Source organism: Methylorubrum sp. B1-46, assembly GCF_021117295.1.
Classification (GTDB): domain Bacteria; phylum Pseudomonadota; class Alphaproteobacteria; order Rhizobiales; family Beijerinckiaceae; genus Methylobacterium.
In genome coordinates this window covers 4095001-4152671 of sequence record NZ_CP088247.1, presented here as the reverse complement: position 1 = coordinate 4152671, position 57671 = coordinate 4095001, and the positions used below count along the sequence as shown (strand labels likewise).

Genomic DNA, 57671 nt, shown 5'->3' with positions numbered 1-57671 from the left:
GCGCCCGCGCACGAACAGCACCATCAGGGCCGGCACCAGCGTGACCGAGAGGAGCGCCGCCGCCGCCATGGCGAAGGTCTTGGTGAAGGCGAGCGGCCCGAACAGCCGTCCCTCCTGGCTCTCCAGGGTGAAGATCGGCAGGAAGCTCATCGTGATGACGAGGAGCGAGAAGAACAGGGACGGCCCGACCTCCGCAGCGGCCTCGACGAGGACCTCGACCCGCGGCTTGCCCGGGGGCGCCCGCTCCAGGTGCTTGTGGGCGTTCTCGATCATCACGATGGCGGCGTCGACCATGGTGCCGACCGCGATGGCGATGCCGCCCAGGCTCATGATGTTGGCGCCGATTCCGAGCGCCCTCATGCCGGCGAAGGCCATCAGGATGCCGACCGGCAGCATCAGGATGGCCACGAGCGCGCTGCGCACGTGCAGCAGGAACACGATGCAGACGAGAGAGACGACGATGCTCTCCTCGACCAGCGTGTGGCGCAGGGTGTCGATGGCCGCGTCGATGAGCTGCGAGCGGTCGTAGACCGGCAGGATCTCGGTGCCGGCCGGCAGGCTTTTCGCGACCTCTGCGAGCTTCGCCTTGACGCCCTCGATGACGTTGAGTGCGTTGGCGCCGAAGCGCTGCAGGACGATGCCGCCGGCGACCTCGCCCTCGCCGTTCATCTCGGTGATGCCGCGGCGCTCGTCCGGCCCGAGCTCGACCCGGGCGACGTCCCGGAGCCGCAGCGGCGTGCCGCCCACGGTCTTGAGCACGATGTTCTCGATATCGGCGACGCTCTTCAGGTAACCGCGCCCGCGCACCATGAACTCGAACTCGGACAGCTCGACCGTGCGCCCGCCGACGTCGGCGTTGCTCGACCGGATGGCGTCCCGGAGCTTGTTGAGGCTGATGCCCTGCGCGCGCAGCCGGTTCGGGTCCACGACGACGTTGTACTGCTTCACGAACCCGCCGACGCCCGCGACCTCGGCCACGCCCTCCGCGCGCGAGGCCCCGAACCGGATGACCCAATCCTGCAGCGACCGAAGCTCGGCGAGCGTCCGTTCCTTCGCGACGACGACGTACTGGTAGACCCAGCCCACACCGGTCGCGTCGGGTCCGAGGGTCGGCGTCACGCCGACCGGCAGGCGGCTCGCCGCACCGTTGAGGAACTCCAGCACGCGCGAGCGCGCCCAGTACGGGTCGGTGCCGTCCTCGAAGATGACGTAGACGAAGGACACCCCGAAGAACGAGAAGCCGCGCACCACCTTCGCCTTCGGAACCGTCAGCATGGCGGTCGTGAGGGGGAAGGTGACGACGTCCTCGACGGTCGTCGGACTTTGCCCGGGGTATTCGGTGTAGACGATGGCCTGCACGTCCGAGAGGTCGGGGATGGCGTCGAGCGGCAGGGTCTTGAGCGCCAGGACGCCGGTCGCCACCGCGAACACGGTCCCGATCAGCACCAGGACGAGGTTGCGGGCCGACCAGCCGATCAGGCGGGCGATCACGGCGTGCCTCCCGCGCTCGCCGCCTGCTGGTCATCCTTGGGCGCGGTCATGCCCTGCAGCGCCGCCTTCAGGTTGCTCTCGGCGTCAATCAGGAAGTTCGCCGCGGTAACCACGCGGTCACCGGCCGTGACCCCCTCGCGGATCTCGACGTAGCCCCGGCCGCGGAGGCCGACCGTCACCGGCTTCGGCTCGAAGCGCCCCTCGCCGTGGTCGAGCAGCACGACCTGGCGCTCGCCGGTGTCGATGACCGCGTCGTCGGGCACCGCCACCACTGGCTTGGCGTCGCCTGTCGCGATCTCGACGTCCGCGTACATCGACGGGCGCAGGGCGCCGTCGGGGTTCGGCAGCTCGACGCGCAGGCGGGCGGTCCGGGTCTCCATGTTGAGGTGGGGGTAGATCCGGGTCACCGTCCCGGTGAAGGTCCGGTCCGGGAAGGCCCGCACCCGCACCGTCGCCCTCTGTCCCTCCGCCACCCCGGCGAGGTCGCGCTCGGTCACGTCGGCCAGCACCCAGACGCGCGTGTGGTCGACGATGCGGAACAGGACGTCACCGGACTTGGCCTTCATCCCGTCCGAGACGTTGCGCTCGACCACGACGCCGTCCCGGGGCGAGGACCAGGTGATGGAGGGTGGTACCTTATGGGTGCGCTCGATCTCGTCGATGACCTCCGGCGGGATGGCAAGGTTCTCCAGCCGCCGGCGGCCCCCCTCGTAGCCGATGGAGGTCAGGTACTGGGCCGCGACCGCATTGATCTCGGGCGCGAACAGGCGCAGCAGCGGCTGCCCCTTGTGGACGTGGTCGCCGGTGGTGACCGGCTCGACCTTCTCGATGAAGGCGTCCGTGCGCATGGCGATGACGGAGATGCGGCGCTCGTCCTCCTCGACGCTGCCCGGCGCCCGCACCGGCAGAGACAGGACGCGGCGCTCCGCGAGCTCGGTCCGCACGCCCGTGCGCTGGACCTTGCCCGGCGCCACCTTCACGACGCCGCCCTCGTCCTCGCCCGCGTAGACGGGGATGTAGTCCATCCCCATCGAATCCTTCTTCGGCACAGGCGAGGTGTCGGCCAAGCCCATCGGGTTGCGGTAGTACAGCACTTGCCGGGCGTCGGACGTCGCCGCACCCTGCCCCGAAATGCCGTTCGCGGCCCTGTCGGCGGGCATGGCCTCGCCGTCCTCCGGGTCATCGAATCGCACGTCCTCGCTGGCACGCACGGCCCGGAAGACGCGCCCGTCGGCGGTCAGCATCGGCGCGAGCGAGTAGGCCGGCTTCCCGTCCGGGTCCCGATAGTAGACGACCGGCCCGGTCGCCTTCGCGGGGGACGGGGTGACCGGAGCCGGCTCGCCGGGGGGGCGGTGGGCGAGCCGGCTCCGCGCGCGCTCGACGAGCGCCGGCACGGGATTGCCACCGTGCCCGGCGACGTAGCCGGCGCTCCCTGCCACCAGCGCGGCGAGGGCACCGGCCGTCCAGCCCGCCCGGCTCATTTGACGGCCTGGAAGACGAGCTTGTTCTCGACTGTGCCCGTCTCGCCCTGGACCTTGGCCCCGAGCGACAGGCGCCAGCCTCCCGCCATCGAGAGCTTCGCCCTGAAGCGGTAGACGCCCGGCTCGGTCGAGGGGACCTGCTCGATCTTCGAGACCATCTCCTCCATGCTGTCGGGGGCCATGTCGATGCGCTTGGCGAAGATCACGGCGTCGGTCACCGGCTTGCCGGTGCGCCTGTCGACGAGGCGGACGGACAGGACGGCCTCGCCGACCTTCGCCTCACGCTGCACGAGCTCGAACGCGTAGTCCTTGATGTCGGCGACGGCTGGCCCCGTCAGGGCGGCAGCGAACAGCGCAGCCCAGAGGGCGCGCGAGAAGGATTTCCGGGTCACGTTTGTCGTCTCCTGAATGCGATGGATGGCCACGCGCGGACGCGCGTCACCGTGCCGGCGCAGGCGCCGGCGGCATCGGGTCAGGCTCTGGGAGGCTCTGGCGGCGGGGGGCCGTGCACGCTGGCGAACGAGGCCGCTTCGGGCCAAGCCGGCGCGGCGCACGTCGCCCCCGGCCTCGGGATGGGGACCGCGGTCGGCAGGAGCGAGGCGACGCCGGCGTTACAGAGCGCCTTTAGGGGGCAACCCGCCTTGGCGCAGTCCGGGTTCAGTGGCTTCTCGGGCGGGCAGCAGCGCATGTCGTCCATGGCCATGCCGGCCATGTCGGTCCCTCCCATCGCTTCATGGCCCATGCCGGGCATGGCCTCGCGGGACCCTTGCGCCTGCGCCGTCATGGAGGCGCGCATGCCCACGGCGGCCGCGGAAGCGGTCACCGGCGTCAGGGCGAGGCTGACAACCGCCATGAGCGGGAGCAGCCGCCGAAGGGCGAGCCAAAACGTCACGAATCGAGGATGCCAGTTTTCAGGGCGCGCATGAAGCCTCCCGGTTTCCCGCGCGCAGCGACCTGCAGGTGGCCTGGATAAGGCTTTCCACGGTGGGAAGGTCAAGCCCAGGATGGCAGCCTGACTTACGGTCGTCCCGGGTCAGGCCCTAGGGAACCAGGCGTCGCCCGAGCGGCCCTGCATCCGACGCCTCGATCATGGAGCGGATGCGGGCAGACATCGTGTCGACGGCGAAGGGCTTGGTCAGGACCGCCATGCCCGGTGCGAGATGGCCGTTCCCGAGAATGGAATTCTCGGCGTATCCGGTGATGAACAGCACCTTGAGGTCGGGACGGGTGACGCGGCCGGCATCGGCCATCTGCCGGCCGTTCATGCCGCCTGGCAGCCCCACGTCCGTCACCAGAAGGTCGATACGGACGTCCGACTGCAGCACCTTGAGGCCCGCGGCGCTGTCGGCGGCCTCGATGGCGGTGTAGCCGAGATCCTCCAGGATGTCGTTGACCAGCATGCGGACCGTCGGCTCGTCGTCCACGACGAGGACGGTCTCGCCCTGCTCGGAGCGGGGTAGCGTCGTCGCGACTTCGTCACCCGTGTCCTCGGCGATCTCGCCGTAGTGGCGCGGAAGGTAGACGCACACGGTCGTGCCCCTGCCGACTTCCGAGTAGATACGCACCTGCCCGCCGGACTGCTGGGCGAAGCCGTAGATCATCGAGAGGCCGAGTCCAGTGCCCTCGCCCAGCGGCTTGGTGGTGAAGAACGGCTCGAACACCCGCGCGACGACGTCCGGCGGCATGCCGGTACCGGTGTCGGTGACGCAGAGGGAGAGGTACTGCCCCTCGGGCATGTCATGCTGGCGTGCGGCCCGCTCGTCGAGCCATTTGTTGGCGGTCTCGACCGTGATGCGCCCGCCGTCCGGCATCGCGTCACGCGCGTTGATGCACAGGTTGAGCAGCGCGTTCTCAAGCTGCGGTGGGTCCACCAGCGCAGGCCACAGCCCGGATGCGCCGACGACCTCCACGGGAATGGCCGGGCCGACCGTACGCTGGATCAATTCCTGCATGCCGGAGACGAGGCGGTTCACGTCGGTGGGCTTGGGGGCCAGGGTCTGGCGGCGCGAGAAGGCGAGCAGGCGGTGGGTCAGGGCGGCCGCGCGCTTCGAGGCGCCCTGCGCGGCCGCCATGTAGCGGTCGACATCGCTGAGCCGTCCCTGTTGCATCCGGGTCTGCATCAGTTCCAGCGAGCCGGAGATGCCGGCGAGCAGGTTGTTGAAGTCGTGCGCCAAGCCGCCGGTCAACTGTCCGACCGCCTCCATCTTCTGCGATTGCCTCAGGGCTTCCTGAGCCGCCGCGAGTTCCGCCTCGCGCGCCTTCGCCACGCTCAGGTCGCGACCGACGGCGATGAAGTGCAGCCCGTCCGGCTCGGGCGCCACGGTCCATTCGATGGACTTCCACGACCCGTCGCTCGCGGCGATGCGGTTCTCGAACCGGGTTGGCCGCTTCGTGTCGCCCATCCGGACGAGGGCCGCAAGCGTCTGGTCCGTGTCGTCGGGATGCATGAAGGTCGCGTAGGGCCGCGACAGGAGCTCGGCCTCGGACCAGCCTAGCACCTGGGTCCAGGCAGGACTCACCGCCGACATCGTCCCCTGGTAGTTGGCGCGGGCCAGCATGTCCTCGGACAGGTTCCAGAGCCGGTCGCGCTCGGCGGTACGCTCGGCGAGGGTCGCGGCATGCTCCCTCTCCTCCGTCACGTCCCGCGCGCTGCAGTAGAATTGCCCGCCCTCGGGGACCGCGACCCAGGCTAGCCAGCGGTACCCACCGGCGGTGGTGCGGCAGCGGTTCTCGAAGCGGAGGACCGCCTCCCCGGCCCGTAGCCGATCCAGCGCGGCGTGGGTGGCCCTGACGTCGTCGGGGTGGACCAGCTCGACGAAGGGGATGCGTGCGGCCTCCGCATCGCTCCAGCCCAGCAGCGACTTCCAGGCCGGGTTGGTCCGGACGAAGAATCCGGCGTCGTCGGCGATGCCCAGGAGGTCCGTGGAGACCTGCCAAGTCCGGCTCAACTCGCGTGACCGTTCGGCGACCTGCCGTTCGAGGTCGGCGTTGAGGTCGCGCAAGGCCGTCTCGACACGGCTCCGCTCAACCGCGATGCGGGTCCTGCCCGCGACTTCCCGGATGAAGGCCAGGTCGTCCGGCGCCCAGTCCCGCACCTCGGCATGGTTGACGAAGAGGGCGGCCACGAGCCGACCCTGTTCGAGCACCGGCACGTTGACGAAGGCGTGCGCGCCGCGCCCCTTCGAGGCCTCCGCCGCGCCCGCCGTCCTATCGTCGCGCTCGACGTCCGCGATGCTGACGAACTCGCCGCGCTTCAGGCTGTCGATGAACGACCCGTAGGTCCGCAGCGGCACGACGCCGGCGAGGGTCTCGACGCCCGGTGCGTTCCAGTCGCGCTCGACGTGGAGCGTCTCGGCGTCGGGGTCGATGGTGCCGTATCCCACACGGCTGACCGCCAACGTCTCGCCGAGGACCTGCGAGGCCGCGAAAGCGATGTCGTCCGCCCTCGTGAGCTCATTGAACCGGTCGGTGATCCGCACCAGCGCCTCGCGCCGCGTCTCCGCCCGCGCACGGTCGGTGACGTCCGCGCCCTCGATGAAGATACCCCCGACCGTACCGTCGACATCCCGGATCGGTTGGTAGACGACGTCGACGAAGCGCTCGTCATGCGGGCCGCCCGGCACCGCCTGCACGGCGTAGCGGATGCCATGGAACGTCTGCGGCACGCCGCTGTCGTAGACCTGGTCGAGAATTTCCAGGAACCCTTGCTCGACCGCGTCGGGCAGGGCTTCCGCGACCGTCCTGCCTACGACGTCCCGGTGGCCGACGAGCTTCAGGTAGCGGGGATTGGCCAGTTCGAACCGATGCTCCCTGCCGCGCAGCACGGTCATGAACGTCGGGGTCTGCTCGAAGAGGCTGGCGAAGCGCTCGCGCTCGGCCGACAGGCGGCGCTCGGCCAGGACCTGCTTGGTGATCTCGGTACAGGCACAGAACAGCCCCGCGACCGTGTTTCTGTCGTCCGGGACGGGCGTGTAGGAGAACGAGAAGTGCGTTTCCTCGGGGTAGCCGTTCCTGTGCAAGGTGAGCTGGAGGTCGTCCATGTGCACCGGGTCGCCGGCATACACCCGATCCATCAGGACCCCGACCTCGATGCGGACCTCGGGCCAGACATCGAAGAACGGGCGACCGAGGGCATCGGGATGCCGGGCGCCGAGCATGGGGGCGTAGGCGTCGTTGTAGACGAGCGTACGCTCGGGACCCCAGCACAGGAACATCGGCTGGCGCGAGCTGAGCATCACTCGCAACAGCGTCACGAAGGCTTGCGGCCACCGGTCCGCCGGCCCGAGGAACGTCGACGCCCAATCGTGGGCGCGCATCCGCGCGCCCATGTTGCCCCCTCCTGCCAGGAAGCCCGGAGCCTGGGTCATCGGATCAGGCTTGCCCTTGCGCTAGCGGAGACCGTGTCGACCACGGGACCTGACCTACCGTGTGAGCCTCGTGCCGGGCTTTCACGCGCATCGAAGCGCGGGTGAACTCGCTGGCCGAGGTGTGCTTACTTTGGGTGGCTTGGCTTTTCGACCATCCGGCGACGGGCACGACCAGGGAGGTATGACGCGAGCGCTTGGCGGGCATGGCAGCGGCTTAACACGTTTGGCTGGTCGGGATGTCTCCCGTTTTGTCCCACCCGGCGTTCCGACGGAGCTTGCGCCGTCCGTCCCCGACCTATGGCGGCCCCGTCTCGGAACGCGGCAGGCCACTCAGGTCAGGCTCGAACTCCGCAGCTTCGAAGCTCCCTTTCGGGATGCCGCATACGGGCGGCGACCAGGTGCTGGCGACAGTGCGCCTGGCCGCCCCCCGACGCGTGCTGGAGAACCACCGAGTTGGCGCGCGCTACACTCGTAAGTGCGCGTCGCCCTGGCGACCGGCCCGGAGGGCGAATTGCCGGCCGATGTCCACCTTCCTCGGCCGGGTGTCCGGTCGCGGACACATCTCGTCGCGGACCCAGCGATCCAGCCACTAACGGCGTGGTTACCTCGTTGTTCGAATTGACCGATGCGGTTGCCGCCGGATGGCGGACAGTTGAAGCGGACGGTCGCGGCTGCTCTCCCCCGGGATGCAGGAGGCCGCCGAGGATCCTGCCTTCATCTTGGACGTGCATGGCAACGTCCCGAACTTCAAGCGAACGGTCCTGAACACCGGAGCCGTGTCCGGCGGACCAACCCACCGCAACGGCTCGCGCTCCGGCGGGGGAGAAGGTGCCCGACGGCAAGCCCGCGCACGCGGACAACGACTGGCATGCGCACGGGTACAGGCACGAAATGCCCGGCAGGAGATAGGAGTTCTCCGGGCGGCCCGTCCAAGCAGGCGGTGCGGACATGCGGATGCTACCCGAACTCGCGGGTTTTCGCGCCTGGCCGCGGGCATCGGGTACGCGCCCGCGAAGCCTCCCGCGCACGTTACTCCCCATGCGCCGCCCCCAATTCCGGCCTGCGACCTCAGTCGTCGAAGTCGTGGTGGTGATGGTGCCGCTCGAACCGGCGCGGCTCGTATTCGTCGCGGCGCGTGTGATGGTGCCGGACTACGACGTCGTCATGGTCGCCGTGACGGTAGACCTCGACATGATCGTGCGGCCGCCGTTCGCCATAGCCGCGCTCGTAATATTGGGCCGAGGCCGCGGCCGGCGCGATGACGATGGCCGCGGCCATCAAGCCTGCAAGGTGTCGCCGCATCGCTGTATCCTCCGGGGATTCGTATAACGGCAGGTTGCGCCGCCGCCGTTGAATGCGTTCTGAAACCGCCGTTCAGGCAACCGTCACGCTGGGTTCGCCGACCTTTCGAGGAGCGTGGGACTGGGCCGCCCGCCGATGCCGCCGTCCCGGCCCCGGGTCGACGTTCCGCTACACGGTGGCCGTGCTCCTCCACGATGGCGCGCTTGCGGGCGTCGCCGTGGCGGTGACACTCGCGCACCACCGTGCGGTCGTGTTGATGTCGGTCCTCGACGCCGTGCGCGTGATCGAGCTCGCGGTGCTGGTGGCCGCCAGCGTGCGCCGAACCTCGCCGAGGCCGTCGTCCAGAGGGACCCCCGGCAACGGCGCCTGGGATGCTGGTCCGCCACCCGCAAAGCATCGGGGCGCGGTCGTCGGGACTGCGGCACAATGGCTTGGAGCCTGTGCCATTGCCGCAAGCGGCGGCGCCCTGTTAGGTTGCCCGGGATAATCTTGCGACTTCTCGCCCAGGGCATCGTCGACACGGTTCGAGACCCGCTGGTGGTCCTCGAAGCCGACATGACAGTGGTCAGTGCCAGCCGCTCCTTCCTGCGCATGTTCGGCCTCGACGTTGGGACTGTGGTCGGCACGTCGCTCTACGACCTGTCGCAAGGCCAGTGGCGGGTCGGGCGGCTCCAGGATCTGCTCGGGCGGATCGTGCCCGACGACATGGCCATCGACGGCTTCGAGGTCGAGGACGAGTTCCCGGGACTCGGTCGGCGCATCTTCAAGCTCAACGCCCGCAAGGTCCACCGTCCCGGCAACCATATCACTCGGCTGCTCCTGGTCTTCGAGGACGTGACCGAGGCGCGAATGCTGGAGAGGCACCGCGACCTTCTCGCCGCCGAGCTCGCCCATCGCATCAAGAACAGCCTGCAGATCATCACCTCGTTCGTCTCGTACGAAATCCGCCGGGCGGCCGAACCCTGCGTCGAGGGCTACCGCGCGATGCAGGGCCGCATCGGCGCCGTGGCCGAGCTCTACGACGTGATCTCCCGCTCCTCGACGCTCGGCCCGGTGGCGATGGGGCCATATCTGGAGGGCATCGCCGGAAGCCTGCGTTCCAGCCTGCTCGGCGCCGAGGCCCGCATCGCCGTCGACGTCGAGGCGGAACCGCTGTCCATCGTCGCCGACCAGGCGGTCACGGTCGGGTTGATCGTCAACGAACTCGCCACCAACGCGGTGAAGTACGCGTTTCCGTCCGGAGGGGGCCGCATCCTCCTCGGGTTCAGGCGCCGGGACGGTGAGGCGGTGCTCACGGTCGCCGACGACGGCATCGGGCTGGACGCGACCAGCGGCCCGGGTTCCGGCCTTGGATCCCGGTTCGTCGAGGCGTTCGTCCGCCAGCTCAACGGAACGCTCGCGATGGCAAGCGGCGCGGGCGGGACGACCGTGACGGTAAGGCTGCCGGCCTCCGTCCTGGCGTAGTCCGGTCGGGCGCCTCGCCTTCGGGGTCGCTCGGTTGTGAAAATTTCACCGGGCGACTTGGCGGGTCCGGCGACCGCCGCGCCCGACCCCGCTGCGAATTGTGGCAACGGCTGCTAGAACCGAAGCCTGATGGACGACACGGTCAAGCCACCCCCATACCGCGCGACGCCTGAGCGGCTCCGACGCGACCAAGCCAGGATCGAGGCCGAACTCGCCGGAATTGATGGCGGGACCGACCCGTTCCCCGCTGCCGTGCGGGCAACGCGCATGCCGATGGTCATCACCAATCCGCGCCGGCCGGACAATCCCATCGTCTTCGTCAACGATGCCTTCTGCCGCCTGACCGGTTATGCGCGGGAGGAGATCCTCGGGCGCAATTGCCGCTTCCTGCAGGGCCCTGAGACCGACCCGGAGACAGTCCGCCTGATCCGCGAGGCCATCGTCGCGCCCCGGTCCATCGAGATCGACATCCGCAACCACAAGAAGGACGGAACACCGTTCTGGAACCGGCTGCTGCTGGCGCCGGTCAACGACGCGGGCGGCGATCTCGCATACTTCTTCGCCAGCCAGTTGGACGTGACGGTCGAGCGTGAGCGCCTCGTCGTGCTGGAGGACGAGAACGCGGCGTTGACGGCCGAGCGGCGGGCCAACCTGGAGCGGCTGGCCTTCAGCGAGGAATCCCTGCGGCTCGCGACCGAGGCCGCCGAGGTGGGGACCTGGGACCTCGACCTGACCACCGACGTGCTGACCTGGTCGGATCGTACCAAGGCGATGTTCGGCATCTCGCCGGGCGTGCCCTGCAGCATGGCCGACTTCTATGCCGGGCTGCATCCGGACGACCTGGAGGTGACGAGCGCGGCCTTCGCCTCGGCGCTCGACCCGGCGCGGCGCGCGACCTACGACGTCGAGTACCGCACGGTCGGAAAGGAGGATGGCGTCGTCCGCTGGGTCGCGGCCAAGGGCAAGGGCCTGTTCGACGCGAGAGGAGCGTGCGTCCGGGCGCTCGGCACGGCCATCGACATCACGGCGCGGCGGCGAGCCGAGGAGGTCCGGCAAGCCAACGAGGCAAGGCTGCGCTTCCTCGACGCACTCGGCACGGAGACCGCCGGGAACACAGATGCCGAGGGCATCCTGTCGGTGACGACGCGCATGGTGGCGGGCCATCTGCGTCTCTCGAACTGCGCCTACGCCGACATGGACCCGGACGGGGAAGGCCTGACCATCCGCGGGGATTGGTCGGCGGAGGGCTCGCCGAGCATCGTCGGGCGCTACCGCCTCACCGATTTCGGCACGCTGGCCGCGACCTGCCTTCGTTCGGGCGAGTTGCTCGTCGTCGGCGACGTCCGGTCTGAACTGCCGGCTGCGGACGCTGCCTCCTTCCAGGCCGTTGGTGTCGCGGCGGTAGCCTGCATGCCCCTGGTCAAGGACGGGCGCCTGACGGCCATGATGGCCATCCACGACCGGGTGGCGCGGGCTTGGTCGGGCGACGACCTTGCGGTTCTCCGCGAGGTGACGGAGCGCTGCTGGGCGCATATCGAGCGCGTGCGCGCCGACGCCGCCCTGCGCGAGGCGGCGGGGCAGCTCGCGGCCCTGAACGCGACGCTTGAGCAGCGGGTCGAGGAGCGCACCGCCCGCCTGGGCGAGGCGGAGGCGGCGCTCCGGCAGTCGCAGAAGCTGGAGGCGGTCGGCCAGCTGACCGGGGGCGTGGCCCACGACTTCAACAACCTCCTGACCATCATCCGGTCCTCTGTCGACTTCCTGCGGCGACCCGACCTGCCGGACGACAGGCGAAGGCGCTACATGGACGCGGTCTCGGACACGGTGGAGCGCGCCACCAAGCTGACCGGGCAACTCCTGGCCTTCGCCCGAAGGCAGGCGCTCAAGCCCGAGGTGTTCGAGGCCGGCGCCCGTCTGAAAAGCGTGGCCGACATGCTCGACACGGTGACCGGTTCGCGCATCCGCGTGCTGACCGAGTTGCCCGAGCGTCCCTGTCACGTCCTGGCCGACGTGAGCCAGTTCGAGACGGCCGTCATCAACATGGCGGTGAATGCCCGCGACGCTATGGACGGCGAGGGCACGCTGACGCTGCGGCTGTCCTGCTCGCAGGGGATGCCTTCGATCCGCGGTCACGGCGGCAGCCCGGCGCCGTTCGCGGCGGTCTCGCTGTCGGACACGGGCACGGGCATCGCCCCGGAGCTCCTCGGACGCATCTTCGAGCCGTTCTACACCACGAAGGAAGTCGGCAAGGGAACGGGGTTGGGCCTGAGCCAGGTGTTCGGCTTCGCCAAGCAATCGGGCGGCGACGTGAACGTGGAGAGCGCTCCGGGGCGTGGGACCACGTTCACGCTGTACCTGCCCGAGATCGAGGCCGCCCCGGAGCCGGGCAGACATGAAACGGGAGACGAGGCCACCTCGTCCGGAGCCGGGCGGCGCGTGCTGGTCGTGGAGGACAACGTCGAGGTCGGGCGATTCGCCACGCAGATCCTCCAGGACTTGGGCTTCGCGACGGACTGGGCGGCGAACGCCGAGGAGGCCCTCGACCGGCTCGGCCCGGATGGCGCCGGCTTCCACGTCGTGTTCTCGGACGTGGTCATGCCCGGCATGGGCGGCCTCGCCATGGCCAAGCTGTTGCGCGGGCGGCTCCCCGGCCTGCCGGTCGTCCTGGCGTCCGGCTACAGCGATGCGCTGGCCCAGGGAGGTGGTGACGGCTTCGAGCTGCTGCACAAGCCCTACGCCGCCGACCAACTCGGGCGCACCCTGAACCGGGTGATCCGGCAGCACGGCCGAGCCATTTGAGCGCCGTAAGGCGACGCTAACGCAAGGTCCGAACGGACAGCTTCGAATCCGCATGAGCCGTACGGTCGGGCTCACCGGCCGCCCCCGACGCTTCGACCTGGCCGCGCCGCTGGAGGCGCAGCGCCACGATCCAGCACAGCACCGCCCAGGCCGACCCGACGCACCAGCCCGCCAACACGTCGGTCGCGTAGTGGACGCCGATGTAGACGCGGCTCAGCCCCACGACGACGGTGAGGAAGACGGCGAGCCCCATGAAGTACGCCTTCAGCCGTGCGCCCGCTGCGACCCTCGTCATGATCGCCCCCAGCGTCAGGAAGGTCACCGCAGAGAGCATGGCGTGGCTGCTGGGAAAGCTGGCTGTGAACACTTGGATGCCGCCGGGAATGTCGGGACGAGGGCGGTTGAAGAGCAGCTTCAGGCCGAAGCTGATGACCGTGCCGCCCAGCATCGAGCCCACCACCAGGAGGGCAGTCCCACGCCTGCGGACCAGGAGCAGGTACCCCACGGTCGCAGCCAGCAGGAAGCACAGGACGACCATGCTCCCAAGGGAGGTCACGTCGCGCGCCATCTCATGCACCCAGGCCGGCCCGATTGGGCCGGCGGCGCCGAGTGGACGGAAGAAGCGCGCGACCCGGGTGTCGAACGCCATGGTATCACCCTCCATCACCTCGCCGGCGAGGAGGCCGAACGCGAGGAGGAGTGCGGCGACGCAGAACAGCGTCGCCACGAGGCCGAGCTCCCGTTTCCCGAGGCGCGTCACGGCTGCTGCCCAGGCACCCAATTCGTTCATCCGCCTCGCCTCCCGGCCGGACCTCGGTACGCCGCCCCAGGTCTGACGCGCGTCGCCCGTGGGGCGAGGCGGCCAGACCGGGGATGCAAGGATCGTCGATGGACCGCGGCCCTGACCCACGGCGACTGCTTCTGGCCCGGCCTCGGGATGCGCGCGGCCGCCGTCCCCGGGCCGCCGGCATCCGTGCGAACTCCACGGATCGGGGGCAGGTCGCGCGCACGGCCCCGTGGACGAAGTCGCCGCGGCGCCGGACAAGGGCGGGGCCCCGGCGCGTCGCCATGCGGTGTCGACCGCAGGTTCATGACGCCGTCGCGTCCGCGCCCGGATGACGGCCGGCCCGCTGCGGTAGCAGGACGATGAGCGCCACGATGAAGGCCGCGATCACGGCGGAAGCGAGCGGCCGGCTCAGGTTCAGCCCGCCGTTGGCGACCGGCTTGTCGAGGAAATCGCCCACCGTGGCCCCGAGCGGGCGGGTCAGGATGAACGCCGCCCAGAAGAGCGTGACCCGTGAAACGGAGGTCCGGTAGTACAGGGCGATGACGACCGCGAGCGCCGCCGCGAAGACGAGGGCGCCACCCTCGTAGCCGAGGCCGCCGGTGTCCGCGAGCCAGTCGCCGAGCGCGGTGCCCAACGTCTGCGAGAAGGTGATCGCCCCCCAATAGAACGCCTCGACCCGCGGGGTCGAAACCGTGTCCACCGACACGGTGCCCTCGGTCGCGTACCAAAGCCCGAGCACGGCCGCGAGGCAGGCGAGTAGCAGGGTCGACCCGCCGGTGTATCCGATGCCGAGCGAGCGGTCGGCGAAGTCCGCCATCGTCGTACCGAAGGTGGTCGAGGCGACGATCGTGGACCAGTACAGGACCGGGTGGAACCGCTTCGATATGATCTGGGCGACCACGAGCGCGACCAGCAGCACGGCGAACAGGGCGGTGCCGGCGAGGTAGCCCCAGTTGAGGGTCATGGTGACGGTGTCGCCGCCGGTCTCCCCGAGCGTCGTGGCCAGGATCTTGATGATCCAGAAGCCCAGCGTGACCTCGGGTACCTTGCTCAGGGCGCGTTCGTAACGGTCGTCCATCGGACCTGCTCCTTCTTCGAGAAAAACCTCACGGCGCGTCGGCGCAGGCCGCCCGGCGACCGGCACGCTGCGGGATGAGGAGGACGAGCCCCGGCCATGACGAGCGCGAGCACGCCGGAGATCGTGATGTCGTCGATGCCCAGGCCGCCGGAAGCGACCGGCTTGTCGAGCGAGTTGGCGAGGGTGGCGCCGAGCGGCCGCGTCAGGACGAACGCCGTCCAGAACAGCATGGGCCTGGAAACACGCGTTCGCAGATGGAGGGCCGTGACCACGGCCAGCGCGACGAGGATGAGGAGCGCGCTCCCGTTGTACCCGAGCCCGCTGCTGTCAGCCATCCAGTCGCCCAACGCGGTGCCGAGCGTCTGGGAGAACATGACCGTGGCCCAGTAGAAACCTTCGGCCCGCGGGGACCGCACCGTCTCCACGGCGACCGTGCCGAGCGTGCGCTTCCACAGGATCAGGGTCGCGACGACCGATCCGAGCAGCACCAGGGACCCGCCCGCGTAGCCGATGCCGAGGGACCTGTCGCAGAAGTCGGCGAGGGTCGTGCCTGCGAGCGTCGTCGCGGTGACCACGGCCCAGTACAGGATCGGATGGAAGCGGTCCGCCCGGACCTGTGCGGCCAGCAGCACCGCCAGGGCGGCCCCGAAGATCGCCGTGCCGGCGAGATAGCCGAGGCCGAGCGTCAACGTGACGGCGTTCCCGCCGACCTCGCCCAGGGTCGTGGCCACGATCTTGATGGCCCAGAACCCGGCGGTGGCTTCAGGCACCTTGGCGGGTTCGACGTGTCCGGGTCGCTCGGTCGGTTGCATCGGGCTGCCGTGGGAAAGCGAGGGCTGGCTCACGCGGTGTGGGTCTGGTCGATGATGGCGAGCAGGTCGTCGACCGCGCGACGGCAGGCGGCCGGATCGGGGTTCGACGCCCGCAGCGCGTCGAGGGCGCGGTCGATGGCCTTGTCCACGACGTGCCAGTCGGCGGCGGCTCGCGGCTTCAGGCCGGCCTCGGACGCGTCCCAGGACAATTCCAGGTCCTTGATGCGCGTCTTGGCGGCGGCGAGGTCGCCCCGGTCGGTCATCGCCTTCACGTCGACGACGATGGTCCGGAACTTGGAGAGGTCGCCAAGCTTCGAGGCCGCCATCGCCTTGGGCGTCGCTCCGACGGCGGCGTCCTGCATCGCCAGCAGGCCCAGGGGGGCGGCCGTGGCACCGATGACCGTCGCGGCGATGGCGGCGAGGAGGATGTTTCGCATGGTCGTTCGCTCCGTGTCGTGCGGCGTTGGAAGGACTGGAGGATGGCGAGCCAGTAGAACGCCTCGCGGCGCCGGGTCACGATGGCGTGGATCGAGAGCGTCCGCTCGGTCGCGTACCAGAGGGCGAACACGGCGGCGAGGGCGGCCGCGAACACGCCGGTGCTGACGAAGAGGCTCACGCCGAGCTTGTCGGTCAGGATGTCGGTGACCTGCGTGCCGACCACGCTGACGAGGACGACGGTCGACCAATAGGTCCAGGGCACGTAGCGCCGCTCGCGCACCTGCAGGGCGAGGACGGCCGCGAGGAGGCCGGCCGTGAGGGTGGCGGTGACGGCGGCACCCAGGCCGACGTTCACCGCGAGGTAGTCCGCGCCGGTCTCGCCGACGGTCGTGGACAGGATCTTGATGACCCAGAAGGCCGCGGTGACCTCCGGTACCTTGTTCAAGACCTGGCGCTGGATCTCGCTCATCCCCGTCTCCCGTCCGTCATGGTCGGGCACGGTGATAGCGAGCCAGAATGAGGGCAGAATGAGCTTCGTCCGGAGGAGCCGCAGGCTCGGCCTCAGGCCGGCAGTCTGACGGTTGCGAGGGTCCCCTGCCCGTCACGTCGGTTTTCGACCGTCAGGCCGAGGTCGTTGCGCTCCGCGATGCGGCGGGCGATGGCGAGCCCGAGCCCTGTGCCTTCGACTTCCGGTGGCGCGGCCCGGAAGAAGCGGTCGAACAGGCGGCCCTCGCTTCCCGGCGGCAGCCCGCAGCCGGTGTCCCGAACCGTGACGACGCACGCACCGTTCCGGTTCAGCAGACGGACGTCGACCTGGCCTCCCGACGGCGTGTAGCGCAGGGCGTTGTCGACCAGGTTGGCGAACAGGACGCGGACCTCGTCCTCCGACGCGTGAAGCGTCGCGGGTGTCTCGATATGCACGCCCAGGTCGATGTCCTTGCGCTCGGCGAGCACGACGTGGTCGGCGACGCAGTCGAGCAGGAGCTGGCCGAGGTCGACGGATGCAGGACGGGCCTCGGCACCGTCGTCGAGCCGGGCGAGACGGAGCAGTTGATCCACCAGCCGGTTCGCCCTCCGGAGGCCGTCCGCCAGCGCCATACGCCGCGCGTCGCCCCCGCCACCGGCAGGCCCGCCGAGGGAGTCGAGTTGGATCTGCATCGCGGCAAGCGGCGTACGCAGTTCGTGCGCCGCGTCGGCCACGAACCGCTTCTGGGCGGCCAGAGCGGCCTGCAGGCGAAGGATGAGCCCGTTCATGGCCTCGACGAGGGGCGCCACCTCCGTCGGCACGCCGCGCGTCGGCAAGGGGCCTTGGGCGGCGGCGCCGCGCCCGGCGAGGTCATGCACCAAGCCGTCGAGCCGCCCGAGCGCCCGGTTCATCGCCCAGCCGACGACGATCCACGACAGCGGGACGAGGAGCAGCAGCGGGGCCACGGCGCCGAGCGCCGCATTGCGTGCGAACTCCGCCCTCACGACGTCGCGCTGGGCGACCCGGACCGTCGTGGTGCCGTTGGCGGTCGTGTAGGTGCGCCAGAGCTCGCCGCCCATGACGACGTTCGCGTATCCCGTGCGGCCGGGGTGGCGGACGTCGACGCCGCGGTCGTCGCGCAGGACCTGCCCGTCCTTCCAGATGGTGACGGCGAGTTGGTCCTCCGGGTCCTGGTCGGCGGCGGGCGGCGCGTCCGCGTCCGGGAGCCCGGGACCGGCGTTGAGGGCGACCTGCCGCAACTGCCCGTCGAGGAAATCGGCCGCCTCGATCCGCGCGAGGGCATAGGCCGCGACCATCGCGGCCAAGCCGATTCCGGCGAGCAGGGCGGTCATCCAGCCGAGCGTCGTGCGGCGCAAGGAGGCGGCCCTCATGGCTTGGGCACCATCCAGCCTGCGCCGCGGACGTTGAGGATCACGCCCTTGCCGACCTTGCGGCGGACCGTGAGGATCAGGGCGTCCACCGCGTTGCTCTCGACCTCCTCGCCCCACCCGTAGATGCGTTCCTCGATCTGCGCCCGAGAGAGGATGCGCCCCGGTCGCTCCATGAGCGCGTGCATGAGGGCGTATTCGCGCGCCGACAGGACCGCGACGGTTCCGGCGTGGGATAGCACATGGCTCTCCGTGTCGAGTTCGGTCTCGGCGGCCACGAGCCGCGCGGTCGCCCGCCCGGCCCGGCGCCGCAGGATCGCCCGCATCCGGGCGAGCAGCTCGCGCATCTCGAACGGCTTGACCAGGTAGTCGTCGGCCCCGAGGTCGAGGCCGGCGACGCGGCTGTCGAGTCCGTCCCGCGCCGTGATGATGAGCACCGACATGTCGTTGCCCGCCGTCCGCGCGGACCTGAGAACCTGCAGGCCGTCGGCGCCCGGCAGGCCGAGGTCCAGCAGGACCAATGCGTGGCCGCCGACCCGCAGCGCCGTTTCGGCCATGGGGCCGTCGCGTACCCAATCGACGGAGTAGCCTTCGGCGGCAAGGCCGTGCGACAACCCTTCGCCGATCATGCGGTCGTCCTCGATCAGCAGCACGCGCATGGGTCGCCTTGTTCGGGTCGGAGCATTCATGGCGCGGTGCTGGCCGTGACCGCTCGCAAGCCGGAGCCGGAACTGAGCCGCGCCACGGACCGGTCCTAGCCTGCAGCCGAGACAACAGCGACGTGAGAAGTCGCTTACCCTAAAGGCGTAAGCATTCCTTTGGACTTGAGGAAAGCAGCCCTGGATCGGCGCCTCGGAGGCGGTGTCGGGTTTCGGGAGATTTCCGGCCACGTGCCGACGTCTGCGTCCGACCTGCCGCCACTGGGCATATGGCGAGCCGTCATGACGGCGCCGAGCGGACAGCACGGATCACCGTCGGGCTTGCGATACACCAAATGGCTCGGGATGAATGCGGATGGCGCGTTGCCGAATCGCCGGTGGTGGCCGGACCCAAAACCACATACTGCCCGTTCCGGCACCTCGCCCCTAGTTGGCCTTGCAGGCGAGTGACGCAACGACCTACCATCATGAACGTCATCACGCGGCCTTTGTAGTTTTTGGTCGTTGGAAGTGCGTCATCGTCGTTCTATACGACTTGATGTTCAAGGGGTATCAGGCCGGTGACATCGTCCTGGAGTTGGGCCGTCAAGTCGAGTTCCTGCCAGTAGGAGGCGGGGGCCGGGATGCCTCGCCGCCATACGATGTCCACGTTGACGTTCGGGTCGGTGAACCTCGCGTTCTTCTCGTCTTCCAGAAAAGCGTGTGTTGAGGCCCAAAGGCGCAACGTTTCGTCGAGGTCCGGCGAAGCGATGCGGGCCGTGACGGACTGGCACCGCAGCATCGCGCGCACGAGGGGCGCGGCTTGAGCGGCGCCGGGTGCGGTAAGCGCCCGCAACCCCCCGATGTAGTCCGACCGGTAGATGGTCGGCACCACGATTCGCGACTTCCCCCCGCCGACCAATTCCTTCGTCATCATGATGCGGGCGGTCCGACCGTTGCCGTCGTTGAAGGGATGGACGAGGACGATGAGGGTGTGGGCGAACACGCCGCGGGCGAACGGGGCCTGCAGGTCGCGCAGCATGGCGAAACCCTCGCGCAGAGTCCCCTTGACGAGGTCAGGCAACACGAAGACGGTGTTGCCGGCGCTGTTGGCATCCTCCTTGAACTCGCCCGGCTTCTTGTCGGGGCGCGCGTCGAGCAACCGCGCGTTCCGCTCGCGGATCTCGGCCATGAACTCATCGACGGACGATGCGCGCGCCTCGCCCGGCACGATGCTCGCGACCTGGGCAAAGGTTTGCGTCACGTCGCGACCGTCCTGCGGCCGCCCATCGGCCGGTTCGTGCTCGAACACGATGCGCCGCGCCTTGTCGACGAGGAAGCGCGTGCCCTCGATGTAGTTGGTGAAGTACGCCTCGACGAATGACGTGCAGTCCCGCTCGCCGGGACCGACGTGCGGGTCGGCCAAGTCGGGCGCGACGCGCCCGAGGGTCATCGCCAAGACCTTGAGGCGCTCCATGCACTCGGGGTCGTAGGGGTCGTCCGGCCGGCGCCGCGCGGCCACGTCCCTTGCGACCAAACCGGCTTTGCGCGTTCCGAGGATGGTCCCGATGATATCGAGGAGGACCTGCAGTTCCTGTTCCGCCCCAAGCGAGCCTGCGATGCACTCGGCCCGCTGCCGGATCTCCCGGAGACCGTCCTCATGGGCGGTCTTCAGCAACCGCTCGACCTCTCGTTCGACGCCTTCCCTTCCGACGGTGCGGCTAGGCCCACTCCGTGCGCGTGATGCCTGCAGGTTCTCCAGCAGGGCGCGCGCGTCGCTCGGAAGGTAGACCCCGAGGAAGGACATGTCCCCCTCCAACGGCCCTGGACCGGGGAAGGTTCTGATTTCCAAGCCGGGCAGTGACAACCGCCTGCGGGCCTTCCCGTGCGGATCGGTCGCGAACACCCAGCCCGGGAAGACGACGCGCCCGTCCGGCCCGCGCTCACGCCAGGGATTCCTCTGCAGGGCAGTCCGGCCCCTGAGCACGGCACCAGGCGCGTATCGAGCGAGGATGGGAGCCCATCCGCCGCAGACAATCTCTTCGACGGGACGACCGTTGCACACCGCATAGATGCCGTCGCCGACCCGCCGGAGCTTGCCGGCGGCGGCCTGCCGCTGAAGGGACCGGTCGCGTTGCGGGTCGCCTCGCGTGAGGATCAGATCACCGTGCGTCGTAGCCACTTAACGCCCCCGGGCGGCGGAAGCCCCGTCGCTTATATCGACATAATAACCTCTTGTGTCGTTTAAAACAACATAAGCTCGCAATTGCCCTAAGGCAGGCTGATATACCCGTCTACTACTCGATTCCCGGACAAGGCAACCATGTCTCCGAGCGGTTGGAAGTCGAAGACCCCCTCAGACCGGCATGCCGGTCAAGGAGCGCGGGTTCACCTCGGCCCGATATCCCTTCGAATGCCTGAGCAGGCGCCGCATCTCATCGAGCCAGCCGAGGTCCTCGGCGGACTGGTCGTAGAGGCAGATGGCCAGCCCGTGTTCGAGGACCGGCTCGATCTTGGCGTATGCCTCGGAGGAATGCATCGCGGCAACGGCCTTGTCCCGGGATGGCCAGCGCGCCATCAGCGCGAACTCGACGTACCGGATGTCCCGGTCGTGCAGGTAGAAGACGACGTTCTTGTGCCGGAAGCGGGGACGCTGGAAGACGGGTCGCGGCCTCAGATCGACGAGTGCCCGCGCGGCGTTGGTCGCAATCAGGCGCAGCAGAGGCTCCTCCGTCAGCCCCTCGATGTCGACGAAGGCGACGGCGCCCTCTCAGTCGTCCTGGCCGGGGAAGAGGGTGTATTGCAGGTCCGGCATGGACGGGACGGCATGCGGCGCCAGCGCCCGGGTCGGGAAGCTGAGGATCTTGCGTTCGGCCATCGTCAGGCTTCCGGGACCAAGGAGGCGGCACGCCTCTCGACGGAGGCCAAGTCACGCAGCCGGACGGCATGTTCGGGCAGGCCCCCGCCGGGAGGCACGAACGTGCCGTGCTCGTCCTTCAGATCACCTTTCTTGATGAAGAAATCCTCATGCATTCGCTCGCCGACGCCGGTGAATGGAACGATGACCATCTGGGCCTGGGTCGGCGCCTTTCCGTCCTTGGGCCGTTGCGGAAGTTCCGTAACGATGGTGTCGGAGTGAAGCTCGACCGCGAGGCTCTTCACGTAAGGCTCGACGTAATAGACCCGCTTCACCCCGGCGGTGACGAGGTGCCGGGCACAGTTATGGCAGGGATATACGGTGCAATAGAGCGTCCACTGACGACTGTTGCCGGCCCTTCGTGCGGGCGAGGCGCTCGGGTCGCCTGTCGCGGTGAAAAGCGTCGGGTTGACCGGTTACCGTGGCAAAGCAGCGTTGATGGCCTCGATGACCTTCTCACCGTTGTCGAGGGTCGTCACGACGCCAGGGCCGTTTCCGTCCAGGAAACTGGGATTGCGGATGAGCCAATCAGCCGGGCTGAAGTGGTCGAATTCCGGCGTGGATGCCGGGAGGATCCTGAACACCGTCTCCATGCGCTTCACCAGCCGGCCGGGGCCCGGTGCATCCTTGTCAAGCTTGGCTAGGGTCAGTGCGGAACGCCCCTTGAGCTCGAAGGCGCCGTTGACAATGCCGACATAGGTCTCGGGCTCGAATATGTCCTCGACGTCGCCCTCGGCGATGCCGAGCACGTCGGGATAATTCATGATGCGGCTCTCTGGTATGGCACCGGCGGCCTTGAGCTGCTCAAGCTTGCGCTTGTCGCCCTGGGCTCTGTCGGACATCACCGCCAGGTGTAGGTTCGCGCCCTTGAACAGGGAGACGAACGACTGGATCTTGTCGAGCCCACCGGCCGGACAGATCGTCCAGCGGGGGTCGAGCGCGGTCCGTCGCCGTCGCTTCAGCTGAGCCGACAGGGCCTTGAGGAACAGGATGTCGCCCGGTCCCTCGACCAGCAGGGTGTGCTTGCCGATGAACAGCGCCTGGGTGACGTCGTAGCCCAAGGCGGCCTGGAGGGGGAAGAGGGTGTCCGGGTCCGTGGCGAGCACGTCGCCCCTGACCTTGGTACCCTTCGTCGTCCAGAAGCCTGGACGCTTCTGCTCGACCTGGTCCTCGATGATCCGGGAGAGCGTCAGGTCGTCGGGCGGCACCATGAAGGGCGAATGCGTGGAGAAGACCACTTGGTGCTTCGGCAGGAGTCGGTCGGCGAAGTACCGCAGCAGATCGGCCTGGGCCTTGCCGTGGAGGGTCAGCCCCGGCTCGTCCAGCAGGAGTATCTGGTTGCCCCCACGCTTGCTTACCTGCGCGAACTTCACCAGGAACGAGAAGAACCAGATGAACCCGGCGCTACGCTCCGAGAACGGCACCGTCACCCTGTGAAGGGTGTTCCTGACACGGGCGCGGGCGATCGCGCCGGCGTTGAACGGGGCGGGGTCGCCCGCTTCCGCCTTCGTGACCCTGACCTCAAGCTCCAGGAACGCGTTCTACGTCCAGTATTCCTGCAATTGGTCGGTGATGGCGTTCGATGCGGATTCACACTTGGCGTTCAGCGACTCGTAGGTCGTCGACGCCTTGATCTCCTCCACCGAGGTCCCGGCGAATTCGAGGAAGTCGAGGAAAACCCTCTCGCCGACGTCCAAATGCGTGTTTCCATGCGGATGTCCGGGATGGTGGTACGGTGCGTCCCCGTTGCGTACGATGTCGTCGACCCGGATTTGCCCGGCCATGCGGTCGTAATACGAAAAGTACATGAACTGGGGCGTCACGGAGCGGATGTAGCTCCCAACGAAACCCACCGCGTTCTGGCCGGGGAACGACCTGATCGTTTCCAGGAGCGCGACTTGGTCCGGCGTCGGCTCCGCCAACGCCTCCAACGCCTTTCGGAGCATGTCCGTGGTTGTGGCTTCCGCAAGCGGTTCCCTGACGGTTTCGCCGAGGCCGTGGCTGGCCATCAGGTACTCGGCGATGGCCGGGTAGTTCAGCGGAACGTCGATGCGGAAGGTTTCGTCGTCGTAGCGGCGCGAGAGGGTGATCTGACGCGACCGGAGACAGTCGGGGCCCAACGCTTCGGCCAGCGTCGCCACATCCTCGGGCGATAGGGACCATTTGGACGTGATGACGATTGCCTCGCCCTCCTCCTTCGGATGCCGTGCGTCGTACTCGTTCAGGTGCCGCCTGGGGTAGTCCCGTTCCCTATCGAATACCGTTGGTGTCGCCGGGTGGGGATTCAGGCCGGCCAAGGCTTGAAGGAGGGCGGTCTTGCCAGCCTCGTTCTTGCCGACAAGACAGACCATGTCGCCGAGCGTGACCTCTTCCGAATCCTCGACGCTGCGAAAATTGGTGACCCTGAAACTGTCGAGCCTCATTCCATCCCTCGTAGTCGGTCCGCAGCTTCGCGGATGGCCAAGCAACTGCAATCGCAGATTGGTCTGCTAGACGATGCCGGATTTCGCTGCCCCTGGGTTTGGCGAGCCCGGCGCATAAGCGGTCCTGAAGTCCCGGTGGTTCGCCAACGCCAACGGCCTATAAGGACCTTTCCCATCACATTGGGTCACCTCGGCCAGATCGAATCTTTCCCTGACGCTCGGGTGGACCAGGGCATCCTCCGGGATCTCCCGGACCTTCACCGGCCATCCCAGCCATCCCATCCGACGGGACAGCCAGCGGGGAAGGATGCCGGCGATGGAGTCGTGCATGCCTGCGACCTCGCAGTGCTGCATGCCATCGGACGCCGGATGCAGGTGCAGCCGGCCGGTACCGGGCTCTTCGGACACCATCCCGTCGACCCGAAGCGGATCCGGGATCTTGGTGGCCTGCTCCACCATCCACTGCAACGCGACGTCGGACAGCCGGCTCTCGGCTTCGGGGTAGCTGCCGCCGATGTCGGAGTGGTTGCCGGCGAACCACATCTGGATGAGCGGATCGGGCTCGCCCTGGACCTTTTTCCGCACCCCGTCCCGGCTGCCCCACCTGACCCGCGGGAAGTCGGCGCGGGTCTCGTCGATGGAGAGGGCATGCCGGGCATAGCCGACATGGCCGCTCAGCAGTTGGTCGTAGTTCCCGGAGCGCCATTGCGCGATGTGCCAGCGCGCCTTCCCGTTCACCGGTGAGTCGGTGATGGTCTTGACCGCTGTCGGCAGCCAACGCCAGAGGACGAACGCCGCAGTGAGCGAGAGGGTGGCCAGGAACGGGCGCCAGTAGCCGGTGCCGAACGCTAGGTCGGACAAGACGGCGGGCACGGCTGCAACCAGCACGGCCAGGATCGTCAGGCCGGCCGCAATGCCCCACCACTTGGGTCCGGTCGCGCCGAGCGAGGCGACGGTGTCGAACACGCCGATGAAGTGCGGTGCCACGTTCGAGGAAAGGTCGTCACCCGACCCGTACTTGCGCCGGAATCGCCTCGCCAACTCGAACCGGTCCTTCTCGTAGTCGCCGCCCCGGGGTGAACCCGCGCCGTACTCATAGACCTTGATCACCGCCTCATCCGCGATGTCCCGCGTCGCCTTGCGGAAGCGTGGAAGGTCTCCGCCCGGCACTTTCGTCGGGACGCCGCACAGGAACAGAACGTTGGCCACGCAACGGGCCGTGTAGGCCCCTCGGCTGAAGCCGATCAGGTAGATGCGGTCGCCGGGCTCGTAGTGGTTGATGGCGAACTCGTAGCAGTCGGCGATGTTCTTCGTGATGCCCAGGCCGGTCACCGAGGACAGCAGCTTCTGCAGTCGGCGGTAGGCACCGACGAAACCCGGGGCCGAGCCGTCCGTGCCGAGGCCGGCGTCGTAGAAGGCGACCTGCTCGCGCGGGTCGATGCCGCTGTCCGGCCCGACCCGGCAGACGCGGTAGAGCTTGTAGACGTTGCTGAGGCGCTGTTCCTCGCGGAGGCCACCTTCCTGGCCGGTGCCATCCGAGAAGACCACGATGTTCTTAGCCACGCCCCCCTCCTGCAGCCGGGATGGTCCTGGAATGGAGCCCATCTTGCGAGGCTGGATCGCGTCCGACGCCCAGTCAGACCGGTTAAGCCCAGCTTCGGGAGTCGCAACCGCCAGGTTCCTTGTTTGTTCCCAATCTGCGACCAGAGTGTACGCGCTGACGGAGGCCATGGCCTCCGAGCACGAAGCCCGGCGGGCGAAGTCGCGCCCTGCACGCGAACAACCTCACCCCTGACACCAAGGCGGCCGGAATGGCGGCCGGGACCTAACCCCCTACCGGCGGCCGGCCCCGCCGGTGCCCGGATTTGAACCTCGCTCACCGGACCGAACGGTTGGGGCGGATACATCCAAGGACTTTCGTCGGGGCGCCACTCGTTGAGCGCCAAATAGCTCATGGTCTGCCCGCGTGGATGTGCTATGCACCCCGCATCATGTCGGCCACCCGGTCCTTTTGGCGTTCGTTGCTCACGGTCTTCCAGATCGTGTCGCTTGCCGCCTTTTCGGTGGCGGGTGCGGGACACTCGCACGCGGGGGAGCTTCACGTCGGACACGACACGTCCGTCTCGGTCGGGTACCAAGTGACCGGAGGGCCAGGTCAGGTTGACGACATGGTGGGCCATGCCGACCGAAGCGCCGAAGAGTCGGTGGCTGGTCCTTGCGGCCTTTGCTGCCCAGTGTCGTTCGCGCGCTGGGACTGCTTGACCGTCGTGGTTGCCTGGAAGCCCGAGCGAACGTTGGCTGGCGTCCGCAAAGTCACGTTCGACAGCGTGGTTCCTGAGACGCTTCCCGAACCCCCTCGAACCTTCGCCTGAGGTCCGCGCTCCAACGCGCGCCCTGAGCGGCTGTCCGTGAACGACAGCCGCCAGCCTCCTTTACGCGAAGGCTCGATCATCCCATGCGTGTTCTCTCCGCCTCCGCCCTGCGGACGGCTCTCCTGGCGTTTGGCCTCTGGGCCGGTGCGCCGACGCTCGCCGTCGCCCATGAGGGGCACGACCACGGCAACGAGGCGCAGGCTCCGGCGGCGGCTACAGCGCCGCGCAGTACGTCGAGCACCGACGCGCTCGAATTGGTCGCCATCGTCCGAAGCGGCCGCTTGGCCGTGTTCCTCGACCGTGTGGGCACCAACGAGCCTGTGACGGACGCCGTCGTCCGAGCCGAGACGCCGGACGGCTCCCTCACCGCCTCGCCCATGCCGGACGGCAGCTACGCGGTCGATGCACATTGGAGCCTGCACCCCGGCGAGCACGAGGTGCTCTTCACCGTGACCGCGGCAGGCTCAACCGACATGTTTCCGGTCACGTTGACGGTGCGGGAGGCACCGCCGCCGAAGTCTGAGGCGGGTGTCTCCGCGTGGGCATCCGGCCTCGCCGCGGCCCACGACTTTCAGCGCCACCTGAAGGAGGCCGACCCGCTGCCGCTGGCCATCGGCAGCACCGGCTTCCTTCTCGGCATCGCGGTCACGCTCCTGATGAAGGGGCGCCGTTACTTGCCGGCCACTGCCCTCGTCGCCCTCATCGTCGCCCTCGCGTTCGCGCCGCGCGCCTTCGCGGGCGAGGGGCACGGTCACGGGAGTGCCCCCGGATCGCAAACCACCCTCATGGCCGCCCCGGCGCCGGCGGGACAGGACTTGGCGCGACGTCAACCGGACGGGTCGATCTTCGTGCCCAAGCCCACCCAGAGGGTACTGGCCGTGCGCACGGTGGTGACATCCTCCGACATCATGCGCCGCACCGTCGAGCTGCCGGGGCGCATCGTGCCCGATCCGAGTGCCAGCGGGGTCGTGCAGTCCTCGGTCGGCGGCCGGCTCTCGCCGCCGGAATCCGGGATCTTCCCGCGGCTCGGCACGCGGGTGCGCAAGGGCGAGGTGCTGGCCTATGTCACGCCGCCGGTGCAGGCGGTCGACGCCTCCGACATGCGCCAACGCCAGGGCGAACTCGACCAGCAGATCGCAGTCACGGAGCGACGGGTCGAACGTTACCGCAAGCTCGCACCGGGCGGCGCCGTATCGCAGGTGCAACTGGAGGACGCCCAGGCCGAGCTGAAGGGTCTGCTCGACCGCCGCGCCGCCCTCGACACAATCCGCCAGCAGCCCGAAGCACTCAAGGCGCCGGTCGACGGCGTGATCGCCGAGGCGACCGCCGTGGCCGGGCAGATGGCGAGCCCCGGCGTGCAGGTGTTCCAGATCGTCGACCCGACCCGCCTCTGGATCGAGGCGCTGAGCTTCGACGCCCTCACCGGCGGCCAGCACGCCACCGCCCGCCTTGCCGACGGTCGCATGCTGCGCCTCGCCTACATGGGCGCAGGGCTCGCCGACCGCAGCCAAGCCGTGCCGATGCACTTCGCCGTCGAAGGCGCGCCGTCGGAACTGCGGACCGGGCAGTTCGTCACCGTGCTGGCCGCAACCGACGCACAGCAGAAGGGGTTGGCGCTTCCGCGCATGAGCGTGGTGCGTGGCGGCAACGGCCAAAGCATCGTCTACGAGCACACCGCGCCGGAGCGCTTCGAGCCCCGCGAGGTGCGGGTCGAGCCGCTCGATGCGGGGCAGGTGCTGGTCGTCTCCGGGCTCGCCGCGGGCAAGCGGATCGTGACCCAAGGCGCCGAACTCCTCAACCAGGTCCGCTGAGGAGGCCAACCCGTGTTCACGCTCCTCGTCACGCAATCCCTGCGCAACCGCCTCCTCGTACTGGCGCTTGCCGCGGTGCTCGTCATCTACGGTGCCTTCACCGCGACCAAGCTTCCGGTCGACGTATTCCCGGACCTCAATCGGCCGACGGTGACGATCATGACCGAGGCCGAGGGACTCGCCCCCCAGGAGGTCGAGCAGCTCGTCACGTTCCCGGTCGAGACGCAGATGAACGGCCTGCCGGGCGTGACCCGGGTGCGTTCCGTGTCCGGCGTCGGCCTCTCGGTGATCTACGTCGAGTTCGACTGGGGCACCGACATCTACCGCAACCGCCAGCAGGTCGCCGAGCGCCTCGCGATGGTGCGCCCGCAACTACCCCCAAACGTCAACCCGATGATGGGTCCGGTCTCCTCGATCATGGGCCAGATCGTGATGGTCGCCCTCAACGGCGGCACGGTCTCGCCGATGCAATTGCGGGAACTCGCCGACTTCACCATCCGACCACGCCTGCTCTCGATCCCCGGCGTCGCCCAGGTGATCCCGATGGGCGGCGAGGTGCGCCAGTTCCGCGTCGCGCCCCAGCCCACGGCCCTGCGGGCGCTCGGCGTCACCCATGGCCAACTGGAGACGGCGCTGGCTCAGTTCGGCACCAACACCGGCGGCGGCTTCACCGACCAGTACGCCCGCGAGTACCTGATCCGGAACCTCGGCCGGAGCATGAGCCTCGACGACCTGCGCAACATGGTCGTCGCCACCGTCAACGGCCGACCGATCTACCTGCGGCAGGTGGCCGAGGTCTCCTTCGCGGCCCGGGTGAAGCGGGGTGATGCCGGTTACATGGGCGCGCCCGCGGTCGTGGTCTCGGTCGAGAAGCAGCCGGCCGTCGACACGGTGCGGCTCACCCGCGAGGTCGAGACGGCCCTCGCGGAGATCACCGCCAGCCTGAACGCCTGCGGCCCCGACGCGGGCAAGGGCAGCTCGGATCGGACGGGTCCGTCCGTGGCCGAACCCGTCGGCGAGGCATGCGCCTTCAAGGGCGTGCGCGCCGACCAGCTCATCTTCCGGCAGGCGAACTTCATCGAGACCTCGATACGCAACGTCGAGACGGTGCTGATGGAGGCCGTCGTCGTCGTCGCGGTGGTGCTGTTCGCCTTCCTCTTGAACGTGCGCACCACCGCGATCTCGCTCACGGCGATCCCGGTCTCGATCCTGGCGACCGCGGTCGTGTTCCACCTCGCCGGGCTGTCGATCAATACGATGACCCTTGGCGGCCTCGCCATCGCCATCGGCGAACTCGTCGACGACGCGGTGGTCGACGTCGAAAACATTTTTCGGAGACTCGGCGAGAACCGTAAAGCGGGTAACCCCAAAAGCGTCTTCACAGTCGTGGTAGAGGCCTCGAACGAGGTGCGCTCCGGCATCGTCTACGCCACTATGGTGATCGTGCTGGTGTTCGTGCCGCTCTTCGCCCTGTCGGGCATCGAGGGCCGGCTCTTCGCCCCGCTGGGTCAGGCCTACATCGTCTCGATCCTGGCGAGCCTCCTCGTCTCCATCACCCTGACGCCGGTGCTGGCCTACTACCTGCTGCCGGGCCTCAAGCGACTGGAGGAGCATGACAGCCAATTCCTCAAGTGGCTTAAGCGCGGGAACGCCGCCCTGCTGCGCGGCCTGCTCGGGCATGGCCGGCCGGTCATGGCGGTCGCCGGTCTGGCGGTGGCGGCGGCCGGGCTCGCGGCGACCTTCCTGCCACGCACCTTCCTGCCGCCGTTCAACGAGGGCTCGTTCACGGTCAACATGACCTTCAACCCCGGCATCTCGCTGGCCGAGAGCAACCGGATCGGACTGGTGGCGGAACGGCTGCTCCTGGAGATGCAGGACGTGAAGTCCATCGGTCGCCGCACCGGCCGGGCCGAGCTCGACGAGCACGCGGAAGGCGTCCACTCCTCCGACCTTGAGATCGACCTGAAGCCGGGGTCGCGACCCAAGCCCGAACTCGTCACCGACATCCGCGGGCGCCTCGCGGTGCTGCCCGTCAGCGTCAACGTCGGCCAGCCGATCTCGCACCGGCTCGACCACATGCTCTCGGGCGTGCGCGCCGAGATCGCGCTCAAGATCTTCGGCGAGGATCTCGACACCCTGCGCGCGCTCGCCGAGGACACGAGGGCGCGGCTCTCGGACATCCCCGGCCTCGCCGACCTCCAGGTCGAGAAGCAGGTGCTCATCCCCCAGTTGGAAATTCGCGTCGACTATGCCCGCGCGGCCCTCTACGGCGTCCAACCCGCGGCCCTGGTCGAGCAGTTGAGCCGCCTGTCGAACGGGCAGGTGGTCTCGCGGGTGGTGGACGGCTACCGCCGCTTCGACGTGGTGATGCGCCTCTCCGACACGATGCGCACGACCCAGCGCCTCGGCGACCTCCTCATCGAGACCCCGTCCGGCTGGGTGCCGGCCCGCCAGATCGCCGACATCCGCGAGACCGACGGGCCGAACCAGATCCTGCGCGAGAACGCCCGGCGCCGCATCGTCGTGCAGGCCAACACCCAACCCGGCTCCGACATGGGAAAGATCGTCCAGGCCATCCAGGAGAAGGTCGCCGCGGCGAACTTGCCCAACGGGTACGCCACGAGCCTGGAGGGCTCTTTCCAGGCCCAGGCAGAGGCGAGCCGGACCATCGGCCTGCTGTCGCTGCTCTCCCTCGCCCTGGTCTTCGCGCTGCTCTACTCCCGTTACCGCTCGGTCGTCTTCACGCTGATCATCCTAGGCAGCATCCCGCTCGCCCTGATCGGCTCGGTGGCCGCCCTTTGGATAGCCGGGCAGCCACTCTCGGTCGCCTCGATGATCGGCTTCATCACGCTGACCGGCATCGCCACCCGCAACGGCATCCTCAAGATCAGCCACTACCTGAACCTGGCGATCCACGAGGGCATGCCGTTCGGGCGCGACCTCGTCATCCGCGGCAGCTTGGAGCGGCTGGCGCCGGTCCTGATGACGGCGCTCTCGGCGGGCGTCGCCCTGGTGCCGCTGATGATCGGCGCCGACGCGCCGGGCAAGGAGATCCTGCACCCCGTGGCGGTGACGATCTTCGGCGGCCTGATCAGTGCGACGCTGCTCGACACCGTGCTGACCCCGGTGCTGTTCCTGACCTTCGGCCGCAAGCCCCTGGAGCGGCTGCGGGACGAGGCCCGTCACCGCCCCGAGGCTTCACCCGAGGCACCGAGAAGTTCGCCCGTCGAGGCGTTCTGAGACCTTCCCGACCCCCGAGAAAGGACATCGTCATGCGCTCCCCCTTCCGCCTCGCCGTCGTTGCCGTCGCCATCGCCCTCGCGTCGCCCTGCCTCGCCGCCGGCCCGAACGGCGGCCAGACGACGGTCGCCGATGGACATCCCGTCGAGTTCGTCGCGACCGAGACCGGCATCACCTTCTTCGTGACCGGTGAGGACGGCAAGCCGGTCGAGACCGCCGGCCTCTCGGCCAAGGCATTCGTGCAGGTCGGAGGCAAGACGGAGACGCTGACCCTGAAGCCGGGGGCGCCGAACAAGCTCATGGCCGACCTTAAGGCCCCGCTGGCGGCGGGAGCGAAGGTCGTGCTGTCCGCGAAGATGCACGGGCACAACATCCAGGCGCGGTTCGAGAAGCAGTAGGGCCGTCGGTGGGGCGGCCCGTGCGGTTCCTTCCGCGCAGGCCGCCTCGGCCCGGCTACCTCCGGGTCAGGACAAATGGCCCAGGAGCACCAGGAAGCCCAGGAGCAGGAAGCACACCGCCAGCACCTTGACGAGGTCGCGTCCCGCCCGCCTTCTGACGTGCGGACGGGCACGACGCCTGCCGCGCGGCTTGGACTCCCATCTCTCGATTTCCCGGGCCAGCTTCTTGCCTACCATGGCCGCGCCGCCTCAGACGGGAAGGTGCGGGAACTCCGCGGAGAGTGCCTCGTCCTCGACCTGGACGGTGACGTGCTCGATGCCGTGCCGCTCCTTCATTAGGCCCCGCACGGCACGGATCACCGCCGGCCCGCCGGCGACGTCGTCGACCACCACGTGCCCGCTCATCGCGTCGAAGCCCGACGTCAACGTCCAGGCATGCAGGTCGTAGGCGCGGCGCACCCCCGGCATCGCCTCGATCTCGGTCTTCAGGGCGGCGAGGTCCACGCCGGGAGGCGTGCCCTCCAACAGGATGTGAAGGGCTTCGCTCAGCAGTCGCCAGGTCCGGGGTACGATGAACAGGCCTATGCCGGCGCCGATGAGAGGATCGACCCAGGTCCAGCCCGTGCCCATCACCACGAGGGCCGCGAGGATGACGCCGACCGAGCCCAGCATGTCCGAAAAGACTTCGAAGTAGGCGCCCTTCACGTTGAGGCTCTCGGACGAGCCGCCCGACAGCAGCTTCATGCTGGCGAGGTTCACGCCCAGCCCAACCAGCGCCACCAGCATCATCGGCCAGCCGAGGATCTCGGTCGGCTCCACGAAGCGCCGATAGGCCTCGTAGAGGATGTAGGCGGTGACCCCGAGCAGCACGACGGCGTTGGCGAGCGCCGCGAGGATCTCGAAGCGCATATACCCGAAGCTCTTGCCCGCCGTCGGCGCCTTGGCCGCGTAGTGAATGGCGAGCAACGCCAGGGCGAGGCCGCCGGCGTCCGTGACCATGTGCGCGGCATCCGCCAGGAGCGCGAGGCTGCCGGTGAGCAGGCCGCCGACGACCTCGGCGAACATGTAGGTCAAGGTCAGCCCGAGCGCCCAGGCGAGGCGTCCCTTGTTGCGGGCCGCAGCCGAGCCCGAGGGAATGCCGCCGCCGTGCGAATGCCCATGGCCGCCGCCGTGTGCGTGTCCGTGTCCCATATGCCGATCCCAGGTTTGCGATGATGTGTCCGACCGCGGGTTTCAGGGCGCGATTCCGCCGATCAGGTCGGCCACGTGTGCGCCAGCCGGATGCCCGGCCTCGACGTGGTGCGTCCCGGAACAGGCCTGGTATCCGGGGCCGAACGTCGTCATGACGAGTTCGCGCCGTCCGTCCGCGGTTTCGCGGCTGGCCAGCAGCGCCTGCCCACCGGGCCAGAGTTCCGCATCCGCCGTCGGTCCCGGCTCGGGTTCGCCGTAACGGCGAACGCCTTCGTCGTGGATGGCCCGACGCGCTTTCGCGAGGTCGTCGCCGGAGAGTGGCACGCCGACCCAGACCACCTGCTGCAGCCCCTCGGTCCGGCAGATCACCAGGATGACCTCGGCCGTCCCGGGTCCCGTGGCCGGCCGCCAACCCTGCGGGTAGTACAGGGCCGTCAAGTTCGCCTCGCGGTCGACCTTCAGCGGACGGGGCACTTCGGAGAGCGGTCCCCACGCAAGGCCGAACGGCGCCTCGCCCGCATCGGCGGCGAGGGCCGGGACGACCGCGAATGCGGCCGCGTGAAGGACGCGCAGGTGCCACCTCATCGCTCGGTCTCCCGTCGGACCCGGTTCCTAGGACGCGGGTCCACGCAGTCGGTGGTAGAGGGCACGAACCGCGTCCGAGTAATCGGTGGCCGGATTGGCCGCGCAGAACGTGCGTAGGAAGTCCGCCTGGGCGGCCAAGGGCATGGAGGGCGGCGCGAGGTCCAAGCCCTCGTCGACCCCGTCCGGCGCCCGGATCAGCGCGCCGCTCATGAACCCCTGCGCCCAGGCGAAGTAGTCGCGCTCCATGGCTGGCTGCGCCGCGGCATCCGCGCCGAACCGGGCACAGGAGGCGGCACCGATGCCGACGATCTTGGTCGGCTCGGCCTGAACGGCCATGGTCAAGCCGAACCACACGAGCATGCCCGACCGGACCCTTCCCATCGGGGCTACTCCGCCGCCTTGAGTTGGCGAGGAACCGACGGCGCCGGGCGCTCAGCCGCTGCCGTGGTCTCGACCCTGCCGAAGCGCGCGTACAGGGCCGGCAGGACGACCAAGGTCAGCAAGGTGGCGCTGATCAGGCCACCGATGACCACGGTCGCGAGCGGCCGCTGGATCTCGGCGCCGGTTTCCGTGGCGATGGCCATCGGCACGAAGCCGAGCGAGGCGACGAGCGCCGTCATCGCCACCGGCCGCAGCCGGATCATGGCGCCTTCGAGGATGGCCTCGCGCTTGGGCCGTCCCTCGGCGACGAGTTGCTTGATGAAGGTCAGCATCACGAGGCCGTTCAGCACCGCCACGCCCGAGAGCGCGATGAACCCGACCGCCGCCGGCACCGAGATGGGCATGCCCCGCAGCCACAGCGCCGCGATGCCGCCGGTCAGGGCCAGGGGCACCGCGCTGAACACCAGCAGGGCGTCCCGGGGCGAGCCCAGCGCCGAGTAGAGCAGCAGGAAGATGAGGAAGAAGCAGACCGGCACCACGATCATGAGACGTTGCTTGGCGGAGGCGAGGTTCTCGAACTGGCCACCCCAGGTGACGTAGTAACCGGACGGAAGCTGGACCTGTGCGGCGACCTTTCCTTGCGCCTCCGCCACCAGCGAGCCGATGTCGCGGCCGCGCACGTTGGCCGTCACCACGACCCGACGCTTGCCGTTCTCGCGCGAGATCTGGTTCGGCCCCTCGGTCACCGAGAACGACGCCACCTGCTTGAGCAGGACCGAACTCGCCCGTCCGTTCAGCCCCGGAGGAAGCGGCACCGGGATGTTCTCCAATGCCTCGCGGTCCTCGCGCACCTTGTCGTTCAGGCGCACGACGATGGGGAAGCGCCGGTCGCCCTCGAACACCACGCCGGCATCCTTGCCGCCGATGGCCGCGCCGATGACCTCCTGGATGGCGCCGACGCTGAGCCCGTAGCGGGCGGCCTCGGCCTTGTTGATCTTGATTTCCAGGAACGGCAGGCCGGCGGTCTGCTCGACCTTGACGTCCTCGGCCCCGGTGATGCCGCGCAGCACCTGGGCGACCTGATTGGCCGCCTTGAGCATCGGCTCGAACTCCTCGCCGAACACCTTCACGGCGAGGTCGCCGCGGGTGCCGGCCAAGAGCTCGTTGAAACGCAGCTGGATCGGCTGGGAGAACTCGTAGACGTTGCCGGCGAGTTCGCCGACCGCCTTCTCGATCTGCTCCTGCAGGTCCGCCTTGGACAGGCTCGGGTCGGGCCATTCCTCCTGAGGCTTCAGGATGACGAAAGTGTCCGACGAGTTCGGCGGCATCGGGTCCGATGCGACCTCCGCCGTGCCGGTTTTCGAGAAGACGTAGGCAACCTGCGGGAATTTTGACACGGCCTGCTCGACCTTCAGCTGCATCGCTTGGGACTGGGTCAGCGAGGTCGAGGGGATGCGTGTGGCGTTGAGCGCGATGCTTTTCTCGTCGAGCTGCGGGATGAACTCGGTGCCCAGGCGTGTGGAGAGGATTCCCGCACCGACGAGGAGCAGGAGCGCTCCGACGACGAAGGCGACGGGCGCGCGGACCGCAGCGGCCAGCACCGGGCGGTAGGCTGCCTTGAACGCACGGATGATGAAGTTGTCTTCCTCGGTGACCTTGCCGGTGATGACGATGGAAATCAGGGCGGGCACGAAAGTCAGCGAGAGGACGAAGGCGGCCACGAGCGCGATGATGACTGTCAGCGCCATCGGCTCGAACATCTTGCCCTCCACCCCGGTGAAGGTCAGGAGCGGGACGTAGACCAGGATGATGATGGCCTGCCCGTAGAGGGAGGGCTTGATCATCTCCTCGGCCGAGGCCCGCACCGTCTGCAGGCGCTCCTCGGTGTCGAGGCTCCGCCCGAGTTCGTGCTGCTTCTCGGCGAGGTGCCGCAGGGCGTTCTCGGTGATGATGACCGCCCCGTCGACGATCAGGCCGAAGTCGAGCGCGCCGAGGCTCATCAGGTTGGCCGAGATCTTCGCCTCGACCATCCCGGTCATGGTCATCAGCATGGCGACCGGGATGACGAGCGCCGTGATGATGGCCGCGCGGATGTTGCCGAGCAGCAGGAACAGGATGACGATGACGAGGGCGGCGCCCTCGGACAGGTTCTTGGCCACGGTCTTGATGGTGGCTTCGACGAGGCGGGTACGGTCGAGGACGGTCTGCACCTCGACCCCCGGCGGCAGCGACTTGCGGATCTGCTCCATGCGTGCGTCGACCGCGGCGGCGACCTTACGGCTGTTGTCTCCGATCAACATCAGGGCCGTGCCGATCACGACCTCCTGGCCGTTCTCGCTGCCGGAGCCGGTGCGCAAGTCCTTTCCGATGCGGACCTCGGCGATGTCCCGGATGCGCACCGGGACGCCGGCACGGGTGGCGACGACCACGTCGCCGATCTCGTCCATGCTCTCCAGGCGCCCGGCGGCGCGAACGACGTAGCCCTCGCCGTTGTCCTCCAGGTAGCGGGCGCCCTGGTTGGCGTTGTTCGTCTCCAGGGCGCGGGCGACGTCACCGAAGGACAGGTCGCGGGCGGCGAGCTTCGTTGGGTCCGGCTGGACGTGGTACTGCTTCTCGAAGCCGCCGATGCCGTCGATGCCGGCGACCCCCGGGACCGTCTTGATCTGTGGGCGGATGATCCAGTCCTGGACCGTGCGCAGGTAGGCGGTCTGCTCCAGTTCCGTCCTGAGGCTCTGACCTTCCGGCGTCAGGTAGCTGCCGTCCGGCTGCCAACCGGGCTTACCCGCGGCCGAGACCTGGCGCTCGCCCGGCTTGGCGTAGTGGATCGACCACATGTAGATCTCGCCCAGGCCGGTCGAGATCGGGCCCATGGCGGGCTCGGCGCCGGGCGGCAGGTCCTGCTTCACCTGCGAGAGGCGTTCGGCGACCTGCTGGCGCGCGAAGTAGATGTCGAGCTTCTCCGCGAAGACGGCGGTGACCTGCGAGAAGCCGTTGCGCGAGAGCGAGCGGGTGTATTCCAGCCCCTTGATGCCCGCGAGCGCGGTCTCGACCGGGTAGGTGACCTGCTTCTCGATGTCGACGGGCGAGAGCGAGGGCGCGGTCGTGTTGATCTGGACCTGGTTGTTGGTGATGTCCGGGACGGCGTCGATGGGCAGCTTGGTCACGGCATAGCCACCGAATCCGGCCGCCAGCAGCGACAGCAGCAGCACGAGCCAGCGCTGGTGGACGGAGAAGTCGAGGATCTTCGAAATCATGGCCCGTCCCCTCAATGCGCGTGGTCGGCTTCGCTCTTTCCGAGCTCGGCCTTGAGGAGGAAGGTGTTGCCGACGGCGATGGCCTCGCCGGGCTTGAGACCCGAGGCGACCTCGTAGGCGTCGTCGTCGGAGCGCCCGAGTTCGACCTCGCGCTTCTCGAAGCCCTCGTCTGTGCGGACGAAGACGACGCGCTTGCCCTCGACGGTCTGGAGGGCCGCCTTGGGCACGCTCACCGGAACGGCATCCCGCGAGATCTCGACCTCGGCGGTGACGTAGGTGCCCGGACGCCAGGCCATGTCCTTGTTCGGCAGGGCGACGATGACCTTGGCGGCACGCGTGTCGGCGGTGAGGAAAGGACTGACGAAGACGACCTTGCCCTTCTCGTGCTGCACGCCGCCCTCCTGGCCCGGCGCGACCGTGACGGACGCGCCTTCCTTGACCTTGGCGAGTTCCGAGGTCGGAACGGCAAGTTCGATCCACACCGTTGAGAGGTCGGCGACGGTGTAGAGGTCGGAAGGGTCGCCTTCCTTGCCCACCGCGGTGCCGACGTCGACCTTTCGCTCGACGATGCGCCCCGACATCGGCGAGCGCAGTTCGTACTGGCGCAGGCTCGACAGGTTCGGGGTGGTCTCGTCGCGCTTGGCCAGCTTGGCCACCGCCGTCGCGTCGAGCCCCAGCGCCGACAGCTTCTGCCGCGCCAGATCCTGGCGCAGCGTCGCCTCGGAATAGACCGCCTTGGCATTCAAGAAGGCGCTCTCGGCCGAGATCCGCTTGTCCCAGAGCGCCTGCTGCCGTTCGAAATTGGTCTTCTCCAGGTCGGCCTTCACCGAGGCGGTGAGGTACTCGCTCTTGGAGTCCGCGACCTCGCGGCTATCCAGGACGGCAACGACCTCGTCCTTCTTGACGGCGTCGCCCAGGCGCTTGCGCATCTCGGCGACGGTGCCGACGACCCGGGCAGGGACCCGCGCGATCCGGTCGGTGTCGGGCGTGATCGTACCGGGCACCAGGATATGGCGAGACAGCATGGCGCCCTCGGCTTTGGCCACCTTGATGTCCTGGTTCTCGATCTGCTCGGCGGTCATTTTGACATGACCTTCCTCGCCTTCGGCCTCGGAGTGGTCATGCTCGCCTTGGGTCTGCTCGGCCCCGGGCTTACTGGCCGGCTTGCCGTGACCGTGACCGTGTCCGTCGCCCGCGGCGTGGCCCGCCTCGCCGGGGGAAGCCTCGGCGGAATTCGCGGCGGTGGGGCCGCTGGCGAGGTTGAAGACGGTCGGCGGCAGGCCAGCCGATATCAACAGCCCCTGGACGAAGCCGGAGACGGCGGGAACCGCAGCGCCCACGAGGACGCCGACGGCCAGGATGAGGGCGGTCAGGATGATGCGCATGATGCCTGCTCGGGCGTGCCGGAAGCCGATGACGGACATGCCGGACAATCGCGGTCGGTGACGTGAGGAGACGGCTCGGGTCGGTCGGACCCGGGTTCGTGACGCGCCGCCTTCGCGGCGTCACCTCAGGCGCGCGGCGGCCTTGGCAGGCGGTCGGGAGAGACCGAGGGCATCCTCTCGGACAATCTGGCGTAGGAGGGGCGCGTTCCGTCGGGGAGCGGGGCATCGCCGGCGACGGTCGTGCTCAAGGCGACGTGGCAACCGCAATGGACGTGGTCGGCTGACCCGGGGTCGGAGGCATGATCCAGGCCAGACACCGTATGCGGGACGAGCGAGAGTTCGCTCCTGTCATGGCCTTGACGGCCCTGGTGAGAGACAAGGTCGTCCATGAGACCGGCGCCGGGCATCGCGATGGCCAGCGCCAGGACGAGCGCGAGGGCGGCGGTTGCCCACCACCCCGTCATCGCTCCGAAGCTCATATGGCGCCGCGCCGAAGTCATCACCGTCCTTATCTGCGATTCCGAGGCTGTGTCGCAAGCTGCGGTCGCCCGTTGTGGTGAAGGCTTCCCTGGTCGGAGGATACTGAATGGTCGCTTCACGCCCCGTTCAAAGCCGTCGGCAGAGCCTTGTGCGACCAGCAAGGAATTTTCGTCCATGAAACGTCGCTTGATCACCCTGACGACCGCTGCCCTCGCATCGGTCCCCATGACCGCGTCGGCCCAACATTACGGCTACGGACCACCTCCCCACCATCATGAGGAGGTGCGCCGCCACCATCACGGCGACCACGACCACGTGGAGGTTCGTCGCCATCATCACGACGACCGGGACGAGAACCGCCACGGCTTTGAGCGCCACGATCACCGCGAGTTCGACGACTGAACGTTTCGGTCGACCGAACCAAGGCGGACGCCCGCCCCGACTTGCGTCGAGGCGGGCGTTTCCACGATGCGTGAGGGGGCTGTATCGCACCGTGAAAAGTCGTCCGGGCAAGGGGACGCCGCGAGCGCGTAGCCGAGGCCCGTTGCCAGGAGCGCGAAGACGACGAGCAGGGGCAGCAATCGCATCGCGCGTCTCCCGCTCATCGTGTCACCTCGTGGGAAGCTTACTTCTTGCCGGGCTTATCCTGGCTGTGCCCGTGCGCGTGGCCGTCGCCTTCGCGGTGCGCGGGCTTGCCGTCCGGGCCTTTCTCCTGCGCCTCCCGCACCCGCGGATCGTCACGGTGGGCGGGTCCGCCGGAGACGTCGCCCGAGTTCGGGACGCTGCGCTCCGGATTGGAGGCGTTGCCGTGCCCGTCGACCGCGAGGGCGGGCGTGGCCGCTCCGGCCAGCATCGCGGCGGTGAGAACGGCGGCAAGCGTACGCTTCATCGATCTGTATCCCTTCCATCGGCCACATCGGCCGCTTGAGGAGTGGAGATAGCCGACCCGTTTGACTGCCGTTCGCCGCGTTCGTGACGAAGTGTGTCAGGCGCGCGTGCCGACACACTTCGTCAAGGTCGAGCAAAGCCTCGGCCATGGGGTCGACGTATCCCTACCGGCTCCCCGCAGGACCGGACGCCGGGTCGAACGCGACCCCGGCGAGATCCGACGCGGCAGCGACAGGTGGCCAAGTGGACAGATCTTTCCCGTCGAGACCCGAGACCCGCGTGCCCCTGGCCGTCGCGCTGGCATTCCTGGCGGGTTCGGCCGACTCGATAGGCTTCCTGGAACACTCTCAACTGTTCATGTCGTTCATGAGTGGGAACACGACCCGGTTCGGCGTCGCGGCCAGTTCCTTCGATTGGTCAGGCGTCACCAGGTTCGGCAGCACCATCGCGCTGTTCTGCTTCGGTGCGTTCGCCGGCACCCTTGTTGCGGCTTGGGCTGGGCGGTGGCGTCTTTCGGTCCTGCTCGGCGCGCAGGCCGTCCTGCTGTCCATCGGCAACCTCCTGCCGGAAGCTTCCGATGCGTTTCCTCTTCATGCCTATCCCGTCGTCCTTGCCCTCGGCATGCTGAATGCGACGCTGCAGGATGAGGCCGGGCGGAGCCTCGCCCTGACCTACGTCACCGGAACCGTCGTACGTTTCGGGACCGGTTTGGCGAACATGGTCCTGCACAAGCCCGCGCCGTCGTTCTGGCTCCAGGCACCGCTTTGGGCGGGCCTGACGCTTGGCGCGGTCGCCGGCGGCTTCATCCAGAAGGCCCTTGGTCCCGATGCCTTCCTCGTTCCGGCGGCCCTGTCCGCGTCGCTGGCTGTCGCAGGCATCATCCTCACGGTGGCACTGCCTGGGAGCGGCTATGTCTCGAACGAGCGGTCGGCGCAGCCGGACGCGCACCCCGACGCACCGGCGACCGCCCGGTAGGCCGCGTCTCAATCGCGTCCCTTCGCCCTCGGCAGGCGGATCTCGGCCCGCAGGCTGCCCTCTGGCCGGTTCGACAGGACGAGCGTGCCGCCGTCCGCCTCGACCGCGCGCCGGGCGATGGTCAGTCCGAGCCCCGTCCCGCCCGTGTTGCGGTTACGCGACCCCTCCAGCCTGGTGAAGGGCTGGAAGGCCCGGGCGACGTCCTCCGGCGCGATGCCGGGGCCGTCGTCGTCGATGCGCACCACCAGGGTCGCCTCTTCGATCTCGATGCCGACCCGGACCCGGATCCCGTAGCGCACACCGTTGTCGACAAGGTTCTCGACCGCGCGGCGGAAGGCAACGGGACGTACCGACGCCAGCGCCCGGCCGGGGCCGTCGTAGCCCACCTCGCGGCCCACGTCCGCGGAGGCGTCGGCGACGCTCATCAGCACGCTCGCCACGTTGACGACCTGCCGTGCTTCCGGGTCGGCTTCGCCACGCAGGTACGACAGCGTCGCGTCGATCATGGCCTGCATGTCGTCGAGGTCGGCAGCCATGGCACGGCGGTCCGCAAGGTCATCGACCTTGTCCAGGCGAAGACGGAGCCGGGCGATCGGCGTGCGCAGATCGTGCGAGACCGCCGCCAAAGCCTGCGTCCGTTCCGCGACGAGGCGGTGGATGCGCCCTTGCATCGCGTTCAGCGCCCGACCGATCCCGCGCGTCTCGTCCGGTCCGACCTCAGGCACGGACACGACCGTACCGTGCCCGATCCGGACGGTGGCGTGCGTAAGTTCCCTGAGCGGGCCGGCGATCCGGTGCACCAGCACGACGGCGGCGACGCCGACCAGGATCGCCATCGCGGTGGCGAGGTACGCCCAGGGTGCAAGGTGGACCAGGTGAGGCGAATGGGCGGACCGGAAGGTCAGGAAACTGCCGTCCGGCAGCGGGAAGGCGCCGCGCAGGTCCTGTTGGTGCAGCGGCTCGTCCGGCGCCGCCAGGGCGAGCGCCAGACCTGGGCCGAGCACGGGCTCGATCTCCAGGACGCGTTCGCGCAGATCGCGCAAGGCGGGGTCTGTCTTGCCCGTCTCGGCGGATTCCCCCCGCTCCCAGCCTATCTCGAAATGACCCGACGAGAGGGCTTTTGCCTCGATGCCGCGCTCCCCCGGCGGTCGCCGCAGTACCGCTTCCCGCGCCAAGACGAGCTGTCGCGCCACTTCGTTCGCGAACGCCTCGTCGGCCGCGGCCGACGCCGACTGACGGTACAGCAACAACGCGCCCCCGTGGACCACGAGTACCGCCAGCAACAGCACGGCGACGGTGCGCCCCTCCAGGCTGCGGGCAAGATCGACCAGTTGTTTCACGCCCGCTCGACCTTGGCGGCCATCATGTAGCCGGAGCCGCGAACCGTCTTGATCACGGGGAGCGTGCCCTCGGGCGGTTCGAGCTTGCGCCTCAGGCGGCTGACCAGGGTGTCCACGCTACGGTCGGACGGGGCGGCGAGCCGTCCGCGGCTCATCTCCAGGATCTGCTCGCGGCCGAGCACGCGCCCGGGATGCTCTAGGAACACCATGAGTAGGTCGTGCTCGGCCCCCGAGAGGTCTACGGCAGCCCCCCCGGGATCGGTCAGCTGCCGGCTGCGCAAATCGAGCCGCCAGCCGGCGAAGGTCAGAACCTGTGCCCTCTCCGCCGCGGTGGCGGCCGGCGCGATGGTGGTCCGACGCAGCACCGCGCGGATGCGGGCAAGGAGTTCCGGCCGGCCGAACGGCTTGGCGACGTAGTCGTCGGCTCCGAGTTCGAGTCCGAGTACCCGGTCCGCCTCCTCGTTGCGGGCGGAGAGCATGATGACCGGCACGGTGCCCTTGCTGCGCAGCGCCCGCAGCAGATCGAAGCCGGAGGCGCCGGGCAGCATCACGTCGAGCAAGACGAGATCGACCGACTTCCCGGGCAGAAGCGACCACATCTCGGCGCCGCTGCGGCAACCGGTGACGCGGTAGCCGCTCTCCCTCAGGAGTCGCGTGACCAACACCCGCATGCCGTCGTCGTCTTCGATCAGGAGGATGTGCTCCTGTGCGCAGCCCGCTCCCGGCCTGTCATCGCGTTCCATCAGCCACCGTTTCATCCATCGCCGCGGGGTCCATTGCGAACAAAGTCTCCGTCAGATTCAGATAACGCATCAGGGGACTCTCATCGAGTGGGCCACGAACGTCAATGAAGTCACTTGTATAAATTTTGCATATTTTATATTGTCGATACGACTGCTCGACCAAAAATACGACCAATTTGATTTGATAGTATGCTCTATACATAATTAAATGTAATTTACGAGGATATCAAAATTTTGAAGTCAGAAGCGGTCGATGCCGGGTGAGTACAAATCGGCCTATGGATCCGGCTGTCGCGGAGGTGCGAATGGAGCGATCCGATGCTCGTTCGCCCGATTTCCCGGAAAAGAGCTGAACGGTGGTTCGAAGACATCGCCGAATACTCCTGAATTCGGACGGGCCGGCGCTCGGATTACTCTAACACCATGAGGCGTGAATTAACCTTTTTTTAACTCTAACTCATTAGATTTGATTAACAAATTTGTGCACGCCGGGACAGGATGCCGGCAAGAGGGAGGCTGGCGGCGATGAAGGACGACATTTCCGGGCCAAGCTTGGCGTCTGCCGCCCTACGCATACATCAGGGTCGCATGCGCGTGTCGGTCGAGAATATTGCCAACGCGCGTTCCACGGCGTCCGCCCCAGACGGCGAACCCTATAGGCGCAAGATTGCAGTGTTCGAGCCGATCACGGGCAACACCGAAGAGGCACCGGCCATCCGTATCGTACGCGACAAGACCGAATTCCCGACGGTTCATAGTCCTGGACACCCCGCCGCCGATGCTGGCGGCAACCTCAAGCTTCCCAATGTCCGCCCTACGGTCGAGATGTCCGAACTTCGCTCTGCGATGCGAGCGTACGAGGCCAATCTGCGCACTATCGCGACCTTTGACGACCTGAAAGGAAAGACGCTCGCGCTACTGAAGAGCTGATGTCATCGACCCGAAAGCCTTTCGTGATGACGCATCAAACGCGGCCGGCACGTGCGCCATCAACCGACAAGCTCATCGAGCAAGAGCAATAGCAGGAAGCCTGCGAAGAACATCGCGGTCACCCATGGACGGTCCTCCGTTTCGTGTGCCTCGACCAAAAGTTCCTCCGTCACGAGGTAGAGGAGCGCAATCAGGCCGAAGGCGAGAAAGCCGCCGCGGATGGCCGCGGGCAGCGTGGCGACCGGGCCGCCGAGCAGCGCACCGAGCGGCAGCAGGACGACGAGGGCGGCGGTCAAGCCGACCACCCTGGCTTTCGAGGTTCCGCCCTCGCCGAGTTCGTTCGCGACGGTCAGGCCGAGGAACAGCACCTCGATGGTCAGGGCGACCGTAAGCAGGAAACCGGCCTTGGCGCCCGCTGCGAAGGCGATGCCGAGGACGAGCCCGTCCACCAAGATATCAATTCCGGTGACGGTCAGTAGACCGACTGGTCCTTTCACCCGACGCTCCAGAGTGCGGACCGCGAGCATGGCGGCAACACCGACGCCGCCGCCGACCAGGGTGGCCCAAGGCGATCCGGCATGCTTGAGGTCAGGCAGGATCTCGCCCGCCGCCGCGGCGAATACGACGCCTGCGGCGAAGTGCTGGATGGCGCTGACCAAGACGGGTCCCGGCCGCATGTTGACGGCGACCGCGGCGCCGAGGACGGCGGCGGCTGCCGGGATGAGGGTATAGAGCCAGGCTTGCATCGCAGGTTCAGACCACGCCGTCCGGGGCCAGGGCGCAGGCGGTCGTCTCGCTCGTCTCGACCTGCAACGTGACGTGGACGATCCCGAAGCGGCCCCTCAATTCGCGTGCGGCTCGTATAAGGAAAGCGTCGTCCGTGCCGTCCGGCCTTACGAGATGGCTCGTCAGGGCGACCTCGGTCGTGCTCATCGGCCAGACGTGATAGTCGTGGACGGCCGTGACGTCCTCCAAGCCCCGCAGATGCGCGCGCACGGCGTCAGGGTCGATGCCGGGGGGCACGGCGGCGAGCGACATCCGCACGCTGTCGCGCAGGAGTCCCCAAGTGCTCCATACGACCGCCGCGGCGATGAGTAGGCTGGTCACCGGATCGAGCCAACGCCAACCCGTCAGGGCGATAAGCAGGCCGGCGACGACGACGCCCGCCGAGACGGCGGCATCGGCGGCCATGTGCAGAAAGGCCCCCTTCACGTTGAGGTCGCCTTCGCGCCCCGATGCGAACAGCCAAGCGCTGATGCCGTTGATCAGGATGCCGATGCCCGCGACCACCATCACGGTGGTCCCGGCCACCGGTGCGGGCTCACCGAAGCGCCGGACGGCCTCCCAGGCGATGGCGCCCATGGCGACGAGGAGGATGACCGCGTTGAACAAGGCGGCCAGGATCGAGGAGCTCTTCATGCCGTAGGTGTAGCGCGGCTTAGGCGCCCGTTTCCCGAGAATGGCCGCGGCCCAGGCGACGGCGAGCCCGAGTACGTCCGAGAGGTTGTGGCCTGCGTCGGCGACGAGGGCGAGGGAATTGCTCAAGAACCCGTAGACCGCCTCGACGATCACGAAGGCGACGTTCAGACCGATGCCGACGGCGAAGGCCCTTCCGAAACCGAAGGATGCCTGAGCATTGCCGGAATGGCCGTGTTCGTGTCCACCTCCGTCACGGAGGGCACGGACGGAGCGATCTGCGTGTCCGGTCATTGGGAAATCCGCTCGGCTTCATGCCCTCGGCGGGGCGTCCGACATATGCGGCACGCCTAATTCCTCTAGCGACTGGAGGAGCAAGGGGTTTCGAACGTGGTGAGCGCATAAAATCCAATTCCGCGTGGCCGTAGGCATCAGTGAACCTCGTGCAGGCATTCACCGTGATCGGCCAGCACCTCGACGATGCGGCATTCCCGGACACTGCCCCGCGAGCATTGATCCAGCATCGCCTGGACCTCCACCCTCAACCCGGTGAGCCGCGCAATCCGGTCGTCGATGTCAGCGAGATGCCGGCGGGCGATTGCGTCTACCTCCCCGCACGGGCGTTCCGGCTGCTCGGCGAGATCGAGCAGCGCGCGGATGTCCTCGATCTCAAATCCGAGTTCACGCGCGTGCCGAATGAACCGAAGCCTGCGGACGTCGGCCGCGCCGTAGGTCCGCCGGTTGCCTTCCGTTCGGGACGCGCGCGGCAGGAGTCCGCGCTCCTCGTAGAATCGGATGGTCGGCACCTTCACGGCTGCCTGCCGCGACAATTCCCCGATTGCGATGGGCTTCAAGATATTTGCTCCTCTAGTCGCTAGAGGAAGTAGGGTCGCCTTAACCACAAGGAAGGCACCCGCCGTGACCGAAGCAGCGACCCTGGACAGGACCGACGTCCCGACGACCCGCCTGCGGGTGACCGGCATGGACTGCGCGTCCTGCGCGGCGAAGGTCGAGGCCGCCGTGCGCCGCCTGCCCGACATCGCGCAGGTGCAGGTCTCGGTGGCCGCCGAGACGCTCGCGGTGCGTCACGGACCCGGGACCGATGCGAGAATGATCGCTGACACCGTCCGCGGCCTCGGCTACGGGGCCGAGGACCCGGACGCCGTGGCGTTGGGGGATACCGCTGAGACACCTTGGTGGAGGGCGCCGAAAGCCCTGCTGGCGGCTTCCTGCGGCGCGGCCCTGGTGACAGCCTACGCGCTCGGGCACGTCGCGCCGATTACCGAGCGCTGGGCTTTCCTCGCGGCCATGGCGGTTGGGCTGGTGCCGGTTGCCCGACGAGCTATCTTGGCCGCCCGGCATGGGACGCCTTTCTCCATCGAGATGCTCATGACGATCGCCGCCGTCGGCGCGACCGTCATCGGGGCGACCGAGGAGGCGGCGACCGTCGTCTTCCTGTTCCTGATCGGCGAAGTTCTGGAGGGCGTCGCTGCCGGTCGAGCCCGGGCGAGCATCCGTGGGTTGACCGGTCTCGTCCCGGAGACGGCGCTGCTGGAACGCGACGGCACGACTGAATCTGTGCCCGCCGCGAGCCTCAAGGTCGGCGCCACCGTGCTGGTGCGGCCGGGTGACCGCGTCCCGGCGGACGGGACCATCCTCGACGGCGGGAGCGACGTCGACGAGGCGTCGGTCACCGGTGAGAGCGTGCCGAGGCGCAAGGAGCCTGGCGACGCAGTCTTCGCCGGGACGGTCAACGGCGACGGGGCGCTCCGCGTCCGGGTGACCGCGGCTGCCAAGGACAACACCATCGCCCGGGTGGTGCAGCTGGTGGAGGAAGCGCAGGAGGCGAAGGCGCCGACCGAGCGCCTGATCGACCGGTTCTCCAGGGTCTACACCCCCGCCGTCGTCGCGGTGGCCACCTTGGTGGCGGTGGTCCCGCCGCTTCTCACGGGCGGCGCGTGGGGGGATTGGGTCTACAAGGGGTTGGCGATCCTGCTGATCGGCTGCCCCTGCGCGCTCGTCATCTCGACGCCGGCGGCCATCGCGGCCGGCCTCTCGGCCGGGGCCCGGCGCGGGCTTCTCATCAAGGGCGGCGCCGTCCTGGAGCGGCTGGCCTCGGTGACGACGGTCGCCTTCGACAAGACGGGAACCCTGACGGAGGGCAAGCCCGTCGTGACGAACGTGGTGGCATTCGGGAGGTCCGAGCGGGACGTGCTGTCGCTGTCGGGCGCCCTTGAGGGTGGCTCCTCGCACCCGCTCGCCCGGGCCGTGCTGGCCAAGGCCGCCGAGGCCGGAGCGCCGGTGCCCCCGGCATTCGGGGCCCAGGCATTCGGCGGCAAGGGCATCGCCAGCAAGGTCGGGGGGCTCGACTTGTTCCTTGGCTCGCCGAGGGAAGCCGGCGCGCGCGTGCCGTTCACGCCCGATCAGGAGGAGCGGGTCTCCGGGCTCCAGGGCGAGGGTAAGACCGTGTCCGTGCTCCTCGCGAACGGGGCGGTAGCCGGGCTGCTCGCGATGCGAGACGAGCCCAGGTCCGACGCGAGGGAGGGGGTCGACCGCCTTGCGTCGCTCGGCGTCGGCGCGATCATGCTGACCGGCGACACCGCGCGGACGGCCTGGGCCGTGGCGGCCGCGCTCGGCATCGAGGTGTGGGCCGAGCTCCTGCCTGAGGACAAGCAGCGGATCGTGCGGGAGCGCCAAGCCACTGGCGCCGTGGTGGCCAAGGTCGGCGACGGCATCAACGACGCGCCGGCGCTCGCGGCCGCGGACGTCGGTATCGCGATGGGTGGGGGCGCCGACGTGGCGCTTGAGACGGCGGATGCGGCGGCCCTGCACGGACGCGTCGCAGACATCGCCCGGATGATCGAGCTTTCGCGCCGGACGCTGTTCAACATCAGGACGAACATCGCCCTGGCGCTCGGCTTGAAGGCAGTGTTCCTGGTCACGACGGTTCTAGGGGTCACCGGCCTATGGCCTGCCATCCTGGCGGATACCGGGGCAACCGTGCTGGTGACGGCAAACGCGCTGCGGCTCCTTGGAGAGGGAAGATCGAGCGCCTGAGGCCCTTCACGTTCCCACCATGGGAGGTCCCATCCGTGTGCGACGTCATCAACGGGAGAGCGTCACGCAAAGCTTCAAGGTCAAAAGGATGGGCTGCGGCGGCTTAAAACGGTCGAGTGACGGATGGCGTTCGGACAGTTCGTCGGAGCCATCCGCTTTCGTGCCCCCTTCCCATCGAGGAGGAAGGAGAGTGCAACCTCTAAGGACTGGAGGTTTGGCCGGGATATGAACATTTCAATCGGAGAGCTGTCGCGCCGCACGGGCGTGAAGGTGCCAACCATCCGCTACTACGAGGGAGCAGGCTTGATGCCGGCCCCGACCCGCACCGAGGGCAAGCAGCGTCGCTATTTGGAGACAGAGATATCCCGGCTCAATTTCATCCGTCATGCGCGCGAACTCGGATTCGAGATCCAGGCGATTCGCGAGTTGCTGGCTCTGTCCACCGAGCCGGACCGGTCCTGCGCGGAGGTGGACGGCATCGCCCGTCGACACATGGCCGAGGTCGAGCGTCGAATCGGGCAACTCGTGGCTTTGCGCGGAGAGTTGCGGCGCATGGTCGAGGCATGTGGCCACGGTCGGGTGGGGGAGTGTCGGGTGATCGAGACGCTGGCCGACCATCGACAGTGCGCGCATGAGCACGGCCGCATCTCCTGAATCCGGGACCTGCTCAGGAAAAGCCGGGCAAGCTTGCGCCGTGTCGGCCATGACGCAGCGCTGGTTTATCCGCCACGAAAGTTTCAGCTCGTGCTGCGGTCAAAGGTCTTTCGGATGAACACGTTGGGCCTGCCGACCCTCGCTGTTCTCGCCGTAGCCGTAAATAGGACCCGCACAGCACCTTATCGACCGTGCCGGCTGGCTTCGCGTCGCGGCGTTTAGCACCAACGATGGACCCGTATCGACCGCGAGCCTCAGCGTCGGCGTCGCGGTGTCCGCCACGCACAAACGGGGAGATCCTGATGGCTAGCGCGATGTCGATGGCGGTCGGGAAGTGCCCTTCGGTCAATTCCCGGTCCGAGACCGAGCGGGCCGACCGCGAGCGGCTCGAACTCACCGACGACCCCTGGCGAAGCGCCAAAATCTCGCTCGCATCTACGTCGAGCGCGGGCCCGAATACACGGAGGTAGCGGCCTCGCTGGTGTTCCTCGCCATTCTCGGCGCCCTCGGGGCGAAGGCGGGTGGTGCCGCAGTGCCGCGGGCGACGGTACAGTACAGGTGACGTTCCGGGGATCACTCGCCGTGGGCGTCACCGCAGGCATCGGGAGCCTCGTCGGCAAGGTCGTGTGACGAGGCTCGAAGGCAGGACGGGGTGAGCCTGGAACGCGCCGAGAACCGCCACCGGGGGATTTCGAGCCTCAATCCCCCTGCGACGCACGCCTGCCGCGGGCGGGGCGCGGCTTGGCGGAACCGCCCGAGGGACCCGGGTCGGAGACGATCCCGGCTTCCTGGACTCCCTGTCCGAAGGGAGCCGCCGGGACGCCCGCCTCCGTTCTCCGCCCGCTCACGATCACGCCGACGTATCCCTCGCCCGCGATGAAACGGGCGCCCGCGCCGCGAAGGGCCGCGACCAAGCGCTTCGCAAGCGCGACTCGGATCGCGATGAAGCCGTTCTCGTAGTCGTTGATCGACTTCTTCGAAACGCGCGCCAGCAGGTGAAGCTCCTGCTGGGTGAGACCGACCAGCAGGCGGGCGGCTTGGCATAGGTATCCTGGCACGGTCCGGTCCGGAGGGAAATCCGCAGCCGAGGCGAAGTCCACTCCCCGAGGCGCGTCGGGCGAGGCTTGAAAGATTTTTATAGCACAGGTATAATTGGGAACTTCAACAAGCACCGCCGACTGCCCGCCCCCGCCCGACTGATCGTCGAGCGGGAGGGCCGCTTTCCGCCTTTGGGGTTTCGCCATGATCATCGCGCTGTTCGGCGGCGATGGCCGTGCCGTTGGCACGCACGCCGCCTTCCTGATTGCCCGTGCCGCAGCCTCGGTCGGCACCGCCACGACGCTCCTGCGCGTCGTAGGCGCGCACGAATCCCGGCTGCCTCGACTCGACAGCGTGCCGGACACGCTGCGCGTTGTCGAGCTTTGCAGGGACGGTCCCTCCTTCGCAGAGGACTTCCCGCGGGAAGCGGCCGCCGATCCCGCGCGACGCCTCGTGGTGCTCGACCTGCCGCCAGGGTGGGCGGCGGACTGCCCGGTTGATCTCGGGGAATGTCCCAGGGTGATCGCCGTCGGACCGTCCGTCCTCGAACGCGCCATGGCCGTGTCCATGCTGCGCGCGACCGCGCATGCCGCCGTCCCTTGGCTGCTGGGGTGCGGTTTCCCCTCACTCGGAGCGTCCGACCGAACCGTGCGCGACACGGCGGCGGCCGCGGGCCTGGACGACACCTCGATCCGCGTGATCCCTCGCGGCCTGCCGGCTCCGCTGCGGGACGCCGCCGCCCCGGCCCATGGATCCCTGCTCGCGTCCCTGTCCGTTCGCGCTGCGCTTCGCGTGCTGAACGCGGTCGTACCCGGTGCGGTCCCGATGCCGGGGCATCCCGGCGACGTCATCGCTCCCGTCCTGGCCGGGATGGGCGAGGCGGACCGCCGCGACGCGCAGGACCGGCTCCGGGACCTTGCCGATGCCTTGGACGCCGCGGAGGACGGCGAATACCCGTCCGCGGAGGAGCTCGCCGCCGCCCCCGTCCTTGAGGAATGGGAGTTCGGGATGCGGCCGGTCGCGGCGCTCGTCGGTCGCGTCACGCACCATCCGGACTTTCCCCCAGGTCGCCGGGTCCGAACCTCGGAAGTCTACGTTTCCGACCGTCGTACCTGGGCGCGCACCTATTCCAGGCTCTACCGCCTGGGACGGCCCGCCGGTCCGCGTCCCTCCCTGCAGTAGCGCACCGTCTCCCTTTCCGTCGAGGCGGGTCGCCCCTCCCTCGCTCGAAAGGCGGAAGCCGGTCCCGCCCGTCGAGATGTGGGCGGGGGAGCCCTCGCCGCCTGTCCGGGCGGCCATGCGAGGATGTCAGGAGATGCCCGTGCACCCCCAAGGCGAACGTCGCTGGGCGCTGCCGGCGGCGGGCGGTTCGACGTCCCTCACCAGGTTGTGGCGGACGGTCGGGCCGGGCGCCCTCGCGCCCGATCTGGCCAAGCCGTTGCTGGCTGCGGCGACGGCTGCCCTCCAAGGGTCCGGTCCCTCCGTGGCCGCCTCGGAATGGGAAGACGCCCCGGCGGCGCTCCGCGACGCCCGGGCGGTCCTCGGACGATGCGGTCCGGCGCATCCCGACGTCGACGTGGTCGCCACCGCGGCGCTCGCGCTGGCGCTTCGCGGCGAAAAGGCTGCCGCGACGTTCCTCGCCGATGCGCTCGACCGTCTCGCCGCCGACGGGACGGGCGGACCGCACCATGCCCGGTTCGCCTATGCGTGGCGGTCCCGGGTGGAACTTAAGCCGGCGGGCGTCTCCGCCGGGAGCGACGACGGGGCGCCGGACCGGCTGCGGCTTCCGGGTGACGACACCGAGGGAGAACCGATGCGCCTATGGATCTTTTCGGACCTGCACATCGACATCGGGAGTCCATGGACCCCAGCCTCGATCCCCGGGGCCGATCTCGCGGTGGTCGCCGGCGACGTCGGCGAGGGCCTCGTCAAGTCAATCGCGTGGCTCGCCGCGACGGTCCGGCCGCATATGCCGGTCGCGTTCGTGGCCGGAAACCATGAATTCTACCGTCGATGCCTGCCGGACGAGTTGCAGGCGGGGCGCGCGGCCGCGATGGAGGCCGGAATTCACCTCCTGGAGAACGACACCGTCCGCTTCGGCGACGTCGTGGTCTCGGGATGCACCCTGTGGACGGATTACGAGCTCGACGGACCGGCGACGCGGGTCCCCGCCATGCGGGACGCACGCGTGGGCCTCAACGATCACCGCCTCATCGCCTGGAGCCGCAAGCCGGAGTGGCGGCGGTTCCGGCCGGAGGAGGCGCTCGCGCTGCACCTCGCGTCACGCCGCTTCCTCGAAACCGCGCTCCGGTCCGCCGCGGACGCGACGACGCGGGCGCACGTCGTGGTCACGCATCACGCTCCCGCGGCGGGGAGCGTCGCGCCGCGGTTCCTCGGCAAGCCGCTCAATGCCGCCTACGCGTCGCGGTTGGACGACCTGATCGAGGCCGGTCGGCCTTCGCTCTGGGTCCACGGGCACACCCATACGCCGTTCGACTACCGCCTCGGCGGGACCCGCGTGCTCTGCAACCCGCGAGGATATCCCGGCGAGAACCCGCGCTTCCAGCCCGGGCTGGTCGTCGAGGTCTGAGACCGCCCGGGGCGGCCGCCCCGCCCTGACTGCCTCCCGCAAGCCGAGAGCCGATGGAGACGCCCTTGCCGGACTTCGCCCGTGAGCCTCGTGCGCTAGGATGCCGGGGAGCACCTCCGCCGCATCCCATCCCGTTCCGCTCCCCGGGCTCGACCGGAACGGGATCGGCGGCCGCCGGGGGGCTACGATGACGCGGCATGTTCGCCCCCCTCGTCGTGTTCCGGGCGCCGAGGTCCCGGAGCCGTTGCCGCTTCCGTTTCGGCCCCGAGCGCGGATCGACCCGACGCCCGAGGTGCGGACGGCCTGTCCCGGACCGGCCTCCGTCGGGAGCCGAAGGGAGAACGCGAGGTTCTGGATCCTGTCCGACCTGCTCGTCGACCGCAATCCCGAGTTCCGGCTCCCCGATCCGCTTCCTGAGTTCGACGTCCTGCTGGTCGCGGGCGGAGTGGCCATCGGGCTGGACGTCGCGTTGAACTGGTTGGCGCGGGCCCTGGACGGCAGACAGGGGAACAGGCCCGTCCTGATGGTGGCGGGCAGCGCGGAGTTGTGGTCCGAGACGCCCATGGTGGAGGCGGTCGCCCGCGGCCGGGAGCTCGCCCGGGACCTCGGCATCCACCTGCTCGCCGACGACGCGGTACGCATCGGTCCCGAGGCCGGCGGCGGGACCGTGGTGGTCGGGGCGACCCTGTGGACCGACTGGTGCCTCGAAGGGAGCTTCGAGGGCCGCCTGGCCAGGGTCGCGGCCCGCCACAGCTGGGCGGATTGCCGGCGCGTCCTGCTTCGGCGGGGGCGCCCGTGGTCGCCGCTCGACGCCCTCGGGGCCCATGCAAGATCGCGGGGATACATCGAGGACGCCCTCACCAGCATCGTGTGTCAATCGCTGAACGTCGCGAGGGGACCCGGGACGCTCGTGCCCGGTGTTCGCCCCGGGGACCGCGCCGTCGTGCTCACCCACTTCGCGCCTTCACGCCGTTCGCTGCCCGACGCCTGGACGGGATGGCTCGGGGACGCCTGGCTGGCAGCCTCGCATGCCTCGGACCTGGAGGATGTCATGCACGCCTGGGGGGCGCCGACGCTCTGGGTCCACGGCCGGGCCGTCGCCCCGGCGGATTACCGCATTGGCCGGACCAGGGTGGTCGCCAACCCCTTGCGGCGTTGGGATGCGGCCGATGCCTTCGACTCAGCCTTGGTGGTCGAGGCCTGAGATGGGAACGTCGACCTACGGCCCAGGGCCGCCCGCACCAAGCTCCTCGGACAGGCCGACGGGCATCGGGAGCCGGGAAAGGTTGGGCGGGGACGGCGCCCTTCGCTGGCTTCCCGCCTCGGGCTGCCGCCGCCACGACTTTTCCCAGCCGCCAAAGACAGCAGTGGCTTGATCGTATTATATATCACAGGTATAATATAGGTATTCTCAAAAGTCGTGGCCAATTCGACAGCCGGGCCAATCGGTTTGGGGGCTGTGAAGCCGAGCCCGTCCGCCGCGCGGCGACCGCCTATTCGCCTATCGGGTCGTTCCGGCTCCCCGCGGGGGCACCGGCCGAGTTTTTCGAAAGCGTGACGGATTCGTTGACCGCCTTGGAACGGGCGGGGCTGCTGGAGGTGGATATGGCATCGGAGCCTGGCCGGGTGGTTTCGTGTTCGGTTTTGCGGCGTGCGATCCGAACCCCGCGGCGCGGCGTGCCGCCCAGGGTCGAAGCCGGCGTGGTGGCGGCTTGGCGGACGTACCCGCCTGGACGCCTCGACCGGGCGGAAGCAACGGCCCTCGCGCGGCTGCTGGCGACGACGTCGATACTCGGCGAAACGCGCTGGTCCGCGGCAAGGGACGGGGACGCGGCCGCGGCCACGGCGCTCGCCATCCGTCACGTCCGCACGTGCGGCGCGGCTTCGGTCGCGTCGGATCTCGTGATGGGCAATCTCCTGCTGATGGCCGAGCGCGGCGACGCGACCGCGCCGGCGGTCATCGCCTACGCCCTGCGCGCGCTGGCACGGCGCAGCGCCGACGAGCGCCGGCTCATGCGGCTCGCGGCGCGATGGGCGCGACCGAGGATGCGCAAGTCTCGCCGCCGCTGAACCATCGGCCCCCCACCATCGAAGTCCCGTGCGAAGCCGGAGGATGCCATGCCCGAACCGAACGAGGCGGCCTGCGCGATGGCGCGCGCCTTCGTCGAGGCGTTGCGGAAGGAAGCCGCGAGCCCGGATCCATCATGGTGCCTGGACGAAGCCGAGCTCGACGCGCTCGCGCTCGGCCGGCGGGAGGCATCACTCATGCCCCGGCTGGCCGCCGACGTCGTGGCCGCCGCGGTCATGCTGGGGCGCGCGTTCGCTCCGGCAGGACCTCCCGCGGCCGATGACGGCTTCCCCGTCCTACTGGTGCGCGTATCCTCTCCGGATTGGGTGGAGCCGATGCGGTGCGTCGTGGGACCCTGCCTCCTCGGACTGGGATGGAGGGTTCGGGATGGCGAGGGCGGGCGCGGGGCCTGGAACGACCGCAGCCGGCGGGAGGTCGTCGTGTTCGCGCGTGACGGGGCCTCGCGCGAGCATAGGCCCGACCGCGGCAACGAAACCGTCGGCGCGGCCGTGGTCGCCGGCGTCCCGCTCATCGGCGTCGCGTCGGATCCCGCCAGGACGCTGCCGCGCGACTTCCTGCGCGCCGTCGACCGGGAGGTTCTCGTCGCTCCGCTCGACGCCGAGGTGCTGAGCCTGGTGATCGAGGCGGTGACCGGCGAGGTTCCGCCCCTCGCCGCGCTCGGGGACTGCGTGGCGGTCCGGGCCGCCGCCGACCTTCGGCTCGGTATCCGCCCGGGTCGCGGGGCATCCGAGGCCCTGGAGCGCCTCGGGCGTTCGCGCCTGCGAGAGAGGCAGCGCACCGCGAACGCGCCCCGCCTTGAGGACTCGCTCGGTCTCGGAGCCGCCCGGGATTGGGGGCTCGGCCTGGTGGCGGACCTACGGTCGTGGCACGAGGGGATCATCCCGTTCGCCGCCTGTGAATCGGCCGCCCTCGTCAGCGGGCCGCCCGGCACGGGCAAAACACGGTTCGCGGCGGCCCTGGCCCGAAGCGCGAACCTACCGCTTCATCCGGGCTCCCTCGCGCAGTGGCAGGGCTCCCGTGACGGACATCTTGGCCATACCCTGGGCGCCATGCGGCAGTTCTTCGAGGAAGCGCGGCGGTCGCCTTGCGTGGTCCTGATCGACGAGCTCGATTCCTTTGGAGATAGGAATACTTTCTCAGAACATCATCGCGATTACTCCAGCCAGGTCGTCAACGCCCTCCTGGAACACCTCGACGGCGCCGTCGGCCGCGAAGGGGTCGTCGTCGTCGGCACGACCAACCATCCTTCGAGGATCGATCCTGCGATCTTGCGCTCGGGGCGGCTTGAACGGCACTTTCGGATCGAGCTTCCCGGTCTCGACGCGCTGACCGGCATGCTGGTCCAGTATCTCGGGACCGACGCCGATGACCTCGACCTTGCGCCGGTGGTCCCGCTGCTGCGGGGCATGACGGGTGCCGACGTCGAGGCGCTGGTGCGGCGGGCGCGTGGCAGCGCGCGACGGGCCGGCCGCACCCTCACGGTGGACGACATCCTGGCAGGCTCCTCGGATGGGACGCCGGCGCTCGGGGATGGGCTCCGGATGCGCTGCGCCGTCCACGAGGCCGGGCATGCGGTCGCGCTCCTGGCCAGCGGCGCGAGCGGACCGGTGACGCTAACCATCGCCCCGACCGGCGGCCTGACCGAGCATGCGCTCGTCGATGCCTACGGAGCCCTGACCGAGGGCGACTTCGAACGGTCCCTGGTGATGATCCTGTCGGGCCGCGCGGCCGAGGAGGTGCTCCTGGGCGACGTCTCCGCCGGCGCGGTCTCGGATCTCGCCGAGGCGACCCGATGCGCCGCGGCGATGGAGGCGTCGTGGGGGTTCTCGGCCGATTTCCCGCTGCTGTCCCTGGCCCCCGCCCAGGACATCGACCTGGCCCGGATGCCCTGGCTGATGCGCCCGGTCCTTGAGCGGCTCCGGCTGGCCTACGAGCGCGCGTGCGACCTCATGCGGACCGAGCGCCTCGCCCTCGAACGGATCGCGGAGGCCCTGTTCCGCACGGCCTACCTCGACGACGCGGCCATTCGGGCGTTGTTCTCGGGAAAGGCCGCCTCCCCCCGACGCCGCGCCGGTCCGGGCCGCGGTGCCCACCGCACGCACGACATCTGAAGTGGAGAGGCCATGACGTCCTTCGTACGCCGACCGATTGCATGCCGGGACCCGTCCGCGTCGCGCTCACCCGCCCGTCGCCCGCTCGCGGAACGGACGTTGTTCGACGCCGCCTCACCCGGGGCGGAGCCGCGCCCTGACACCATGCGACATCCCTTGCGCCGCCGCGACTTCGACGAGGGCAGCCCGGACACGTTGATGATGCTCGACATCGAGACCGTTCCGGACCCGATCCTAACGCCCGCGGATTGGCCGGCCGACCGGTTTCCAAAGGCCATGTGGCATCAGGTCGTCGCCATCTCGGTGATCGAGGCGGGGGTCGGTCGGGAGCCGGGCACGGGGGTCGAGACCTACGAGTTGCGGTCCTGCCGCAGCGGCGGCGAACCGGGATGGGACGAGGCACGTCTGCTGCGCGCCTTCTGGCGGCTTTTCGAGGGGGGACGCTACAGGCTCGTCACCTGGAACGGCAGGGCGTTCGACATGCCGGTGGTCCTCGCCCGCTCGTTGATGCACGGTCTCGCGGCCCCCGCATGGTTTCTTCGCGGAACGCGCTGGGCCAATTACGGGCAGCGCTACGCCCAGGACTGGCACCTCGACCTCATGGATGCGATCTCAGCCTTCGGGGCGGCCTCGCGTCTCACCCTGGAGGAGGCTGCGGCGGCGGTCGGCGCACCGGGCAAGATGGGCGAGCACGGGTCCTGCGTCGCCGAATTGGTCGCGCGCGACGAACTCGGTCGGGTGCGGGACTACTGCGAGACCGACGTGGCGAACCTCTACGTCATCTTCATGCGCTGGGCGCATCTGACGGGCAGGACGGATGCCGCGGGCCACGATGCAGCCGTGGAGGGATTCCTGCGCTACCTCGATGCGGAGGGGCCGGCCCGCCCGCACTTGG

General features: G+C 68.8%; 47 protein-coding genes and 1 pseudogene (2 of these 48 only partly in view). 17 read left to right on the top strand and 31 right to left on the bottom strand.

Annotation, left to right across the window (positions count from 1 at the left end):
- From LPC10_RS19355 to LPC10_RS19330, 6 genes are all read right to left on the bottom strand, one after another.
- Positions 1-1491, bottom strand: partial view of an efflux RND transporter permease subunit gene (locus LPC10_RS19355; protein ID WP_003602902.1) — the beginning only. Its footprint begins 1683 nt before the window's first position; only the first 1491 of its 3174 coding nucleotides appear in the window; it begins with the start codon at positions 1489-1491; its stop codon lies off the left edge, out of view.
- On the bottom strand, positions 1488-2972 hold the full coding sequence (locus LPC10_RS19350; RefSeq protein ID WP_003602903.1) for an efflux RND transporter periplasmic adaptor subunit: 1485 nt from the start codon (positions 2970-2972) through the stop codon (positions 1488-1490). The genes LPC10_RS19355 and LPC10_RS19350 overlap by 4 nt, the downstream gene beginning before the upstream one ends.
- On the bottom strand, positions 2969-3364 hold the full coding sequence (locus tag LPC10_RS19345) for a FixH family protein (RefSeq protein WP_003602904.1): 396 nt from the start codon (positions 3362-3364) through the stop codon (positions 2969-2971). The genes LPC10_RS19350 and LPC10_RS19345 overlap by 4 nt, the downstream gene beginning before the upstream one ends.
- 80 nt (positions 3365-3444) lie before the next feature.
- Positions 3445-3864, bottom strand: coding sequence for a hypothetical protein (locus LPC10_RS19340; RefSeq protein ID WP_003602905.1), 420 nt, complete (start codon positions 3862-3864; stop codon positions 3445-3447).
- 148 nt (positions 3865-4012) lie between these two features.
- Positions 4013-7300: a PAS domain-containing protein gene (locus tag LPC10_RS19335; protein WP_003602906.1), complete on the bottom strand. Its 3288-nt coding sequence runs from the start codon at positions 7298-7300 to the stop codon at positions 4013-4015.
- 1107 nt (positions 7301-8407) lie between these two features.
- On the bottom strand, positions 8408-8641 hold the full coding sequence (locus LPC10_RS19330) for a hypothetical protein (protein ID WP_003602908.1): 234 nt from the start codon (positions 8639-8641) through the stop codon (positions 8408-8410).
- A 489-nt stretch (positions 8642-9130) separates the two neighbouring features.
- Between LPC10_RS19330 and LPC10_RS19325 the strand changes: the two genes are divergently transcribed.
- Both LPC10_RS19325 and LPC10_RS19320 read left to right on the top strand, forming a co-directional pair.
- Positions 9131-10105 (top strand): sensor histidine kinase, encoded by a 975-nt coding sequence (locus LPC10_RS19325; protein ID WP_231343945.1) that lies wholly within the window; start codon positions 9131-9133, stop codon positions 10103-10105.
- Positions 10106-10234: 129 nt separating this feature from the next.
- Entirely contained in the window at positions 10235-12901 is a 2667-nt protein-coding gene (locus tag LPC10_RS19320) for a PAS domain S-box protein (protein WP_003596880.1), read from the top strand.
- A 16-nt stretch (positions 12902-12917) separates the two neighbouring features.
- Here LPC10_RS19320 and LPC10_RS19315 read toward each other — a convergent pair whose 3' ends face one another.
- From LPC10_RS19315 to LPC10_RS19250, 13 genes are all read right to left on the bottom strand, one after another.
- Positions 12918-13691 carry a phosphatase PAP2 family protein gene (locus LPC10_RS19315; protein ID WP_003596879.1) on the bottom strand — a complete coding sequence of 258 codons (774 nt, stop codon included), beginning with the start codon at positions 13689-13691 and terminating at the stop codon, positions 12918-12920.
- Positions 13692-13989: 298 nt separating this feature from the next.
- Entirely contained in the window at positions 13990-14766 is a 777-nt protein-coding gene (locus LPC10_RS19310; protein ID WP_003596877.1) for a hypothetical protein, read from the bottom strand.
- Positions 14739-15611, bottom strand: coding sequence for a hypothetical protein (locus LPC10_RS19305; protein WP_003596874.1), 873 nt, complete (start codon positions 15609-15611; stop codon positions 14739-14741). The genes LPC10_RS19310 and LPC10_RS19305 overlap by 28 nt, the downstream gene beginning before the upstream one ends.
- Positions 15608-15904: a histidine kinase gene (locus LPC10_RS19300; protein ID WP_231343944.1), complete on the bottom strand. Its 297-nt coding sequence runs from the start codon at positions 15902-15904 to the stop codon at positions 15608-15610. The genes LPC10_RS19305 and LPC10_RS19300 overlap by 4 nt, the downstream gene beginning before the upstream one ends.
- Complete coding sequence (locus LPC10_RS19295; RefSeq protein ID WP_231343943.1) at positions 15847-16485, bottom strand: hypothetical protein; 639 nt, start codon at positions 16483-16485, stop codon at positions 15847-15849. Before LPC10_RS19295 ends, LPC10_RS19300 begins: the two co-directional genes overlap by 58 nt.
- 92 nt (positions 16486-16577) lie before the next feature.
- On the bottom strand, positions 16578-17873 hold the full coding sequence (locus LPC10_RS19290; protein ID WP_003596867.1) for a cell wall metabolism sensor histidine kinase WalK: 1296 nt from the start codon (positions 17871-17873) through the stop codon (positions 16578-16580).
- Complete coding sequence (locus LPC10_RS19285) at positions 17870-18529, bottom strand: response regulator transcription factor (RefSeq protein WP_003596865.1); 660 nt, start codon at positions 18527-18529, stop codon at positions 17870-17872. Before LPC10_RS19285 ends, LPC10_RS19290 begins: the two co-directional genes overlap by 4 nt.
- Positions 18530-19055: 526 nt before the next feature.
- Positions 19056-20315: a Fic family protein gene (locus tag LPC10_RS19280; RefSeq protein WP_017484341.1), complete on the bottom strand. Its 1260-nt coding sequence runs from the start codon at positions 20313-20315 to the stop codon at positions 19056-19058.
- A 549-nt stretch (positions 20316-20864) separates the two neighbouring features.
- Positions 20865-21086, bottom strand: coding sequence for a hypothetical protein (locus LPC10_RS19275; RefSeq protein ID WP_003596862.1), 222 nt, complete (start codon positions 21084-21086; stop codon positions 20865-20867).
- A gap of 302 nt (positions 21087-21388) precedes the next feature.
- A complete protein-coding gene (locus LPC10_RS19270; protein WP_231343942.1) occupies positions 21389-21670 on the bottom strand; it encodes a hypothetical protein in 282 nt (93 codons plus the stop codon).
- 171 nt (positions 21671-21841) lie between these two features.
- A complete protein-coding gene (locus tag LPC10_RS19260) occupies positions 21842-22855 on the bottom strand; it encodes an ATP-dependent endonuclease (RefSeq protein WP_017484342.1) in 1014 nt (337 codons plus the stop codon).
- Positions 22856-22966: 111 nt separating this feature from the next.
- On the bottom strand, positions 22967-23848 hold the full coding sequence (locus LPC10_RS19255; protein ID WP_003596854.1) for an AAA family ATPase: 882 nt from the start codon (positions 23846-23848) through the stop codon (positions 22967-22969).
- Positions 23849-23914: 66 nt separating this feature from the next.
- The gene (locus LPC10_RS19250; protein ID WP_003596853.1) at positions 23915-25411 is read right to left on the bottom strand and encodes a DUF2235 domain-containing protein; all 1497 of its coding nucleotides are present in this window, start codon (positions 25409-25411) and stop codon (positions 23915-23917) included.
- 892 nt (positions 25412-26303) lie between these two features.
- Here LPC10_RS19250 and LPC10_RS19245 point away from each other — a divergent pair.
- The 3 genes from LPC10_RS19245 to LPC10_RS19235 are packed head-to-tail and all read left to right on the top strand — an operon-like array spanning position 26304 to position 31669.
- A complete protein-coding gene (locus LPC10_RS19245) occupies positions 26304-28031 on the top strand; it encodes an efflux RND transporter periplasmic adaptor subunit (RefSeq protein ID WP_003596852.1) in 1728 nt (575 codons plus the stop codon).
- Between the two features lie 12 nt (positions 28032-28043).
- Positions 28044-31271, top strand: a complete 3228-nt coding sequence (locus LPC10_RS19240) for an efflux RND transporter permease subunit (protein ID WP_003596851.1) — start codon at positions 28044-28046, stop codon at positions 31269-31271.
- 32 nt (positions 31272-31303) lie between these two features.
- Positions 31304-31669 (top strand): hypothetical protein, encoded by a 366-nt coding sequence (locus tag LPC10_RS19235; RefSeq protein ID WP_003596849.1) that lies wholly within the window; start codon positions 31304-31306, stop codon positions 31667-31669.
- A 249-nt stretch (positions 31670-31918) separates the two neighbouring features.
- Here the strand turns inward: LPC10_RS19235 and LPC10_RS19230 are convergent, their stop codons facing one another.
- From LPC10_RS19230 to LPC10_RS19210, 5 genes are read right to left on the bottom strand one after another with little or no spacing between them, the layout of a single operon-like run.
- Positions 31919-32860, bottom strand: a complete 942-nt coding sequence (locus tag LPC10_RS19230; RefSeq protein ID WP_003596846.1) for a cation diffusion facilitator family transporter — start codon at positions 32858-32860, stop codon at positions 31919-31921.
- A 42-nt stretch (positions 32861-32902) separates the two neighbouring features.
- The gene (locus LPC10_RS19225; RefSeq protein WP_003596842.1) at positions 32903-33445 is read right to left on the bottom strand and encodes a hypothetical protein; all 543 of its coding nucleotides are present in this window, start codon (positions 33443-33445) and stop codon (positions 32903-32905) included.
- Between the two features lie 27 nt (positions 33446-33472).
- A complete protein-coding gene (locus LPC10_RS19220) occupies positions 33473-33826 on the bottom strand; it encodes a hypothetical protein (protein ID WP_003596841.1) in 354 nt (117 codons plus the stop codon).
- Between the two features lie 5 nt (positions 33827-33831).
- On the bottom strand, positions 33832-37080 hold the full coding sequence (locus tag LPC10_RS19215; RefSeq protein ID WP_003596840.1) for an efflux RND transporter permease subunit: 3249 nt from the start codon (positions 37078-37080) through the stop codon (positions 33832-33834).
- A gap of 11 nt (positions 37081-37091) precedes the next feature.
- Positions 37092-38465 carry an efflux RND transporter periplasmic adaptor subunit gene (locus LPC10_RS19210; RefSeq protein ID WP_003596839.1) on the bottom strand — a complete coding sequence of 458 codons (1374 nt, stop codon included), beginning with the start codon at positions 38463-38465 and terminating at the stop codon, positions 37092-37094.
- 654 nt (positions 38466-39119) lie between these two features.
- Here LPC10_RS19210 and LPC10_RS19205 point away from each other — a divergent pair.
- Positions 39120-39347, top strand: coding sequence for a hypothetical protein (locus LPC10_RS19205; protein WP_003596837.1), 228 nt, complete (start codon positions 39120-39122; stop codon positions 39345-39347).
- Positions 39348-39570: 223 nt separating this feature from the next.
- On the opposite strand, the gene LPC10_RS19200 is transcribed toward LPC10_RS19205, so the two are convergent.
- Positions 39571-39834 carry a hypothetical protein gene (locus LPC10_RS19200; RefSeq protein ID WP_003596834.1) on the bottom strand — a complete coding sequence of 88 codons (264 nt, stop codon included), beginning with the start codon at positions 39832-39834 and terminating at the stop codon, positions 39571-39573.
- Positions 39835-40112: 278 nt separating this feature from the next.
- On the opposite strand from LPC10_RS19200, the gene LPC10_RS19195 reads away from it, so the two are divergent.
- Positions 40113-40808, top strand: a complete 696-nt coding sequence (locus tag LPC10_RS19195) for a YoaK family protein (protein ID WP_012455875.1) — start codon at positions 40113-40115, stop codon at positions 40806-40808.
- 8 nt (positions 40809-40816) lie between these two features.
- Here LPC10_RS19195 and LPC10_RS19190 read toward each other — a convergent pair whose 3' ends face one another.
- Both LPC10_RS19190 and LPC10_RS19185 read right to left on the bottom strand, forming a co-directional pair.
- A complete protein-coding gene (locus LPC10_RS19190; protein ID WP_003596830.1) occupies positions 40817-42148 on the bottom strand; it encodes an ATP-binding protein in 1332 nt (443 codons plus the stop codon).
- The gene (locus LPC10_RS19185; RefSeq protein WP_017484348.1) at positions 42145-42891 is read right to left on the bottom strand and encodes a response regulator; all 747 of its coding nucleotides are present in this window, start codon (positions 42889-42891) and stop codon (positions 42145-42147) included. The genes LPC10_RS19190 and LPC10_RS19185 overlap by 4 nt, the downstream gene beginning before the upstream one ends.
- Positions 42892-43416: 525 nt before the next feature.
- On the opposite strand from LPC10_RS19185, the gene LPC10_RS19180 reads away from it, so the two are divergent.
- Complete coding sequence (locus tag LPC10_RS19180) at positions 43417-43821, top strand: flagellar basal body rod C-terminal domain-containing protein (protein WP_003596828.1); 405 nt, start codon at positions 43417-43419, stop codon at positions 43819-43821.
- A gap of 59 nt (positions 43822-43880) precedes the next feature.
- On the opposite strand, the gene LPC10_RS19175 is transcribed toward LPC10_RS19180, so the two are convergent.
- The 3 genes from LPC10_RS19175 to LPC10_RS19165 form a co-directional block, all read right to left on the bottom strand.
- Positions 43881-44567, bottom strand: coding sequence for a hypothetical protein (locus tag LPC10_RS19175; RefSeq protein WP_003596827.1), 687 nt, complete (start codon positions 44565-44567; stop codon positions 43881-43883).
- Positions 44568-44574: 7 nt separating this feature from the next.
- The gene (locus LPC10_RS19170) at positions 44575-45531 is read right to left on the bottom strand and encodes a cation diffusion facilitator family transporter (RefSeq protein ID WP_003596826.1); all 957 of its coding nucleotides are present in this window, start codon (positions 45529-45531) and stop codon (positions 44575-44577) included.
- Between the two features lie 137 nt (positions 45532-45668).
- Entirely contained in the window at positions 45669-46091 is a 423-nt protein-coding gene (locus LPC10_RS19165; RefSeq protein WP_003596825.1) for a helix-turn-helix domain-containing protein, read from the bottom strand.
- Positions 46092-46155: 64 nt separating this feature from the next.
- Here LPC10_RS19165 and LPC10_RS19160 point away from each other — a divergent pair, with 64 nt between their 5' ends.
- The 3 genes and pseudogenes from LPC10_RS19160 to LPC10_RS19150 all read left to right on the top strand — a co-directional run bounded on the left by LPC10_RS19160 (position 46156) and on the right by LPC10_RS19150 (position 49578).
- The gene (locus LPC10_RS19160; RefSeq protein WP_003596824.1) at positions 46156-48294 is read left to right on the top strand and encodes a heavy metal translocating P-type ATPase; all 2139 of its coding nucleotides are present in this window, start codon (positions 46156-46158) and stop codon (positions 48292-48294) included.
- 225 nt (positions 48295-48519) lie between these two features.
- The gene (locus LPC10_RS19155; protein ID WP_026105497.1) at positions 48520-48948 is read left to right on the top strand and encodes a helix-turn-helix domain-containing protein; all 429 of its coding nucleotides are present in this window, start codon (positions 48520-48522) and stop codon (positions 48946-48948) included.
- A gap of 163 nt (positions 48949-49111) precedes the next feature.
- A pseudogene (locus LPC10_RS19150) lies at positions 49112-49578 on the top strand (VIT1/CCC1 transporter family protein).
- Positions 49579-49646: 68 nt separating this feature from the next.
- On the opposite strand, the gene LPC10_RS19145 reads toward LPC10_RS19150, so the two are convergent.
- Complete coding sequence (locus LPC10_RS19145) at positions 49647-50006, bottom strand: helix-turn-helix transcriptional regulator (RefSeq protein WP_003596819.1); 360 nt, start codon at positions 50004-50006, stop codon at positions 49647-49649.
- A 184-nt stretch (positions 50007-50190) separates the two neighbouring features.
- Between LPC10_RS19145 and LPC10_RS19140 the strand changes: the two genes are divergently transcribed.
- From LPC10_RS19140 to LPC10_RS19115, 6 genes are all read left to right on the top strand, one after another.
- Positions 50191-51168: a DUF6634 family protein gene (locus LPC10_RS19140; protein ID WP_003596818.1), complete on the top strand. Its 978-nt coding sequence runs from the start codon at positions 50191-50193 to the stop codon at positions 51166-51168.
- 133 nt (positions 51169-51301) lie between these two features.
- The gene (locus tag LPC10_RS19135; protein ID WP_003596816.1) at positions 51302-52576 is read left to right on the top strand and encodes a metallophosphoesterase; all 1275 of its coding nucleotides are present in this window, start codon (positions 51302-51304) and stop codon (positions 52574-52576) included.
- Between the two features lie 244 nt (positions 52577-52820).
- Positions 52821-53780, top strand: coding sequence for a hypothetical protein (locus tag LPC10_RS19130; RefSeq protein WP_003596815.1), 960 nt, complete (start codon positions 52821-52823; stop codon positions 53778-53780).
- Between the two features lie 362 nt (positions 53781-54142).
- Positions 54143-54646, top strand: coding sequence for a hypothetical protein (locus tag LPC10_RS19125; RefSeq protein ID WP_231343941.1), 504 nt, complete (start codon positions 54143-54145; stop codon positions 54644-54646).
- 48 nt (positions 54647-54694) lie between these two features.
- Positions 54695-56776, top strand: coding sequence for an AAA family ATPase (locus LPC10_RS19120; RefSeq protein WP_003596813.1), 2082 nt, complete (start codon positions 54695-54697; stop codon positions 56774-56776).
- Positions 56777-56920: 144 nt separating this feature from the next.
- On the top strand, positions 56921-57671 hold the 5' portion of the coding sequence (locus LPC10_RS19115; RefSeq protein ID WP_231343940.1) for a 3'-5' exonuclease. The gene runs 134 nt beyond the window's last position; the window shows 751 of its 885 coding nt (coding positions 1-751); it begins with the start codon at positions 56921-56923; the stop codon falls past the right edge of the window.

Coding starts and splice junctions, on each gene's coding strand:
- LPC10_RS19350 (WP_003602903.1), bottom strand. CDS start 2,972: ATGAGCCGGGCGGGCTGGACGGCCGGTGCCCTCGCCGCGCTGGTGGCA.
- LPC10_RS19335 (WP_003602906.1), bottom strand. CDS start 7,300: ATGGGCGCGCGGATGCGCGCCCACGATTGGGCGTCGACGTTCCTCGGG.
- LPC10_RS19330 (WP_003602908.1), bottom strand. CDS start 8,641: ATGCGGCGACACCTTGCAGGCTTGATGGCCGCGGCCATCGTCATCGCG.
- LPC10_RS19320 (WP_003596880.1), top strand. CDS start 10,235: ATGGACGACACGGTCAAGCCACCCCCATACCGCGCGACGCCTGAGCGG.
- LPC10_RS19315 (WP_003596879.1), bottom strand. CDS start 13,691: ATGAACGAATTGGGTGCCTGGGCAGCAGCCGTGACGCGCCTCGGGAAA.
- LPC10_RS19310 (WP_003596877.1), bottom strand. CDS start 14,766: ATGGACGACCGTTACGAACGCGCCCTGAGCAAGGTACCCGAGGTCACG.
- LPC10_RS19300 (WP_231343944.1), bottom strand. CDS start 15,904: ATGGCGGCCTCGAAGCTTGGCGACCTCTCCAAGTTCCGGACCATCGTC.
- LPC10_RS19295 (WP_231343943.1), bottom strand. CDS start 16,485: ATGAGCGAGATCCAGCGCCAGGTCTTGAACAAGGTACCGGAGGTCACC.
- LPC10_RS19290 (WP_003596867.1), bottom strand. CDS start 17,873: ATGAGGGCCGCCTCCTTGCGCCGCACGACGCTCGGCTGGATGACCGCC.
- LPC10_RS19285 (WP_003596865.1), bottom strand. CDS start 18,529: ATGCGCGTGCTGCTGATCGAGGACGACCGCATGATCGGCGAAGGGTTG.
- LPC10_RS19280 (WP_017484341.1), bottom strand. CDS start 20,315: ATGTCCTTCCTCGGGGTCTACCTTCCGAGCGACGCGCGCGCCCTGCTG.
- LPC10_RS19275 (WP_003596862.1), bottom strand. CDS start 21,086: ATGGCGCGCTGGCCATCCCGGGACAAGGCCGTTGCCGCGATGCATTCC.
- LPC10_RS19255 (WP_003596854.1), bottom strand. CDS start 23,848: ATGAGGCTCGACAGTTTCAGGGTCACCAATTTTCGCAGCGTCGAGGAT.
- LPC10_RS19245 (WP_003596852.1), top strand. CDS start 26,304: ATGCGTGTTCTCTCCGCCTCCGCCCTGCGGACGGCTCTCCTGGCGTTT.
- LPC10_RS19235 (WP_003596849.1), top strand. CDS start 31,304: ATGCGCTCCCCCTTCCGCCTCGCCGTCGTTGCCGTCGCCATCGCCCTC.
- LPC10_RS19230 (WP_003596846.1), bottom strand. CDS start 32,860: ATGGGACACGGACACGCACACGGCGGCGGCCATGGGCATTCGCACGGC.
- LPC10_RS19225 (WP_003596842.1), bottom strand. CDS start 33,445: ATGAGGTGGCACCTGCGCGTCCTTCACGCGGCCGCATTCGCGGTCGTC.
- LPC10_RS19220 (WP_003596841.1), bottom strand. CDS start 33,826: ATGGGAAGGGTCCGGTCGGGCATGCTCGTGTGGTTCGGCTTGACCATG.
- LPC10_RS19215 (WP_003596840.1), bottom strand. CDS start 37,080: ATGATTTCGAAGATCCTCGACTTCTCCGTCCACCAGCGCTGGCTCGTG.
- LPC10_RS19210 (WP_003596839.1), bottom strand. CDS start 38,465: ATGCGCATCATCCTGACCGCCCTCATCCTGGCCGTCGGCGTCCTCGTG.
- LPC10_RS19205 (WP_003596837.1), top strand. CDS start 39,120: ATGAAACGTCGCTTGATCACCCTGACGACCGCTGCCCTCGCATCGGTC.
- LPC10_RS19200 (WP_003596834.1), bottom strand. CDS start 39,834: ATGAAGCGTACGCTTGCCGCCGTTCTCACCGCCGCGATGCTGGCCGGA.
- LPC10_RS19185 (WP_017484348.1), bottom strand. CDS start 42,891: ATGGAACGCGATGACAGGCCGGGAGCGGGCTGCGCACAGGAGCACATC.
- LPC10_RS19180 (WP_003596828.1), top strand. CDS start 43,417: ATGAAGGACGACATTTCCGGGCCAAGCTTGGCGTCTGCCGCCCTACGC.
- LPC10_RS19175 (WP_003596827.1), bottom strand. CDS start 44,567: ATGCAAGCCTGGCTCTATACCCTCATCCCGGCAGCCGCCGCCGTCCTC.
- LPC10_RS19170 (WP_003596826.1), bottom strand. CDS start 45,531: ATGACCGGACACGCAGATCGCTCCGTCCGTGCCCTCCGTGACGGAGGT.
- LPC10_RS19155 (WP_026105497.1), top strand. CDS start 48,520: ATGAACATTTCAATCGGAGAGCTGTCGCGCCGCACGGGCGTGAAGGTG.
- LPC10_RS19140 (WP_003596818.1), top strand. CDS start 50,191: ATGATCATCGCGCTGTTCGGCGGCGATGGCCGTGCCGTTGGCACGCAC.
- LPC10_RS19135 (WP_003596816.1), top strand. CDS start 51,302: ATGCCCGTGCACCCCCAAGGCGAACGTCGCTGGGCGCTGCCGGCGGCG.
- LPC10_RS19120 (WP_003596813.1), top strand. CDS start 54,695: ATGCCCGAACCGAACGAGGCGGCCTGCGCGATGGCGCGCGCCTTCGTC.